This window comes from Citrobacter sp. Cpo142 (assembly GCF_030332425.1).
In the GTDB taxonomy this organism is placed as follows: domain Bacteria; phylum Pseudomonadota; class Gammaproteobacteria; order Enterobacterales; family Enterobacteriaceae; genus Citrobacter; species Citrobacter portucalensis.
The window spans coordinates 115,343-173,013 of the sequence record NZ_JAOWHW010000124.1; the positions used below are offsets into that span (position 1 = coordinate 115,343).

Annotated in this window: 53 protein-coding genes and 1 tRNA gene (2 of these 54 running past the window's edge); 34 read left to right on the top strand and 20 right to left on the bottom strand. The window is 53.1% G+C overall.

The features are described from left to right. Window positions 1-283: the final stretch of an RNA polymerase sigma factor RpoD gene (gene rpoD / locus OGY18_RS13945; protein ID WP_003024699.1), read on the top strand. Its footprint begins 1,565 nt before the window's first position; only the last 283 of its 1,848 coding nucleotides appear in the window; its start codon lies beyond the left edge, outside the window; its stop codon occupies window positions 281-283. 45 nt (window positions 284-328) lie between these two features. Here the strand turns inward: rpoD and mug are convergent, their stop codons facing one another. Next, window positions 329-835: a G/U mismatch-specific DNA glycosylase gene (gene mug, locus OGY18_RS13950; RefSeq protein WP_149281949.1), complete on the bottom strand. Its 507-nt coding sequence runs from the start codon at window positions 833-835 to the stop codon at window positions 329-331. 125 nt (window positions 836-960) lie between these two features. On the opposite strand from mug, the gene OGY18_RS13955 reads away from it, so the two are divergent. Then, window positions 961-1,036: transfer RNA gene (locus OGY18_RS13955), tRNA-Ile, on the top strand. 268 nt (window positions 1,037-1,304) lie between these two features. Here the strand turns inward: OGY18_RS13955 and OGY18_RS13960 are convergent. The 5 genes from OGY18_RS13960 to OGY18_RS13980 all read right to left on the bottom strand — a co-directional run bounded on the left by OGY18_RS13960 (window position 1,305) and on the right by OGY18_RS13980 (window position 6,257). After that, window positions 1,305-1,628 carry a DUF1889 family protein gene (locus OGY18_RS13960; protein WP_001573898.1) on the bottom strand — a complete coding sequence of 108 codons (324 nt, stop codon included), beginning with the start codon at window positions 1,626-1,628 and terminating at the stop codon, window positions 1,305-1,307. 109 nt (window positions 1,629-1,737) lie between these two features. Beyond that, window positions 1,738-3,552 carry a diol dehydratase reactivase subunit alpha gene (locus OGY18_RS13965; protein ID WP_286553393.1) on the bottom strand — a complete coding sequence of 605 codons (1,815 nt, stop codon included), beginning with the start codon at window positions 3,550-3,552 and terminating at the stop codon, window positions 1,738-1,740. A gap of 10 nt (window positions 3,553-3,562) precedes the next feature. Then, a complete protein-coding gene (locus tag OGY18_RS13970; RefSeq protein WP_003828498.1) occupies window positions 3,563-3,991 on the bottom strand; it encodes a diol dehydratase small subunit in 429 nt (142 codons plus the stop codon). Between the two features lie 2 nt (window positions 3,992-3,993). Beyond that, on the bottom strand, window positions 3,994-4,578 hold the full coding sequence (locus tag OGY18_RS13975; RefSeq protein ID WP_003828500.1) for a propanediol/glycerol family dehydratase medium subunit: 585 nt from the start codon (window positions 4,576-4,578) through the stop codon (window positions 3,994-3,996). Window positions 4,579-4,589: 11 nt separating this feature from the next. Further along, window positions 4,590-6,257: a propanediol/glycerol family dehydratase large subunit gene (locus tag OGY18_RS13980; protein WP_003828502.1), complete on the bottom strand. Its 1,668-nt coding sequence runs from the start codon at window positions 6,255-6,257 to the stop codon at window positions 4,590-4,592. 392 nt (window positions 6,258-6,649) lie between these two features. Here OGY18_RS13980 and OGY18_RS13985 point away from each other — a divergent pair, with 392 nt between their 5' ends. The 4 genes from OGY18_RS13985 to OGY18_RS14000 are packed head-to-tail and all read left to right on the top strand — an operon-like array spanning window position 6,650 to window position 9,165. Beyond that, a complete protein-coding gene (locus OGY18_RS13985) occupies window positions 6,650-7,078 on the top strand; it encodes a GlcG/HbpS family heme-binding protein (protein ID WP_003828504.1) in 429 nt (142 codons plus the stop codon). A 22-nt stretch (window positions 7,079-7,100) separates the two neighbouring features. Continuing rightward, window positions 7,101-8,264 carry a 1,3-propanediol dehydrogenase gene (gene dhaT / locus OGY18_RS13990; protein ID WP_003024734.1) on the top strand — a complete coding sequence of 388 codons (1,164 nt, stop codon included), beginning with the start codon at window positions 7,101-7,103 and terminating at the stop codon, window positions 8,262-8,264. Window positions 8,265-8,280: 16 nt separating this feature from the next. Next, window positions 8,281-8,634 carry a glycerol dehydratase reactivase beta/small subunit family protein gene (locus OGY18_RS13995; RefSeq protein ID WP_003828507.1) on the top strand — a complete coding sequence of 118 codons (354 nt, stop codon included), beginning with the start codon at window positions 8,281-8,283 and terminating at the stop codon, window positions 8,632-8,634. Then, window positions 8,635-9,165, top strand: coding sequence for a cob(I)yrinic acid a,c-diamide adenosyltransferase (locus OGY18_RS14000; protein WP_003828509.1), 531 nt, complete (start codon window positions 8,635-8,637; stop codon window positions 9,163-9,165). It begins immediately after the preceding gene. Here OGY18_RS14000 and dhaR read toward each other — a convergent pair. Next, window positions 9,143-11,068, bottom strand: coding sequence for a dihydroxyacetone kinase operon transcriptional regulator DhaR (dhaR, locus tag OGY18_RS14005; protein WP_003828512.1), 1,926 nt, complete (start codon window positions 11,066-11,068; stop codon window positions 9,143-9,145). The two genes, OGY18_RS14000 and dhaR, sit on opposite strands and share 23 nt — an antisense overlap. A 90-nt stretch (window positions 11,069-11,158) precedes the next feature. Further along, window positions 11,159-12,256, bottom strand: a complete 1,098-nt coding sequence (locus OGY18_RS14010) for a glycerol dehydrogenase (RefSeq protein WP_003024745.1) — start codon at window positions 12,254-12,256, stop codon at window positions 11,159-11,161. Window positions 12,257-12,817: 561 nt separating this feature from the next. On the opposite strand from OGY18_RS14010, the gene OGY18_RS14015 reads away from it, so the two are divergent. Further along, window positions 12,818-14,476: a glycerone kinase gene (locus OGY18_RS14015; RefSeq protein ID WP_286553396.1), complete on the top strand. Its 1,659-nt coding sequence runs from the start codon at window positions 12,818-12,820 to the stop codon at window positions 14,474-14,476. A gap of 224 nt (window positions 14,477-14,700) precedes the next feature. On the opposite strand, the gene cfa is transcribed toward OGY18_RS14015, so the two are convergent. Beyond that, window positions 14,701-15,855, bottom strand: coding sequence for a cyclopropane fatty acyl phospholipid synthase (cfa, locus tag OGY18_RS14020; RefSeq protein WP_126317365.1), 1,155 nt, complete (start codon window positions 15,853-15,855; stop codon window positions 14,701-14,703). A 67-nt stretch (window positions 15,856-15,922) separates the two neighbouring features. On the opposite strand from cfa, the gene OGY18_RS14025 reads away from it, so the two are divergent. Next, the gene (locus OGY18_RS14025; RefSeq protein ID WP_003828520.1) at window positions 15,923-16,771 is read left to right on the top strand and encodes a helix-turn-helix domain-containing protein; all 849 of its coding nucleotides are present in this window, start codon (window positions 15,923-15,925) and stop codon (window positions 16,769-16,771) included. Here the strand turns inward: OGY18_RS14025 and OGY18_RS14030 are convergent, their stop codons facing one another. After that, a complete protein-coding gene (locus OGY18_RS14030) occupies window positions 16,772-17,545 on the bottom strand; it encodes a siderophore-interacting protein (RefSeq protein WP_063941805.1) in 774 nt (257 codons plus the stop codon). Between the two features lie 235 nt (window positions 17,546-17,780). On the opposite strand from OGY18_RS14030, the gene OGY18_RS14035 reads away from it, so the two are divergent. After that, window positions 17,781-18,458, top strand: coding sequence for a PadR family transcriptional regulator (locus tag OGY18_RS14035; protein ID WP_286553399.1), 678 nt, complete (start codon window positions 17,781-17,783; stop codon window positions 18,456-18,458). Window positions 18,459-18,511: 53 nt separating this feature from the next. Here the strand turns inward: OGY18_RS14035 and OGY18_RS14040 are convergent, their stop codons facing one another. Further along, window positions 18,512-20,032 carry a methyl-accepting chemotaxis protein gene (locus OGY18_RS14040; protein ID WP_286553401.1) on the bottom strand — a complete coding sequence of 507 codons (1,521 nt, stop codon included), beginning with the start codon at window positions 20,030-20,032 and terminating at the stop codon, window positions 18,512-18,514. A gap of 430 nt (window positions 20,033-20,462) precedes the next feature. Between OGY18_RS14040 and ygjG the strand changes: the two genes are divergently transcribed. Continuing rightward, complete coding sequence (ygjG, locus tag OGY18_RS14045; protein ID WP_181510164.1) at window positions 20,463-21,842, top strand: putrescine aminotransferase; 1,380 nt, start codon at window positions 20,463-20,465, stop codon at window positions 21,840-21,842. 77 nt (window positions 21,843-21,919) lie between these two features. On the opposite strand, the gene OGY18_RS14050 is transcribed toward ygjG, so the two are convergent. Continuing rightward, window positions 21,920-22,252: a tRNA-binding protein gene (locus OGY18_RS14050; RefSeq protein ID WP_003828529.1), complete on the bottom strand. Its 333-nt coding sequence runs from the start codon at window positions 22,250-22,252 to the stop codon at window positions 21,920-21,922. A gap of 209 nt (window positions 22,253-22,461) precedes the next feature. Here OGY18_RS14050 and ebgR point away from each other — a divergent pair, with 209 nt between their 5' ends. The 7 genes from ebgR to OGY18_RS14085 all read left to right on the top strand — a co-directional run bounded on the left by ebgR (window position 22,462) and on the right by OGY18_RS14085 (window position 34,450). Continuing rightward, on the top strand, window positions 22,462-23,445 hold the full coding sequence (ebgR, locus tag OGY18_RS14055) for a transcriptional regulator EbgR (protein ID WP_286553404.1): 984 nt from the start codon (window positions 22,462-22,464) through the stop codon (window positions 23,443-23,445). Window positions 23,446-23,652: 207 nt separating this feature from the next. Continuing rightward, a complete protein-coding gene (gene ebgA / locus OGY18_RS14060; protein WP_286553406.1) occupies window positions 23,653-26,745 on the top strand; it encodes a beta-galactosidase subunit alpha in 3,093 nt (1,030 codons plus the stop codon). Continuing rightward, window positions 26,742-27,191: a beta-galactosidase subunit beta gene (locus OGY18_RS14065; protein WP_003828536.1), complete on the top strand. Its 450-nt coding sequence runs from the start codon at window positions 26,742-26,744 to the stop codon at window positions 27,189-27,191. The genes ebgA and OGY18_RS14065 overlap by 4 nt, the downstream gene beginning before the upstream one ends. A 65-nt stretch (window positions 27,192-27,256) precedes the next feature. Then, window positions 27,257-28,690 (top strand): amino acid permease, encoded by a 1,434-nt coding sequence (locus OGY18_RS14070; RefSeq protein ID WP_003828538.1) that lies wholly within the window; start codon window positions 27,257-27,259, stop codon window positions 28,688-28,690. A gap of 82 nt (window positions 28,691-28,772) precedes the next feature. Beyond that, window positions 28,773-29,834 carry a protein YgjJ gene (gene ygjJ, locus OGY18_RS14075; protein WP_148361439.1) on the top strand — a complete coding sequence of 354 codons (1,062 nt, stop codon included), beginning with the start codon at window positions 28,773-28,775 and terminating at the stop codon, window positions 29,832-29,834. Window positions 29,835-29,850: 16 nt separating this feature from the next. Beyond that, a complete protein-coding gene (gene ygjK / locus OGY18_RS14080; protein WP_286553409.1) occupies window positions 29,851-32,202 on the top strand; it encodes an alpha-glucosidase in 2,352 nt (783 codons plus the stop codon). 229 nt (window positions 32,203-32,431) lie between these two features. Next, window positions 32,432-34,450, top strand: a complete 2,019-nt coding sequence (locus tag OGY18_RS14085) for an NADPH-dependent 2,4-dienoyl-CoA reductase (RefSeq protein ID WP_286548116.1) — start codon at window positions 32,432-32,434, stop codon at window positions 34,448-34,450. A gap of 151 nt (window positions 34,451-34,601) precedes the next feature. On the opposite strand, the gene rlmG is transcribed toward OGY18_RS14085, so the two are convergent. Beyond that, the gene (gene rlmG, locus OGY18_RS14090; RefSeq protein ID WP_003828544.1) at window positions 34,602-35,738 is read right to left on the bottom strand and encodes a 23S rRNA (guanine(1835)-N(2))-methyltransferase RlmG; all 1,137 of its coding nucleotides are present in this window, start codon (window positions 35,736-35,738) and stop codon (window positions 34,602-34,604) included. An 82-nt stretch (window positions 35,739-35,820) separates the two neighbouring features. On the opposite strand from rlmG, the gene OGY18_RS14095 reads away from it, so the two are divergent. The 4 genes from OGY18_RS14095 (at window position 35,821) to sstT (ending at window position 40,119) form a co-directional block, all read left to right on the top strand. Further along, window positions 35,821-36,321: a M48 metallopeptidase family protein gene (locus OGY18_RS14095; RefSeq protein ID WP_016154609.1), complete on the top strand. Its 501-nt coding sequence runs from the start codon at window positions 35,821-35,823 to the stop codon at window positions 36,319-36,321. Window positions 36,322-36,393: 72 nt separating this feature from the next. After that, window positions 36,394-37,392, top strand: a complete 999-nt coding sequence (locus tag OGY18_RS14100) for a Gfo/Idh/MocA family protein (protein WP_279275467.1) — start codon at window positions 36,394-36,396, stop codon at window positions 37,390-37,392. A 271-nt stretch (window positions 37,393-37,663) separates the two neighbouring features. After that, complete coding sequence (locus OGY18_RS14105; RefSeq protein ID WP_003828551.1) at window positions 37,664-38,632, top strand: TerC family protein; 969 nt, start codon at window positions 37,664-37,666, stop codon at window positions 38,630-38,632. A 242-nt stretch (window positions 38,633-38,874) separates the two neighbouring features. Next, a complete protein-coding gene (gene sstT / locus OGY18_RS14110) occupies window positions 38,875-40,119 on the top strand; it encodes a serine/threonine transporter SstT (protein WP_003828553.1) in 1,245 nt (414 codons plus the stop codon). Between the two features lie 16 nt (window positions 40,120-40,135). On the opposite strand, the gene OGY18_RS14115 is transcribed toward sstT, so the two are convergent. The 3 genes from OGY18_RS14115 to uxaC all read right to left on the bottom strand — a co-directional run bounded on the left by OGY18_RS14115 (window position 40,136) and on the right by uxaC (window position 43,744). After that, window positions 40,136-40,690 carry a YgjV family protein gene (locus OGY18_RS14115; RefSeq protein ID WP_063941813.1) on the bottom strand — a complete coding sequence of 185 codons (555 nt, stop codon included), beginning with the start codon at window positions 40,688-40,690 and terminating at the stop codon, window positions 40,136-40,138. 138 nt (window positions 40,691-40,828) lie between these two features. Further along, window positions 40,829-42,316 carry a UxaA family hydrolase gene (locus tag OGY18_RS14120; RefSeq protein WP_286553411.1) on the bottom strand — a complete coding sequence of 496 codons (1,488 nt, stop codon included), beginning with the start codon at window positions 42,314-42,316 and terminating at the stop codon, window positions 40,829-40,831. Between the two features lie 15 nt (window positions 42,317-42,331). Continuing rightward, window positions 42,332-43,744 carry a glucuronate isomerase gene (uxaC, locus tag OGY18_RS14125; protein ID WP_286553412.1) on the bottom strand — a complete coding sequence of 471 codons (1,413 nt, stop codon included), beginning with the start codon at window positions 43,742-43,744 and terminating at the stop codon, window positions 42,332-42,334. Between the two features lie 471 nt (window positions 43,745-44,215). On the opposite strand from uxaC, the gene OGY18_RS14130 reads away from it, so the two are divergent. The 11 genes from OGY18_RS14130 to OGY18_RS14180 all read left to right on the top strand — a co-directional run bounded on the left by OGY18_RS14130 (window position 44,216) and on the right by OGY18_RS14180 (window position 51,495). Further along, complete coding sequence (locus OGY18_RS14130) at window positions 44,216-45,517, top strand: MFS transporter (protein WP_003828557.1); 1,302 nt, start codon at window positions 44,216-44,218, stop codon at window positions 45,515-45,517. Window positions 45,518-45,651: 134 nt separating this feature from the next. Beyond that, window positions 45,652-46,428: a transcriptional regulator ExuR gene (gene exuR, locus OGY18_RS14135; RefSeq protein WP_003828559.1), complete on the top strand. Its 777-nt coding sequence runs from the start codon at window positions 45,652-45,654 to the stop codon at window positions 46,426-46,428. 348 nt (window positions 46,429-46,776) lie between these two features. Next, window positions 46,777-47,439 carry a DedA family general envelope maintenance protein YqjA gene (gene yqjA / locus OGY18_RS14140; protein WP_003828561.1) on the top strand — a complete coding sequence of 221 codons (663 nt, stop codon included), beginning with the start codon at window positions 46,777-46,779 and terminating at the stop codon, window positions 47,437-47,439. Between the two features lie 18 nt (window positions 47,440-47,457). Next, complete coding sequence (gene mzrA / locus OGY18_RS14145) at window positions 47,458-47,826, top strand: EnvZ/OmpR regulon moderator MzrA (protein WP_162623447.1); 369 nt, start codon at window positions 47,458-47,460, stop codon at window positions 47,824-47,826. A gap of 148 nt (window positions 47,827-47,974) precedes the next feature. After that, window positions 47,975-48,343 carry a DUF1090 domain-containing protein gene (locus tag OGY18_RS14150; protein ID WP_032934183.1) on the top strand — a complete coding sequence of 123 codons (369 nt, stop codon included), beginning with the start codon at window positions 47,975-47,977 and terminating at the stop codon, window positions 48,341-48,343. Between the two features lie 33 nt (window positions 48,344-48,376). Further along, a complete protein-coding gene (locus OGY18_RS14155; protein WP_003024832.1) occupies window positions 48,377-48,682 on the top strand; it encodes an ElaB/YgaM/YqjD family protein in 306 nt (101 codons plus the stop codon). Window positions 48,683-48,684: 2 nt separating this feature from the next. Continuing rightward, on the top strand, window positions 48,685-49,080 hold the full coding sequence (locus tag OGY18_RS14160) for a phage holin family protein (RefSeq protein ID WP_003828567.1): 396 nt from the start codon (window positions 48,685-48,687) through the stop codon (window positions 49,078-49,080). Then, on the top strand, window positions 49,080-49,379 hold the full coding sequence (locus OGY18_RS14165; protein ID WP_003828569.1) for a YqjK-like family protein: 300 nt from the start codon (window positions 49,080-49,082) through the stop codon (window positions 49,377-49,379). Before OGY18_RS14160 ends, OGY18_RS14165 begins: the two co-directional genes overlap by 1 nt. 173 nt (window positions 49,380-49,552) lie before the next feature. Next, on the top strand, window positions 49,553-49,945 hold the full coding sequence (locus tag OGY18_RS14170; RefSeq protein WP_003024847.1) for a DoxX family protein: 393 nt from the start codon (window positions 49,553-49,555) through the stop codon (window positions 49,943-49,945). 72 nt (window positions 49,946-50,017) lie between these two features. Continuing rightward, complete coding sequence (gene yqjG / locus OGY18_RS14175) at window positions 50,018-51,004, top strand: glutathionyl-hydroquinone reductase YqjG (protein ID WP_286553414.1); 987 nt, start codon at window positions 50,018-50,020, stop codon at window positions 51,002-51,004. Between the two features lie 125 nt (window positions 51,005-51,129). Continuing rightward, window positions 51,130-51,495, top strand: coding sequence for a DUF805 domain-containing protein (locus OGY18_RS14180; RefSeq protein ID WP_003828575.1), 366 nt, complete (start codon window positions 51,130-51,132; stop codon window positions 51,493-51,495). A 64-nt stretch (window positions 51,496-51,559) separates the two neighbouring features. On the opposite strand, the gene yhaJ is transcribed toward OGY18_RS14180, so the two are convergent. Next, the gene (gene yhaJ / locus OGY18_RS14185) at window positions 51,560-52,456 is read right to left on the bottom strand and encodes a DNA-binding transcriptional regulator YhaJ (RefSeq protein ID WP_003024855.1); all 897 of its coding nucleotides are present in this window, start codon (window positions 52,454-52,456) and stop codon (window positions 51,560-51,562) included. 104 nt (window positions 52,457-52,560) lie between these two features. Here yhaJ and OGY18_RS14190 point away from each other — a divergent pair, with 104 nt between their 5' ends. Both OGY18_RS14190 and OGY18_RS14195 read left to right on the top strand, forming a co-directional pair. Beyond that, the gene (locus tag OGY18_RS14190; protein ID WP_126317356.1) at window positions 52,561-53,262 is read left to right on the top strand and encodes a pirin family protein; all 702 of its coding nucleotides are present in this window, start codon (window positions 52,561-52,563) and stop codon (window positions 53,260-53,262) included. Between the two features lie 26 nt (window positions 53,263-53,288). Further along, window positions 53,289-53,438: a protein YhaL gene (locus tag OGY18_RS14195; protein WP_286553415.1), complete on the top strand. Its 150-nt coding sequence runs from the start codon at window positions 53,289-53,291 to the stop codon at window positions 53,436-53,438. 54 nt (window positions 53,439-53,492) lie between these two features. Here the strand turns inward: OGY18_RS14195 and OGY18_RS14200 are convergent, their stop codons facing one another. From OGY18_RS14200 to tdcG, 3 genes are all read right to left on the bottom strand, one after another. After that, window positions 53,493-54,803: an L-cysteine desulfidase family protein gene (locus tag OGY18_RS14200; RefSeq protein ID WP_286548135.1), complete on the bottom strand. Its 1,311-nt coding sequence runs from the start codon at window positions 54,801-54,803 to the stop codon at window positions 53,493-53,495. 24 nt (window positions 54,804-54,827) lie between these two features. Continuing rightward, the gene (locus OGY18_RS14205; RefSeq protein ID WP_003828582.1) at window positions 54,828-56,159 is read right to left on the bottom strand and encodes an SLC5/6 family protein; all 1,332 of its coding nucleotides are present in this window, start codon (window positions 56,157-56,159) and stop codon (window positions 54,828-54,830) included. Window positions 56,160-56,501: 342 nt separating this feature from the next. Next, window positions 56,502-57,671, bottom strand: the 3' portion of a protein-coding gene (gene tdcG, locus OGY18_RS14210) for an L-serine ammonia-lyase (RefSeq protein WP_003828583.1). The gene runs 195 nt beyond the window's last position; only the last 1,170 of its 1,365 coding nucleotides appear in the window; the start codon falls outside the window, past its right edge; the stop codon is at window positions 56,502-56,504.

Sequence of the window (57,671 nt, forward strand, 5' to 3'; positions counted from 1 at the left end):
TGATTTCATCGAGGATACCACCCTCGAGCTGCCGCTGGACTCTGCGACCACCGAGAGCCTGCGTGCCGCAACGCACGATGTTCTGGCTGGCCTGACCGCCCGTGAAGCGAAAGTTCTGCGTATGCGTTTCGGTATCGATATGAACACCGACCACACGCTGGAAGAAGTGGGTAAACAGTTCGACGTTACCCGCGAACGTATCCGTCAGATCGAAGCGAAGGCGCTGCGTAAACTGCGCCACCCGAGCCGCTCTGAAGTACTGCGTAGCTTCCTGGACGATTAATCTCGCCGCATAAGCATAAACGCCACCGCAAGGTGGCGTTTTTCTTTATAGTCCCCGCCTGACCAGGGCGTCATTCACTTCCCGATACGCCTCTACCAGTTTATCCAGCGTGATCCGGCTTAACCCGCTGGGATTCGGCAATACCCATATTTGCGTCGCGCCAATGGTCAGCGTCTGTTTTCCCCACTGCGCCCCACGCTGGCTAAGCCCCTGCTCAAATGCCTGCTTCCCAAGGATAGCGAGCGCGGCTGGCTGATACTCTTCTATTTTCTCAATGAGCAGACGACCACCGTTACGCATCTCCTGTAGCTTCACTTCATTGGCTTGCACCGTTGGTCTGTCGACAAACTTAGTCACGCCGCAGCGAAAGTCCAACAGATGCTGTGCCTCTTCAGGTTTAAGCTGGCGCTCGGTGAATCCCGCCTGATGGATGACCTTCCAGAAGCGATTGGCGGGATGTGCAAAGGGGAATCCTGTACCTGCGGAAGATAGCCCCGGATTGATGCCGCAAAATACCACCCGCAGCCCCGGTGCCAGTATGTCCTTAACCATAATTACTCCGAACAATACATCAAGGGAACAAGTATAACGGACTGAAAATACATTGTTTATAAAAACAGCATCCGTACGCTTATGTCTGGATTGCAACGCGGAGTTACTTTATAATCCACCGCCACGGCCCCTTAGCTCAGTGGTTAGAGCAGGCGACTCATAATCGCTTGGTCGCTGGTTCAAGTCCAGCAGGGGCCACCAAATTTCAAGGACTTGCGAGAAATCGCAGGTCCTTTTTTTATGGGTATTCCGTAGAAATTGGTATGTAGCAAAAAAGAGTTTGTCCTGGAAAAATCAATACTTTCTTGCATCAATATGTTGAATGAGTACACGGAAGAAAATGGCTGGCGGGGACTAAAGCTATTTACGCGATACACCTGTTCAGAAAACAGCATGTCACTGGCAACCCCATTTGGACGCCGCCATCCTTAGATGGAAACGTCCGTTAGAGTTTAATTCGATAGTCAGCTCACACTAGCTCTTTGAGCTGCTCCTGCATATAGGTTGAAAAATACTCTGGGTTCTTGATAAGGATGCGGTTACCGGAGGCGACTTTCTCTGCCCATCCGGCCACTTTTTTCGTGAACTCGGGATTCCATCCCTCTTGCTCACCCCGTGCCATCACAACTTCCGGACTCGCTGGCACACCTAAGTCATGCAAATACTTTAAGATTCCCTTAGCGGTACTTTCATCCATTGAATGTGGTACTGACGCCGAAGTGTTCATACCACCAATAAAATCCAATGCTTTCTCAATTGCTGTTGGCATGCTCTTATCCTTAAAATTAACCACGTGAGAGACACATTTATACTATGTACCCAACTCCGCCGGGATATCAAAGAGAACATCGCCTTTATTTGACTTACCCCGCAGCTAAACGCTTGCGCGGCTGTTTTCTGCGCTATTTTTTTGCTTCTCCGGCTAAAACCAGTCCTGTTGCCACCGCATTACGCGGCCCTTCGGTACCTCGAATATTGCCCTGCCCGGCGACAACGCCGTAATGCGCCAGCGCATCGGTGATCATCTGCGGGATTTCGAAATCCAGCGAAGAACCGCCTACCAGCACCACGAACGTCATATCGCGAATAGAGCCTCCGGGTGACACCTGGCGTAACGCGCGCAGGCAGTTGGTCACAAAAATCTTCTCTTTAGCCTGTCGGCGCACCAGACGGATTTTTTCCAGCGAAGTCTGGTTATCTACCGGGATCAGCTCGCCCTCTTTCAAGTACACCACTTTGGCGAATACTGACGGACTGAGCGGTTCGCGGAAAAACTCCACCGCGCCGTTCTCATGGCGAATGCTGAACAGGCTCTCCACTTTTGCCAGCGGGTATTTTTTAATTTCCTCCGCCAGAAATGCATCGCTTAAGCCCAGCTCAGTTTGAATCAACAGGCTGACCATATTCCCCGCGCCGGCCAGATGTACCGCTTTCACTACGCCGTCGCTATTGATGACGGCGGCATCGGTAGATCCTGCGCCTAAGTCGAGGATCGCCAGCGGTGCAGCGCATCCGGGCGTAGTTAACGCCCCCGCCACGGCCATGTTGGCCTCCACGCCACCCACCTCAACCAGAGTGTTTAACCGGACGCTCAGCTCACTGGCGATGGCCTGCATCTGTAAACGATCGGCTTTCACCATCGCCGCAATGCCCACGGCGTTCTCCATTGAACACTCTCCGGCGATGCCGCCCTGCACCTTGCGTGGAATAAATGTATCGACCGCCAACAGATCCTGAATATGCACCGTGTTCATGTCATGACCGGTCAGCGAGGCCATCACCTTACGCACCCGCTCCAGCATGCCGCCTGCATGCGTGCCTGCTTCACCACGAATATCACACACGGGCGCGCAGGCGTTCATCGCCTGCATAATAGCCTGCGCGCCTTGCGCTACGTCGGCTTCACCGCCACGCTTTTCACCACGGATAAAGATCTTACCCGCCGGGATCACTCTTGATCGCACATCGCCCTGCGGGGTTTTCAGCACCACGGCGGAACGGTTGCCAATCAGCGCTCTGGCGATGGGGACGATAGTTTGCGTTTCCTCAGGGGTCAGGGCAAAGAAGGTCGCGATACCGTAAGGATTCGACAGTACCCGCACCACCTGTCCCGGGGCCGCCACTTCCACCGCCGCCAGCACGCCTTCCGGTACCTTCTCCAGCAGAGTGACTTCATCAACCACCGGCATTGGCCGACGCAGGCGATTATTCACCAGCACGCCATCATCCTTTTTCAGGATGGCCGCCACCACGTTGACACCGCGATCCAGCGCTTCATTGATAAACCAAACCGCCTCAAGGAAATCCATCTCCTCACCTACCAGCGGGATCCAGCCCTGGGCAAATCGATCCTCGCTCAACGCTGCCAACTTCTCCACAGCGATGGTGGTTCCCATACCCACGCCAGCGCCGCCGGGCGTTTGCGGGTTATGGCCAATCATTGTTGATTCGGTAATGATGGTTTCAGTGATGGTTTCCATCGCCACATCGCCAATCACTGGTGCGGCCTCGTTGATGCAGATTTTTGCCACGTCCTGCAGCGACCACGGCGTTTTATCCAGCGCCTGCTGCAGGGACGCGACTACCCCGGCGATATTATCCCGCGTGCCTTTCATCCCGGTCGTGGCGACAATCCCGCTGCCGATAAACCGGCCATCCTGCGCCAACGCCACTTCGGTAGTGGCGTTGCCGATATCGATCCCTGCAATTAACGGCATGCTGCCTCCGTCACTGACTGCCTTTACGCAGCTTATTTCTCTGCTGGTATACCTCTGCCGATTCGCGGACAAACCCGGCGTTCACCCTGGCGTGCCAGGTGTGTTCCAGTTCATCGGCAATGGCCTGCAACTCGGCAAACGAAGAACGAAACGGCCGTAGCGCGTTGTAGATCTCCAGAATGCGGGCATCCGGGATCGCAATCAGTTCTGCCGCACGACGAAAATTGCGCGCCACGGCATGACGCTGCATCTGCTCGGCAATCTGCGCCTGGTACTCCAGCGTTTGCTGAGAAATACGCACATCCTGTGGTCCTACGCGGCCCGCCAGCACATTCTCAAGGGTAATGTCGGTTAGCGGCTTACCGGTAGGCGTCTGGATTTTCTCCGGGCAGCGGGTGGCTAATGGGTAATCCTGCGCGGTCATGATGTTGTCGTTCATGGTCATTCCCTTACCAGTGCAATATGCAACGTGACAGGCGCAGCATCCTGCACCACGTGTTTGGTTTCTTTGATATGAAACAGCGCGGCCTTGGCCATAAATTTAGGGCGCACCATCTGGTCATTGACCACTGGCACCGGAGAAGGCGACTCTTTACGTGCATATCGCGCGGCGTTTTTACCAATCTGACGATAGGTTTCCAGCGTCAGCAGCGGAGCCTGAGAAAACAGTTCCAGGTTACTTAGCGGCAGCAGATCGCGCTGATGAATCACCGTGGTTCCTTTCGACTGGATACCAATCCCAATGCCTGAGCCGCTGAGATTTGCCGCATCCCATGCCATAAAAGAAACATCCGAGGTGCGCAGGATCCTCACTACCCGCGCATGTAACCCCTCTTCTTCAATGCCTGCAACCAGCTCTTTCAAAATCGCGTTGTGCGGCATATCAATCAAGGTTTTATGCTGATACTTAGCAAAGGCCGGGCCGACGCCAATCACCACCTCATCCACGCGTTCATCCGCGTTAGCCGCCTCGCCTTCGCTCACCTGTAAGGTGAAAACCGGCTTACGTTCAGTTGTGCATTCCACTGTGTACCGCCTTATTCGATCGAGCCGGGCTGAACCACGCCCGCAATATTTTTAATTTCCGCCCAGCGTTCGGCACTGATGCGATAGCCGGTTCCTGGTCCCTGATAATCATTGATGTCGTTGACGGCGCTGACGACGTCGAACTGGCGATCCAGAATGGCCGACGTTTGCAGGTAATCACCGGTAACACGCTGTCTCAGCATGTTGAGGATATTGCTGGCGATATCTTCGAAGCCGCTGCAACTCAACGCGCCGACGATATCCAGCCCGGTGATATTGCGCTTCATCATCTCTTCCACGGCAGCCAAATCCTCAACCACATTACGCGCAGGCATATCTTTGCTGCCGTGAGCATAAGTAGCGGCTTCGACTTCTTCATCGCTAATCAGCGGCAGGCCCAGTTCGCGGAACACCGCCTGAATGGCGCGTGCGGCCTTATTGCGAATGGCGATGGTTTCCTCTTCCGTGACCGGCCGCAGACCGCCGTCAACCATCAGATCGCGTTGCAGAATGTTGTAATCATCGAAATCTTCAGCGTCGAAGTTCGATCCGGCAAACATGTTGTCGTAGTTGGGTACCGCGCTGTAACCGGAGAAAATAAAGTCGGTACCCGGCAGCATCTGCATCAGGGTGCGGGCAGTACGGCGAATATCGGAGTGGGAAAAGGTCTGGTCATTGGCGGAGGCCACTTCAAGGTCGAGCATTGAGGCAATCAGGTTTTCCGCCAGCACCGCGCGGATCCCCGAAGGCACAGCGCCGGTCATGCCGATACAGCTGACCGCGCCGTTTTGCAGCCCCTGTACGCCCGCGCCTTTAGTGATAAAAATGCAGCGTGACTCCAGATAAAGCATCGATTTACTTTCGGAATAGCCCATCAGCGCCTCCGAGCCGGTGCCGGAGGTGTAGCGCATCTTCAGGCCACGCGACGCATAAGCCGAGGCGAGAAATGCTTTGGACCACGGCGTGTCATCACCGTCGGTAAACACCGATTCTGTGCCATATACCGACACCGTTTCGGCGTAGCTGGTAAGCCCACGCATGCCCAGCTCCAGCTCCGTGGCCTCTTCAACGGAACATTGCGTCAGCACACCGGGGCGACCGCACTGGGAACCCACCAGCAGTGCCAGGGCGTTAAACGGCGCGTAGCGGGCGATCCCGACCGTCGTTTCCTGCTCGGAAAAGCCGCGGATCCCCGCTTCAGCAGCGTCGGCGGCAATCTGTACCGGGTTATCTTTCAGGTTAGTCACGTGGCACTGGTTGGAGGGAGTGCGTCTGGCGCGCATTTTTTGTAGCGCCATCATCATCTCCACCACGTTCATTTGCGCCATCACTTCCACCGCTTTCGCCGGGGTAATGGCGGTGGTAATGGCAATAATCTCTTCCCGACTGACGTGGATATCCACCAGCATTCTGGCGATCTCCAGCGCATCGAGCTGCATGGCGCGCTCCGCCTCGGCCACGTTAATCGCATAGTCGGCAATGAAACGGTCGATCATGTCGAACTCGGCGCGGCTCTTACCGTCCAGCTCAATAATACGACCATTTTCCACCTTCACCGACGACGCCGGATCGTAGGGGCTTTCCATGGCGATCAGCCCCTCTTCAGGCCATTCGCCAATCAGCCCATCCTGATTTACAGGCCGCTTCGCAAGCACTTCGAATCGTTTTGATCTTCTCATGATTTATTGACTCAAAAGGTAAAAAATAGGGACGCCGGGCCATATTGCCGGGGACACAACACCCGACATTCGCCTTTCATCAGCAATGGCCGAACTCTAAATGAGCCAAGCAATAAAAAAATAAAATTAATTTCGTTCCAATTTGGCACCTAATAAAAACACATCGTTCCATATTGAAACGCAATTCAGGAATATCCATCGTTAATTGTGACGAGGTTAAATGATCATTATCAATAAATGCAAAACCGGGAAGGTAAATTTGATATTCCTGAAATTTCCGTCCTATTGACTTAATAACGTACGGCGAGAAAATAAGGTAAATCCAATGATAAAAATAGCTGTTGCGCGATATGTTTCGTGACCTCAGCCCTACAACATTTTCAGGAGAGATTGTGAATAAGAGCCAACAAATTGCCACCATTACGCTGGCGGCTGCAAAAAAAATGGCGCAGGCCGTTGAGGCTAAAGCGCTTGAGATCAACGTTCCGGTGGTCTTTTCCGTGGTGGATCACGGCGGGAATACGCTGCTAATGCAACGCATGGACGATGCGTTTGTCACCAGCTGTGATATCTCTCTTAATAAAGCGTATACCGCCTGCTGCCTGCGCCAGGGCACCCATGAAATTACCGACGCGGTACAACCGGGTGCTTCGCTATATGGTTTGCAGCTTACCAACCAACAGCGCATTGTTATTTTCGGCGGCGGCTTACCTGTCATATTAAACGGTAAATTAATTGGTGCCGTTGGCGTTAGCGGCGGCACCGTCGAACAAGACAGATTATTAGCAGAAACCGCACTGAATTGTTTCTCTGAATTATAATTTAAATCTAAGAAGGTATATTATGAGCTATCGTATGTTTGATTACCTGGTGCCAAATGTGAACTTCTTTGGCCCCAATGCTATTTCCGTTGTCGGCGAACGCTGCAAACTGTTAGGCGGTAAAAAAGCGCTGCTGGTTACTGATAAAGGTCTGCGGGCCATTAAAGACGGTGCTGTAGATAAAACCCTCGCCCATCTACGTGAAGCGGGCATTGACGTGGTGGTTTTTGACGGCGTTGAACCCAACCCAAAAGACACCAACGTGCGTGACGGCCTGGAAGTTTTTCGCAAAGAGCATTGCGATATCATCGTTACCGTTGGCGGTGGTAGCCCGCATGACTGCGGTAAAGGCATCGGTATCGCGGCGACTCACGAAGGTGATCTCTACAGCTATGCCGGGATTGAAACCCTGACCAACCCGCTGCCGCCTATCGTTGCGGTGAATACCACTGCCGGTACCGCCAGCGAAGTCACCCGCCACTGCGTGCTGACCAATACCAAAACCAAAGTGAAGTTTGTGATTGTCAGCTGGCGCAACCTGCCGTCGGTCTCCATTAACGATCCGCTGCTGATGCTCGGCAAACCCGCCCCGCTGACCGCCGCGACCGGGATGGACGCCCTGACCCACGCCGTAGAAGCCTATATTTCCAAAGATGCTAACCCGGTCACTGACGCCGCCGCTATTCAGGCTATTCGCCTGATCGCACGCAACTTGCGTCAGGCCGTAGCGCTGGGCAGCAACCTGAAAGCTCGCGAGAACATGGCCTACGCTTCTCTGCTGGCGGGTATGGCTTTCAACAACGCAAACCTCGGCTACGTTCACGCAATGGCGCATCAGCTTGGCGGTCTGTACGACATGCCACACGGCGTGGCGAATGCCGTACTGCTCCCGCACGTGGCGCGCTATAACCTGATCGCTAACCCGGAGAAATTTGCCGATATCGCAGAATTTATGGGCGAAAACACTGACGGACTTTCCACCATGGATGCCGCCGAACTGGCCATTCACGCCATTGCCCGTCTCTCCGCTGACATCGGCATTCCGCAGCATTTGCGCGATCTGGGCGTCAAAGAAGCCGATTTCCCGTACATGGCGGAAATGGCGCTGAAGGACGGCAACGCCTTCTCTAACCCGCGCAAAGGGAACGAGAAAGAAATTGCCGAGATCTTCCGTCAGGCATTCTGATAACGCAGGGGGCGCAATGTCACTTTCATCACCGGGCGTACATCTGTTTTATCACTCACGCTGGCAGGATACTCGCGTGCTTGATGAGCTGTGCTGGGGACTGGAAGAGCAAGGCGTCCCTTGCCGGGCAATCTGTTGCGACGAGCATGACTGCGCGCTGGCATTGAGCAAACTTGCGGCCAAAAGCTCAACGCTACGTGTCGGTCTGGGTCTTAACGCCACGGGTGATATTGCGTTAACCCACGCCCAGTTGCCCGAAGATCGGGCGCTGATCCGTGGGCATATCCGCGCCGGAGCAGCCCAGCTCCGCGTCCTCGGTGCTAATGCCGGTCAACTGGTTAAAGTACTTCCCTTCAGCGAGATAAATTAAATGTACCGCATCTATACCCGAACCGGCGATAAAGGCACGACCGCGCTGTTTGGCGGTAGCCGTATCGACAAAGACGACATCCGCGTTGAGGCCTATGGCACGGTGGATGAACTGATTTCCCAGCTTGGCGTCTGCTATGCCAGCACGCACCAGGCTGAACTACGCCAGGATCTGCACGACATGCAGAAGATGCTGTTTGTACTGGGTGCGGAACTCGCCAGCGATGAGAAAGGACTCGCTCGCTTACAACAGCGTATTGGCGATGAGGATATTCAGGCGCTGGAGCAGCTTATTGACCGCAATATGGCGCAAAGCGGCCCGCTCAAAGAGTTTGTTATTCCGGGGAAAAATCTGCCATCGGCACAGCTACACGTCGCGCGAACCCTGGCGCGCCGACTGGAGCGGGTCCTTATCGCGATGAGCAGAACGCTGACGTTACGCGATGAACCCAGACGCTATATCAACCGACTGTCAGACGCGCTGTTCTCGATGGCGAGAATTGAAGAAACTAGTCCAGATGCTTGCGCTTAAACTGGCTGGCATCAATGTCGTACTGCTTCATCTTGCGCCACAGGGTGGTGCGACCAATATTCAGCAGTTGCGACATCTCCTGCACGCGCCCGCTGGTGACGCGGGCAGCATGGATAATCGCCTCTTTTTCGATAGCGGTAAAGGTCAGGCTGGCTGGCAGCAGTGAAGACGCCGTCTCCAGACCCGGACGTTCGGCAAACAGATAATCCGGTAGATTGCTCAGCCGAATATGGCCGTTATCACTGCTGATGGCGATGTTTTCGATAATGCTGTTCAGCTCAAAGTCATTGCCCGGCCACGAATAGGCCACCAGCTGCGCCAGCGCATCGTCGTCGATCTTCAGACTGGATGAAAAACGTTTTTTCAGGCTATTCAGCCTCGTATAAATCAGCGAGGGAATACTGTTACGCCGCGCCCGCAGCGGGGGGATCACTATCTCAAAAGAGTGCAGAGCGTAATACAGCTGACGGCTAAAGCGGTTTTGCTCCACCAGATTGGCGAGATCAACCGTGGTGGTGGCGATCACTTTGACATCCACCGGAATCAGCCGACGGGCATCCAGGCGGGTTAATACCCCCTGCTTGATCACCTGTAACAGCGCGGATTGCAGCTCCGGCGCCAGATATTCAATTTTTTCCAGAAACAGCGTGCCGCCGTTCGCCAGTTCAAGACGGCTCAACCGACCATTTTCATCGTCGGTGGGCGCGCTGCCCATAAAATCCTGCCCCAGCACACTGTTGGCATACAGCTGGCAGTTCACGGCGATATACGGCCCGCTGGCGCGCTCGCTTTCGTTGTGAATAGCCTGACTCAGCAGCTCTTTACCAACGCCCTCTTCCCCGCACAGTAGGATCGGAAAACTCCCCCTCGCGGCCTGGCGACCAAAGTGGATCAAGCGGCGGGTTTCTGGATCGTCAGTCGACATCTGCTCAAAGGTGTGGCTCACCTTGCCGAGCTGACTGGTCATCAGCTGACGCATTTGCTCCACCGGATGCAGCAGCAGGATAAAGCTGTTGCCCTGCTCCTCAACAATCGGTTTCAGGGTGATGACGGCATCAACAAACTGATGTTGGCTTTCAAAGGTAACTTCGACGTGATTCAGGCCGCGGGCATGTTTGATCGCCCGGCGCAGCAGCATGGGGAGATTGAGCAGATCGTGAATGTTTTTCCCCTGACTGGCCTGCGCATCGAGATGCAAAAGCAGCGCCGCACGCGCATTGAGGAACTGCAATACGCCCTGTTCGTTCCAGGCCATCACACCATCATCCATACTCTCCAGCAGCCCGTACATCTGGTTCAGATGGCGGTTGGATTCAGCCAGCAGGCTGTCGGTCAGCAAAGAGTTGCCGACTTCTCTGGCAATCGCCAGCGTCAGGGATAAATCAGAAACGCACTCATGCTCTACCAGACAACACAGCGAGATGGAGCCGAACAGTCGACCATGGTTATCGAAGACCGGCGTCGAGCAGAACGACCACGGATGCAGCGCCTGTTTAAAATGCTGATCGCCAGAGGTTTTTGTCGGCTGTCCCGGCATCGTCGCCAGTGACAGGGCACAACTGCCAATGATGCTTTCCGCACAGTAGCTGCCGTCACGAAACCCAAGCTCCGCCAACTGTTCCACCGTCTGCGGATCGCCGCAACGGCTGAGAATACAGGCTGATTCATCCAGAATCAGCAGCGCGCACGGGCGGCCATCCATAAACTCCCAGGCATCTTCCAGCGCAGCCTGAGCAATCGTCAGCAACGCCGTCTTGCGACGACAAATCGACTCAAAGGTCAGCCCCTGCGCCTGATGCGGCGCCTGCCAGGTTTCCCGCTGCATAAACTTGCTGCAACGATGCCATGACTGGGCAATGACTGAAGAGACTTCCTTCCCGATGCTATGCGTGTGCGCCGTCATATCCCTTTCCGCTGTTTAACCATAGACAACCCCTCCGGCAGTGACTGTCAGAGGGGGAGAAGATGCCGGATAAAACCTACCGACGACTGATTAACGCGCCAGCCACTGCTGTCCCAGCAGATCTGCCGTCAAAATAGCGGCATGTACGCTTTCAGGCGTTACCGGGAACGGCATATTGTGGATGGTTTCACCTTCTGCACAGGTCGCTTTCGCCACCGCCATGATCTTGCCGTCAACGTCTTCTTTCACGCCCATTTCCGCTAACGTTACCGGCAGGCCTACTTTCTGACAGAAATTCAGCACGGTTTCGATCTCTTCCATCGGGCTGTTTTGCAGCACCAGTTGCGCCAGCGTACCAAAGGCGACTTTTTCACCGTGGTACAAATGGTGACACTCTTCCAGAATCGTAAAGCCGTTGTGGATCGCATGCGCCCCTGCCAGACCGCTACTTTCAAAGCCGATGCCGCTGAGGTAAGTGTTGGCTTCGACAATACGTTCCAGCGCATCGGTCACCACGCCAGCCTGCGCGGCAAAGCGTGCCTTCTCGCCTTCCGCCAGCAGGGTATCATAGCACAGGCGCGCCAGGCTCAGCGCCGCCACGGTGGACTGTCCGCCCGCCATGCTGGTCGCTCTGGCGTCATAACAGGCTTTCGCTTCAAACCAGGTCGAGAGCGCATCGCCCATCCCGGCCACCAGCAGACGTACCGGCGCTTTGGCAATGATTGCAGTGTCCATCACCACCATATCCGGGTTTTTCGGGTAGATCAGATACTCTTCAAACTCACCGGCTTCGGTATAGATAACGGACAGCGCGCTGGTTGGCGCATCGGTAGACGCGATAGTCGGGATCACCACCACCGGTAACTTCTGGTAGTAACCAATCGCTTTGGCGGTATCCAGCGTTTTCCCACCGCCAATCCCAACCACACCGCGGCAACCGTGCTGTTTCAGAATGGCAATCAGGCGATTAATTTCAACATGGCTACATTCACCGTTAAAGCGTTCCGCATGGCAGCTAATGTCGTGACTGTGCAGGCCGTTGAGTACTTTCTCTCCCGCCAGCTTCATCACGAAGTCATCCGCAATCACGAAAAAGCTGTCCGCCAGATTTTTAGCGTATTGACCAAACAAGGTGGAAGCGTCAGGACCCTGGAGATATTTGGCTGGAGATTGAATAACTTTTAGCATTCCTTTCATCCTCAAATAAGTACATGTTTTTACATGGTGAGCCCTGGCGTTAACCTGTTTGGCCTGATGCTGACGGCGAAAACGGGAGATACCGGAGCGATGCAATAACTGTATGGCGAGGCGTGCACAAAAAAATCTTTCGTCTTTTTGTTCTGATATGAAACAGATAAAAACGACACATGTTCCATATTGGAACGCTTAACCATAAAAAATATAAGGTTTGCGATCCCGATCCGTTCATTTGCCATCAAATCTCCGGCACAGACGAATCTCACTTTCTCTTATACACACTCACTTGCCAAAATACCGGTAAAAAAAAGCTGACAGTACCGTGTGACGTGTATTCATCGCGAGAGGAAAAAGTCGAGCGAGCTCGCATTGTGGTCGTTCCCCGTTCTTTTAGGTTTCATTTCGGAACAAAAAACAATAACAACGTTCCGTAATGAAACTCATTTTAACGTTGTTTTTTTCCACGCTGACTTCGCCAGAATCTCTCTATCGCCTCCGCACCATGACCATACTTCCGGGGGTTTGTCTTACACTCAACCTCAAGGAGCCGTTATGTCTCAATTCTTTTTTAATCAACGCCCCCATCTCGTGAGCGACGTCATCGACGGTACGATTATCGCCAGCCCGTGGAATAACCTGGCGCGTCTGGAAAGCGATCCAGCCATTCGCATCGTGGTCCGTCGTGACCTCAACAAAAATAACGTGGCGGTCATTTCCGGCGGCGGTTCAGGGCACGAACCCGCGCACGTTGGGTTTATCGGTAAAGGTATGCTAACCGCCGCAGTCTGTGGCGACGTGTTCGCTTCCCCGAGCGTAGATGCGGTACTGACCGCCATTCAGGCGGTAACCGGTGAGGCGGGCTGTTTGTTGATCGTGAAAAATTACACCGGTGACCGTCTTAATTTCGGTCTTGCCGCCGAGAAAGCCCGTCGCCTTGGTTACAACGTCGAAATGCTGATTGTCGGCGATGACATCTCCCTGCCGGATAACAAACACCCGCGCGGCATTGCGGGAACCATCCTGGTGCATAAAATCGCGGGCTATTTTGCCGAACGCGGCTACAACCTCGCCACCGTCCTGCGTGAAGCGCAATACGCGGCCAATAACACCTTCAGTCTGGGCGTTGCGCTTTCCAGCTGTCATCTGCCGCAAGAAACCGACGCCGCCCCGCGTCATCATCCGGGCCACGCGGAACTGGGCATGGGCATTCACGGCGAACCAGGTGCCTCGGTCATCGACACCCAGAACAGTGCGCAGGTGGTGAGCCTGATGGTGGATAAACTGCTGGCAGCCCTGCCTGAAACCGGCCGTCTGGCGGTGATGATTAACAATCTTGGCGGCGTTTCTGTTGCCGAAATGGCCATCATTACCCGCGAACTGGCCAGCAGCCCGCTGCACCCGCGTATCGACTGGCTGATTGGCCCGGCCTCACTGGTCACCGCGCTGGATATGAAAGGCTTTTCACTGACGGCCATCGTGCTGGAAGAGAGCATCGAAAAAGCGCTGCTCACCGAGGTGGAAACCAGTAACTGGCCGACGCCGGTCCCACCGCGTGAAATCAGCTGTGTACCGTCATCTCAGCGTAGCGCACGCGTGGAATTCCAGCCTTCGGCGAACGCCCTGGTGGCCGGGATTGTGGAGCTTGTCACCACAACCCTTTCCGATCTGGAGACCCATCTTAATGCGCTGGATGCCAAAGTCGGCGATGGCGATACCGGTTCAACCTTTGCCGCAGGCGCGCGGGAAATTGCCAGCCTGCTGCATCGTCAGCAGTTGCCGCTGGATAACCTTGCCACGCTGTTCGCGCTGATTGGCGAACGTCTGACCGTGGTGATGGGCGGTTCCAGCGGTGTGTTGATGTCTATTTTCTTTACCGCTGCGGGGCAGAAACTGGAACAGGGAGCTAACGTTGCCGAAGCCCTGAATACGGGACTGGCGCAGATGAAGTTTTACGGCGGCGCAGACGAAGGCGATCGCACCATGATTGATGCGCTGCAACCGGCCCTGACTTCGCTGCTCGCACAACCGAAAAATTTGCAGGCCGCATTCGACGCCGCGCAAGCGGGAGCCGAACGAACCTGTTTGTCGAGTAAAGCCAATGCGGGTCGCGCATCGTATCTCAGCAGCGAAAGCCTGCTCGGAAATATGGACCCCGGCGCGCACGCCGTCGCGATGGTATTTAAAGCGCTGGCAGAGAGTGAATTGGGCTAAGCCATAAGTGCCTGATGCGCTGCGCTTATCAGGCCTACGAGTACGAACCTTTGTAGGCCGGATAAGGTGTTTGCGCCGCCATCCGGCAATGTGCGCCGTGCCTGATGCGCTGCGCTTATCAGGCCTACGAGTGCAAACCTGTGTAGGCCGGATAAGGCGTTATCAGGCCTGCGAGTGCAAACCCTTGTAGGCCGGATAAGGTAACGCCGCCATCTGGCAGAACGTTAACGATAAACGCGGATCCCGCCCTCTACGCCGCGGCTAAACAGCACCTGCCAAAGCTCAATATCTCTGGCGCGGAAAGCCCCTGCGCAGGCACATAAATAATAATTAAACATTCTTCTGAAGGTGGCGGAATAACGTGATGACAGCTCCGGCCAGGCCTGATTAAAGCGCTCATGCCAGGCCATCAGCGTTTTATCATAATCGCTGCCGAAGTTATGCCAGTCCTCCATCACAAACCGTGATTCGCTGGCCTCGGCAATATGGGAAATTGCCGGTAAGCAGCCGTTCGGGAAAATGTATTTATTGATCCACGGATCGACGCTCATCCCTTTTTTATTGCTACCAATGGTATGCAGCAGGAACAGTCCGTCCGGTTTTAAACAACGGTCGGCGATGCTGAAATAGGTGTCGTAGTTTTTCGGCCCGACGTGTTCAAACATCCCTACGGACACAATGCGATCGTAGTGTTTATCAAGATCGCGATAATCCTGCAGCAGAATGTTAACGTCCAGCCCTTCACAGCGCTGCTGCGCCATTTTCTGCTGCTCTTTGGAAATGGTAACGCCTTCTACCGCCACGCCATAATGACGCGCCGCATATTCCGCCAGCCCGCCCCAGCCACAACCGATATCGAGTAAACGCATACCCGGTTTAAGCTGCAGCTTCTCGCAGATCATTTTTAATTTGGCATCTTGCGCATCGTCTAATGTGGTCGCGTCTTTCCAGTAACCGCAGGAATATTGCATATGCGGATCAAGCATCAGTGCAAAGAGATCGTTACCAATATCATAATGTTCTTTACCGACGATCCATGCACGGCTACGTGACTGCAAATTAAACAGGCGCGCGCTGGCAATGCGTAAAATATCTTTCAGATTACCAGGCATCTGCTGGTCGAGTTTTGCTCTCAGGATTTTACAGAACAGAATATCGAGCCGTTCGCAGTCCCACCAGCCTTCCATATAGCTTTCGCCAAGCCCTAACGAGCCTTGTTGCAATACCCGTTTAAAGAAACCGGTATGATGAAGTTGAATGTCCCAGGCGCGCGAGCCATTAATTCTGATATCCGCTTGCGAAAGCAGCTCTTTTCCCATTCGGGTCCAGTTATCATTTGTTTCATTGACGATGACAGCATCTGAACAAAGCGAGTTCATGGTATTTACCAAAAGTGGGCTAAAAATTATTACGCAAGATTATTATGGAAAAAAGAGTGTATGTATTATGATCCGCGGACAAGATCTATCGAGTAGCGGACACACCATCGGGAGCATTGACGATTCATTTATGGAAACTCTCGCGCAAAAACAGTGGAACTCCTTCCCGGATAACTCCATGACCGAACTGCCGCAGGACGTATTCTTTCGCTCATATGTCCTGGAAGCCAACCACCATGTACCGCAGCATTCACACTCTTTTATGCAGTTTCATTTCGCCCGCAAAGGCAGCATGCGCATTGATGTTGCCGGTAAGTGCTGGATAATCCCGGCGCATTATGGCATTTGGATCCCAAATAATACGGAGCATGCGGTTTGGGCATTAGATGATGTGTATTTAGAAAATCTGGATATTAAACCGGGCTTTCTTGAAGAGAGCATCAATGAATGCAAAGTAGTGGCTATCAGTGATTTCGCCAGAGAGTTTATTCATTACGCCACGAATTCAATTTCAGGCCATTATGATAGTCAGTCAAAAGAGGGCAAGCTGGTTAGTGTGCTGGTCGATATTATTCTGCAACTCCCGGAAGTCGCTTTTGTATTACCCTGGCCGCAGGATCGCGAATTAACCAAAGTCTGCCGAACAATACAAGAATCCCCCGCACTGGAGCATTCTGTTGAATACTGGGCGCAGCATCTGGGTATGTCTGCCCGTACCTTTTCACGCCATTTCAAAAAAGAAACCGGATTGCCTTTCAGCGTCTGGAAGCAAAAAATGCGAATACTTGAATCGGTATTAATGCTGAAGAAAAATAAAAGCGTAACCGCCGTGGCACTCGACGTTGGGTATTCAAGCACCGCGGCATTTAGCTACGCATTCCGCCAGGCGTTTGGCGTTCCGCCCTCTAATTACTGATTAACGGCGTTGATGCCAGTAAGCCGCTGCGCGAACCCGTTGCTGATCGAACGCCTCGGTTTCAAAACGAGCACTCAGGTTTTTGACCACCTTACCTTCGCCGGTGATCCAGATGAAATAATCGTCTGCGGGCACGCTTAGCCGCGATAAGTGTTCATTCACCGCCTGCTCGTCATGGCCGATAAACCACTGAAGAGTAAATCCGTCGAGATGGGCAAAATAGTCCTGGTACGCCGCATCCTGCACGCTAACCAGCGCCGTAACGTGCGGACGTACCGCCAAACGGCAGAGCGACTCCAGGCGTCGGCGCAACGCGGGCATTCCCGACTCATCACACACGTAAACCTGATACGCATAGTCCTCTGGAACCACCAAAGAACCGCGCGGCCCGCCGATCGTAAGCTTGTCACCCTCACGGGCATTCATCGCCCATGTACTTGCCACGCCGCCGTCATGAATATAGAAATCCAGTGCCAGCTCATGGCGCGTTTCGTCATACAACGGCGTGTAGTCACGGGATAACGGACGTACGCCGTCAGCCCAGACAATGCCTTCATCGGTGACAACCGGCGGTACAAAATGGCTGCCCGGTTCAGGGAAAAAGACCTTGGTATGGTCGTCAAAGCCGCGTGAGCTAAAACCGTCCAGAGCGTCACCGCCCAGTACAATACGCTGAAAGCCCGCGCTAATACGTTCTACGCGCAGGACGGTAAGTTCCCGAAAGCGAAGTTCATTGCGAACGCGCTGCGGGTAGCGTGAGGTGTTTGTTGTCATTTTTTCGCCTTCGTGAAAATAATAAGATATATCTAAACTCATTTTCAAATGATAATGATTGCTAATCAAAAAGATTGCAAGCACTTTTTGATATAGTTGAGTTATGAATACCCCGCTATCACATTCACATAAAAACACTTAATAATCATCACATTAAACAAAAATTATTTTGTAGACTTGCAAACTGATAATTTTTAGATATAAATTAGATATATCTAAACAACATCAGGAGACGATGATGCAAAACCATCATGAAGGTTGCTGTAAGCACACAGAGCACCAACACGAAGGCTGCTGCAAGGGTGAAGGACATCACCATGAAGGCCGCCACAACGAGCTCCATGCAGGTTGCTGCAAAGGTGAAGAACATCGCCATGAAGGCTGTAACAAAGAACACCACCACGAGCAGGGTTGCGGGCATCGCCACGGTCGTGGCGGCGGTGGTCGTCGTCAGCGGTTCTTCGGCCACGGCGAATTACGCCTGGTGATTCTGGATATCTTGACCCGCGACGCCAGCCACGGCTATGAGCTGATTAAAGCGATTGAAACCCTGACCCAGGGTAATTACACCCCAAGCCCGGGCGTTATCTATCCAACACTGGATTTCTTGCAGGATCAGGCACTGATCACCGTCAGCGACGAGGAAGGTGGGCGTAAACAGATTGCGATCACGACCCAGGGCCAGCAGTGGCTGGATGAAAACCGTGAACATCTGGAACATATCCACGAACGGATTAAAGCCCGCTGCGTGGGTTTTGAATTACGCAAAAATCCACAGATGAAACGCGCGCTGGAAAACTTCAAAGCCGTGCTGGATCTACGCGTCAATCATGGTGATACCAGCGATGCGCAGATCAAAAAAATCATCGGTATTATCGATCGCGCTGCGCTGGATATTACTCAGCTGGATTAATCTGCACAGCAGGCGGAACCCGTATGCCCAACGTTCCGCCTGTATTTTTAGTATTAATGCAGCACCGTAACCGCATCTTCCAGACGACCAGCGCGATGTTTCACCATCGCGGAAATCTGCGCACTCTCTTCAACCAGTTCGGCGTTTTTCTGCGTAATGTTGCTCAGCTCATTCACCGCGCGGGTCAGGCTGGAAAGACCATCTGACTGTTCTAGCGTGGAGTGGCTGATTTGGGCGATCAGTTGAGTGACGTTTTGCACCTGCGCCACAATATCGTCCATCGTGCGTCCTGCGGCGTGAACCTGGTCGGATCCGGACTGCACCTTGTCAGCGCTGGCATCAATCAGCTTGCGGATATCATTGGCCGCACTGGCGCTGCGGCTAGCAAGATGACGCACTTCTCCCGCCACCACGGCGAACCCTTTCCCTTGCTCGCCCGCCCGCGCGGCTTCAACAGCGGCGTTCAAAGCCAGAATGTTAGTCTGGAAGGCAATATCGTTAATCAGCGTCGTAATAGTGCCGATCCGCTGGGTGCTGTTGGCGATATCGTCCATGGTTTTGATGACGGTATCCATTGCCTCACCGCCGTGCGTTGCCGCGCTGCTGGCGGCAATAGAGAGCTTATCGGCCGCGGCGGCGGTCTCTGAGTTTTGTTTCACCGATGCCGCCATCTGATTCATGGTGGTCACCGTTTCCTGCACGTTCTCGACAGTCTGCTGCGTATGCTTGTTTAAATCGTCGCTGCCTTTCGCCAGCGTTTCGCTGTCGCTGCGCACGCAACTCACCTGGCTGGAGACGTCGTGAATGAGCCAGCGACACATTAATCCAAGTTGGCCCACTGCTCGTAGCATCAGGCCCAGTTCATCACTACGGTTAAGATGCGACACGCTGTTCCGCTCACCGGTCGCCACTTTCAGCGCCTGACGGGTGACATTCTCAATAGGACGCACAATTTGCCATTCGAAAATAGCCGTTCCCAGCACCACCACCAACGCGCTCATCAGCAGTAACGGCCATTCGGCGCCCATCTGCTGCAATGTGGCCGCTAGCAGGACAAACATGAATGCCATCACGCTGCGTACCCGCCAGCGAATCGGCATCGCCGGCAGTTTACCCAGCCAGCCTTTGCGTACCACCAGCCCTTTATGAATACGCCGGTTGCAACGCCCTTCGTTCAGCGCTTTATATAAAGGCTCTACTGCCGCAATTTCCTCGTCAGTTGCCCGGGTACGAATCGACATATACCCGGTCACGCGTCCTTCCCGCACCATCGGCACCGCATTGGCCCTCACCCAGTAGTGATCGCCATTCTTACGCAGGTTTTTCACAATCCCGCTCCATGGCTCGCCCTGCTTCAGGGTGTACCACATATCCGCAAACGCCGCTTTTGGCATGTCCGGATGACGAACCTGATTGTGCGGCTTATCGAGCAATTCATTCAGCTGATAGCCACTGACCTGGACAAATGTATCGTTCGCATGGGTGATATAGCTTTGTAAATCGGTGGTAGACATGAGGGTGATATCATCATCCAGCGGTGTATTTTGCTGACTAACGTAGGGATGAGAAGACATGATTGCGTCCTGTGCAGGTTATCTGGTTGTTAACTCTTTCGGCTTATGTTATTTCGGCGATAATTTTTTTATCTTTAGTTGTTAAATTTGATTTAGATCGCAATTTGCGATTAAACCTCAAAATCTGTACGCATTCTAATCCATTGATTTAAAATACTTTCATCTAGTAACTATTCAACGTCACTTCTACCAGCGCACCGTCACAGTGCAAATCTTGCCCATTTTTAGCGCAAATTTACGTTTATTCGATCTGTTTTCAGGCTCCTTACTTGGGCAAAATGCCAGCAAATGTTAAATCACGGCATTAAATGTTGCGCAAATGAGATATTTCCTGGTGTTTATCCCGATTTTTGCTAAGCGCGCCGGAATGGCGCAATCCCTGCAATACTTAAATCAGTATCATGTGATACGCGAGCTCCGGGAGCATATTTTGAACAGGTTACCTTCCAGCGCATCGGCCCTGGCCTGCAGCGCACACGCACTGAATCTCATCGAAAAGCGCACGCTTGATCATGAGGAAATGAAATCATTGAACAAAGAGGTGATTGAGTACTTCAAGGAGCATGTCAATCCGGGGTTCTTAGAGTATCGAAAATCTGTAACTGCAGGCGGGGATTACGGAGCCGTAGAGTGGCAAGCGGGAAGCCTGAATACGCTTGTCGACACCCAGGGGCAAGAGTTCGTCGATTGCCTGGGTGGTTTTGGAATTTTCAACGTGGGGCACCGTAATCCAGTCGTGGTTTCCGCCGTACAGAATCAACTCGCGAAACAACCTCTGCACAGCCAGGAGTTACTTGACCCTCTTCGGGCCATGCTGGCAAAAACTCTCGCCGCACTGGCGCCCGGTAAACTGAAATACAGTTTTTTCTGTAACAGCGGGACCGAGTCGGTTGAAGCCGCCCTGAAGCTGGCGAAAGCGTATCAATCGCCGCGCGGTAAATTTACGTTTATTGCCACCAGCGGCGCATTCCACGGTAAATCACTGGGCGCGCTGTCCGCCACAGCTAAATCTACCTTCCGTAAACCCTTTATGCCGCTGCTGCCGGGCTTCCGTCATGTGCCGTTTGGCGATATTAACGCGATGCGCACCATGCTCAGCGAGTGTAAAAAGACCGGTGACGATGTCGCAGCTGTGATCCTCGAACCCATCCAGGGTGAAGGTGGGGTGATCCTGCCTCCACAAGGCTATTTGACCGCCGTTCGTAAACTTTGCGATGAGTTTGGCGCGCTGATGATCCTTGACGAAGTGCAAACCGGCATGGGGCGTACCGGCAAGATGTTCGCCTGCGAACACGAAAACGTGCAACCCGATATTATGTGTCTGGCCAAAGCGTTGGGCGGCGGTGTGATGCCCATTGGCGCGACCATTGCCACTGAAGAGGTGTTCTCCGTCCTGTTCGACAATCCTTTCCTGCATACCACCACCTTTGGCGGCAACCCACTCGCTTGTGCGGCTGCGCTGGCCACCATTAACGTCCTGCTGGAGCAAAATTTACCGGCTCAGGCGGAGCAGAAAGGCGATATGTTGCTGGATGGTTTCCGTCAGCTTGCGCGGGAATACCCGGACCTGGTACATGATGTTCGCGGTAAGGGCATGCTGATGGCGATTGAGTTTGTCGATAATGAAATCGGCTACAACTTTGCCAGTGAGATGTTCCGCCAGCGGGTGCTGGTTGCCGGCACGCTTAACAATGCAAAGACGATCCGCATCGAACCGCCGTTGACGTTAACGATCGAGCAATGCGATCTGGTATTGCGAGCAACACGCAAAGCCCTGGCAGCATTACGGGTGAGCGTGGAGCAGGTGTAACAACCTTACCCGGCCTATAAAAGACACTCTTTTGTAGGCCGGATAAGGCGCAGCCGCCATCCGGCAATTAGCCTGACTTAAACAATCCGCACACCCGCAGGCATAAGGCGTTCTGGCGTCAACAGTACGCTTTCACTGCCATCGTCGGTTTCCGCGCACAGCAGCATGCACTCTGATGTCTCACCGCGCATTTTGGCCTTTTGCAGATTACACAGCACCACCACCGTTTTGCCCATCAGCTCCTCTTCTCTGTAGTAAGGCACCAGGCTGGTTACGGTTTGCAGCGTACGCTCTCCCACATCTACCTGTACGATATACAGCTTATCGGCATTGTCATGGCGCTTTACCTGTGCGATTTTTCCAACACGTATTTCCATTCGGGCAAAATCAGCAAATGCGACGGTATCCATTATTTTCTCCTTTGGTAAAATTTTACTAAATATTAGCAAAATATTTTCCGGGCATTGTTCTCAAAAGCGGGAAAATGATGTACTCATCACACTCTGAAAGCCCAGTTTTACCCCGAGCATGTCAATTAATCATGCTTTTTTTACTGAAAACAGATGAATAGATAAGCACTTCATTTACAATGCGCAGGTAACTCAGGGAAAAGGCAAACATGGCAACACTTAAAGACATCGCAATCGAAGCTGGCGTGTCCCTGGCGACAGTGTCCCGGGTTTTAAACGATGACCCCACGCTGAATGTAAAAGAAGAGACTAAGCATCGCATTCTGGAGATCGCGGAAAAGCTGGAGTACAAAACCAGCAGCGCCCGAAAGAACCAGACCAGCGCGCTCGGCCCCCAGCATATTCTGGCGCTCTACAGCTATCAGCAAGATTTGGAAATCAACGATCCTTACTACCTCGCGATCCGCCATGGGATTGAAACCCAGTGTGAGAAACTCGGGATCGAACTGACCAACTGCTATGAGCACAGTGGTCTGCCGGAGAGCAAACACATTACCGGCATTCTTATTGTCGGCAAGCCTTCTCCCGCTCTGCGCGAGGCGGCAACAGCACTTACCGACAATATCTGCTTTATCGATTTCCATGAATCCGGCAGCGAATATGACGCTGTCGATATCGATCTGGCCCGCATCAGCAAAGAGAGCATCGACTTCTTCATTGCCCAGGGCGTCACCCGCATTGGCTTCATCGGTGGCGAAGACCAGCCAGGTAAGGCCGATATCCGCGAAGCCGCGTTTGTCGAATACGGTCGTCTGCAGCAGGTCGTTTCTGAACAGGACATCTATCGCGGCGGTTTCTCCAGTTCATCAGGCTATGAACTGGCTAAAGAAATGCTGGCGAAACCCGGCTATCCCAGCGCCCTGTTTGTGGCTTCAGACTCGATTGCCATTGGCGTTCTGCGCGCCATCCACGAGCGCGGTCTGAATATTCCGCAGGATATTTCGCTGATTAGCGTTAATGATATCCCCACGGCGCGTTTCACCTTTCCTCCGCTTTCCACCGTTCGCATCCATTCGGAAATGATGGGCAGTCAGGGCGTCAACCTGCTGTTCGAAAAAGCCCGTGACGGGCGTGCGCTCCCCCTGCTGGTTTTTGTTCCCAGCAAGCTGAAACTGCGCGGCACCACCCGCTGAAATCCCCCGTTAACCCGCCCGGTTTCTTCTGATGCCGGGCGCGCATTGTCATGCATTCTTTTCCGCGTCCGAATTATTTTCGTGATCCAGTTAAAGTAAATCACTTCACTTGCTATATTTTAGTAAAAGTTTTACTAAAATCACCATCAATTACACTTACCCACCATTACAATGAATGGTTCCGATTTTTCTCCACCGGGAGGCCTTATGAATCGCTGGGAAAACATTCAGCTCACCCACGAAAATCGACTGGCGCCACGCGCATATTTTTTCTCTTACGACTCCGTTGCGCAGGCTCGCTCGTTTGCCCGCGAAACCAGCAGCCTTTTTCAGCTGCTAAGCGGTCAGTGGAATTTTCAGTTCTTTGAGCATCCGCTGCAGGTGCCGGAAGCCTTTACGTCGCAGTTTATGAGTGACTGGGGCAGCATCACCGTCCCCGGCATGTGGCAGATGGAAGGACACGGCAAGCTGCAGTATACCGACGAAGGTTTTCCTTTCCCGATTGATGTCCCCTACGTTCCGACCAATAACCCCACCGGGGCCTATCAGCGTATTTTCACCCTCAGCGAAGGCTGGCAGGGCAAACAGACACTGATTAAGTTTGATGGCGTAGAAACCTACTTCGAAGTTTACGTGAATGGTCAATACGTTGGCTTCAGCAAAGGCAGCCGCCTGACGGCCGAATTTGATATCAGCGCGGTGGTGAAGACCGGTGATAACCTGCTGTGCGTTCGCGTAATGCAATGGGCTGATTCCACCTACGTTGAAGACCAGGATATGTGGTGGTCGGCGGGAATTTTCCGCGACGTCTATCTGGTCGGCAAACAGGCGACCCACATTCAGGATTTTACCGTTCGCACCGAGTTCGATGATGACTATCGCGACGCCACCCTCTCCTGCGACATTGCGCTGGAAAACCTGGCCTCCACGCCAGCGATAGCGTCGCTCGAATACACCTTGTTTGACGGTGAGAAGGCGCTGCATAGCGGTGTGATTAACACTCTGAAGGTGGATAAACAAACGCAGACCGCTTTTCATTTCAAGGTTAGCGCACCGCAGCAGTGGTCGGCGGAATCGCCGTATCTCTACCATCTGGTGATGACACTGAAAGATGCCAGCGGCAACATCCTTGAGGTCGTGCCACAGCGCGTTGGATTCCGCGATATTAAAGTTCGCGACGGTCTGTTTTACATCAATAACCGCTACGTGATGCTGCATGGTGTTAACCGCCACGATAACGATCATCTTAAGGGCCGTGCTGTCGGTATGGATCGCGTTGAAAAAGATCTGCTGTTAATGAAGCAGCACAACATCAACTCCGTACGCACCGCCCATTACCCGAACGATCCGCGCTTCTATGAATTGTGCGATATCTACGGCCTGTTCGTGATGGCCGAAACAGACGTTGAATCTCACGGCTTCGCCAATATCGGCGATATCAGTCGGATCACCGACGATCCACTGTGGGAAAATGTCTACGTTGAGCGCATCGTGCGCCACGTCCATGCGCAGAAAAACCACCCTTCGATCATCATCTGGTCGCTCGGTAACGAATCCGGATACGGCTGTAACATCCGCGCCATGTATCACGCCGCGAAAGCGCTGGATGACACGCGTCTGATCCATTACGAAGAAGATCGTGACGCCGAAGTGGTGGATATCATCTCCACTATGTACACCCGCGTGCCGCTGATGAATGAGTTTGGTGAATATCCGCATCCTAAGCCGCGCATCATCTGTGAATATGCTCACGCCATGGGCAACGGTCCCGGCGGGCTAACGGAATATCAGAACGTCTTCTATCAGTATGATTGCATTCAGGGGCACTATGTCTGGGAGTGGTGCGATCACGGGATTCAGGCCAAAGATGACGACGGCAACGTCTGGTACAACTATGGCGGCGACTACGGCGACTATCCGAACAACTACAACTTCTGCCTTGATGGCCTGATTTATTCCGATCAAACCCCAGGACCAGGACTGAAAGAGTACAAGCAGGTAATTGCGCCAGTGAAAGTGCGCGCACAGGATCTGGCCCGCGGCGAACTGCGGGTAGAAAACAAACTGTGGTTCACCACGCTTGACGACTACACCTTGCATATTGAGGTTCGCGCCGAAGGAGATACGCTCTCTGCTCAACAGATAAAACTGCGCGACGTTCCTCCCAACAGCGACGCGCTGCTGCAATGCGCACTGCCGGAGCTGGATGCGCGCGAAGCATTCCTCAACGTTATCGTGACGAAAGATTCCCGTACGCCATACAGCGAAGCCGGGCATCACATCGCGACGTATCAGTTCCCACTGAAGGCCAGAACGGCGACTGCCGTACAGTTTAGCCTGCAAAACGCCAACCCTCTGACGTTGGAAGACAGCCGCCAGAGCTGCACCGTTCGCGGTTATAACTTCCATCTGACCTTCTCAAAGCTGACCGGTAAACCGATCGCCTGGAACGTCAATGGTGAAGAGCTGATTACCCGCGAGCCGAAGATTAATTTCTTCAAACCGACCATTGATAACCACAAGCAAGAGTTCGAAGGCCTCTGGCAGCCGAATCATTTACAGATTATGCAGGAGCATCTGCGCGAGTTTACCCTTGAGCAAACCGATGATGCGCTGCTGATAACCAGCCAGACCATTATCGCCCCGCCGGTATTCGATTTCGGCATGCGTTGTACCTATCGCTGGCGCATTGCCGCCGACGGTCAGCTGAATGTGGAACTTTCTGGCCAGCCTTACGGCGAGTACCGGGACATCATTCCGTGCATCGGCTTCACGATGGGCATCAACGGTGATTTGGGCCAGGTGGCGTATTACGGACGTGGTCCCGGTGAAAACTATGCCGATAGCCAGCAGGCCAACATCATCGACATCTGGCGTAGCAGCGTGGATGAGATGTTCGAAAACTATCCGTTCCCACAAAACAACGGCAATCGTCAGGACGTGCGCTGGGCAACACTAACGAACCGCCACGGCAACGGTCTGCTGGTGGTCCCGCAGCGCCCTGTCAACCTGAGCGCCTGGCGCTATACGCCAGAAAATATCTTTGCCGCACAGCACTGCAACGCGCTGCAACGTAGCGATGACATCACCCTGAATCTGGATCACCAGTTGTTGGGCTTAGGTTCCAACTCGTGGGGAAGTGAGGTGCTCGATTCCTGGCGCGTCTGGTTTACGTCATTCAGCTACGGCTTCACGTTGTTGCCGGTTTCCGGCAGCGAATCTGGCGCTCAAACCATCGCCAATCGCGCCTTTGGCACCGGGTTCTTTTCCACGAATATGCACAGCGAGAATACAAAATGAGGATCATCGACAATTTAGAGCAGTTCCAGCAACGCTATGCTTCGGGTCGGAAATGGCAACGCTGCGTTGAGGCTATTGAAAATATTGACAATATTCAGCCAGGTGTCGCCCACTCTATCGGTGATTCCCTGAGCTACCGCGTGGAAACAGATTCCGCGACCGATGCGCTGTTTACCGGTCACCGTCGTTATTTTGAGATCCATTACTACCTGCAAGGACAGCAAAAAATAGAGTATGCCGCCAAAGAAGATCTCCAGGTGGTTGAATATTATCGCGATGAAACCGATCGCGAATATCTGAAAGGTTGTGGAAAAACCGTCGAAGTGCACGAAGGGCAAATGGTTATTTGTGACAACCATGAAGCCTATCGTTTTATTTGTAATAACGCAGTGAAAAAAGTCGTACTCAAAGTCACCATCGAAGATGGTTATTTTCATAATAAATAAAAACACAGGCGGCGCCGACGTTGCGCCGCCAGTACCCTATAATAATCAGGAATCGGAGATGTGCTATGTCTGATACCAAACGTAATACTATCGGCAAGTTCGGCTTACTTTCACTCACCTTTGCCGCGGTTTATAGTTTTAATAACGTAATCAACAATAATATTGAGCTTGGTCTGGCATCCGCACCGATGTTTTTCCTCGCGACAATCTTCTATTTTATTCCGTTCTGCTTAATCATCGCCGAATTTGTTTCGCTGAATAAAAACTCCGAAGCCGGTGTCTACGCATGGGTAAAAAGTTCGCTGGGTGGGCGTTGGGCATTTATTACTGCCTACACCTACTGGTTCGTTAACCTGTTCTTTTTTACCTCGCTTTTGCCCCGCGTTATTGCCTACGCCTCATATGCTTTTTTAGGCTACGAATACATTCTGACGCCGTTCGCAACCACCGTGTTAAGTATGGTGTTGTTTGCCTTCTCCACCTGGGTTTCGACCAATGGTGCAAAAATGTTAGGGCCGATTACCTCGGTCACCTCCACGTTGATGCTGCTGCTGACGCTGTCCTATATTTTACTGGCAGGTACGGCGCTGGTTGGCGGCGTACAGCCTGCTGACCCTATCACCGTAGACGCAATGATCCCGAATTTTAACTGGGCCTTCCTCGGTATCACCACCTGGATTTTTATGGCGGCAGGCGGCGCGGAGTCGGTGGCGGTGTACGTCAACGACGTCAAGGGCGGCTCCAAATCGTTCGTGAAGGTCATTATCATTGCCGGAATTTTTATCGGCGTGCTCTATTCCATCTCCTCGGTGTTGATTAACGTATTCGTCAGCAGCAAAGAGCTGAAGTTTACCGGTGGTTCGGTGCAGGTATTCCACGGCCTGGCGGCATATTTCGGCCTGCCGGAGCTGGTCGTTAACCGCTTTGTCGGCCTGGTCTCCTTTACCGCGATGTTCGGTTCCCTGCTGATGTGGACCGCAACGCCGGTGAAGATCTTCTTCTCTGAAATTCCGGCGGGTATTTTCGGTAAAAAAACCGTCGAACTGAATGAAAACGGCGTCCCGGCCCGTGCAGCATGGATCCAGTTCCTGATCGTTATCCCGCTGATGATTATCCCGACGCTCGGCTCCAATACCGTGCAGGATTTAATGAACACCATCATCAACATGACCGCCGCCGCCTCGATGCTGCCGCCGCTGTTTATTATGCTGGCTTACCTGAATCTGCGTGCAAAACTGGACCACTTACCGCGCGACTTCCGTATGGGTTCGCAAAAAACCGGCATTGTTGTGGTGTCGATGCTGATCGTTCTTTTCACCATCGGATTTATTGCCTCTACCTTCCCAACCGGCGGCAATATCATGACCATTATTTTCTATAACGTCGGTGGGATTGTTATTTTCCTCGGTTTTGCCTGGTGGAAATACAGTAAATATATCAAAGGGCTAACCAAAGAAGAAAAAGCTATTGAGGCGGCCCCTGCTTCAGATATCAATTAATGACTAAAACATAATAACAATAAACAATATTCGCCAAGGCTATAACAATAAAAATTAAATTTTATTTGCTTAGGATCGAAGCATGAAAAACATTAGCCATTGTTGCAGGGCAATTATTGCCCTGCCCTTTTTCTGCGTCTCCTCTCTGGGTGCAGAAGAAGTTCGCCCTGCAGAACACGACGACACGAAAACGCCAGAAATATCTTCCCCCTCATTTCGCTTTTATGGCGAATTGGGCATAGGGGGATATATGGATTTAGAAGGACAAGACAAACATAAATACAGTGATGGTACCTATATAGAAGGTGGCCTGGAGATAAAACACGGCTCTTGGTTTGGTCTGATCTACGGCGAGGGCTGGACCGTGCAGGCCGACCATCAGGGCAATGCCTGGGTTCCTGACCATAGCTGGGGCGGATTCGAGGGCGGGCTCAACCGCTTTTACGGCGGTTATCGTACCAATGACGGAACGGAGCTGATGCTCAGCCTGCGCCAGGACTCTTCGCTGGATGACCTGCAATGGTGGGGGGATTTCACTCCAGACCTGGGCTACGTCATTCCCAACACTCGCGACATCATGACCGCCATTAAGGTGCAAAACCTGACCGGTCCTTTGCGCTACAGCGTGACAGCAACGCCCGCCGGACACCACGACGAGAGCAAAGCCTGGCTGCACTTTGGTAAATACGATCGCTACGACGATAAATATACCTATCCGGCCATGATGAACGGCTACATCCAGTACGACCTGACCGAAGGCGTAACCTGGATGAACGGCCTGGAGATAACGGATGGCACCGGAGAACTGTTCCTGACCGGCATCCTTTCGCCCAACTTCGCCGCCCGCGCCTGGCACCACACGGGCCGCGCCGACGGACTGGATGTGTCCGGCACCGAAACCGGCTATATGGTCAGCGCGATGTATGAAGCGCTAAAAGGCGTTTACCTCTCCACAGCTTATAGCTACGCCAAACACCGACCGGATAGCTATGAGGACGAAACCACTTCCTTTATGCAGTTTGGTATCTGGTATGAATACGGCGGCGGCCGTTTCGCTACCGCCTTCGACAGTCGGTTCTATATGCGGAATGCATCCGGCGACCCGAGCGACCAAATCTTCCTGATGCAATATTTCTATTGGTAACAAGGACCGGAATACCATGAACATGAAACCTATTCTTACGCCGCTGGCCTGTATCCTGCTGATGAACTTCTCCGCACATGCCGCCAGTGCTAACGACTTTAAAAACATCATTAATCGCACCGGTGCGCCGGGCTACATGCATGACTACGATCACGACGACCATCAGCGCTTTAATCCATTTTTCGATCTCGGCGCCTGGCACGGTCATTTGCTCCCGGACGGCCCTGCAACGATGGGCGGCTTTCCTGGCGTGGCGTTGCTGACCGAAGAGTACATCAATTTTATGGCCAATAATTTTGACCGTCTGACGGTGTACCAGCACGGTAAAAAGGTCGATTTCGCGCTTGAGGCCTACAGCATTCCCGGCGCGCTGGTGCAAAAGCTTTCATCTAAGCATGTGCAAATAGAGATGACGCTGCGTTTTGCCAGCCCGCGCACCTCGCTGCTGGAAACCAAAATCACCAGCAACACGCCGCTGGATCTGGTGTGGGACGGCGAGCTGCTGGAGAAACTGGAAGCCAAAGAGGGAAAAGCGCTGTCGGATAAAACCATTGATAGCGAATTCCCTGGCTATCAGCGCAAAATCACCGCCACGCACGACGGTCTGAAAGTCACCTTCGGCAAAGTGCGCTCAACCTGGGATCTGCTCACCTCCGGTGAGTCGGAGTATCAGGTGCATAAATCTGTCGCTATGAAAACCACGGTTAACGGTCATCGCTTTACGGGGAAGGCCCATATCAGCGGTTCGACAACTATTTACACCACCTGGTCTCATCTGCTTACCGCCGAGGATGTAGCGAAAGAGCAGCCGCAGATCCGCGATATTCTGGCGCGCCCGGCCTGGTATCTTGCTGCATCACAAAAGCGCTGGGCAGATTATCTGCAAAAAGGCTTAACTAACCCGGATGCCACAACGGAACAAACCCGGGTCGCGGTAAAAGCTATTGAAACGCTAAACGGCAACTGGCGCTCGCCAGGCGGTGCGGTAAAACACAATACCGTGACGCCATCGGTCACCGGCCGCTGGTTCTCCGGCAACCAAACCTGGCCGTGGGACACCTGGAAGCAGGCCTTCGCTATGGCGCACTTTAACCCGGAGATCGCCAAAGAGAATATTCGCGCCGTCTTTTCATGGCAGGTTAAACCCGGTGATCCGGTTCGCCCGCAGGATGCCGGATTCATTCCCGACCTGATTGCCTGGAATCTCAGCCCGGAACGCGGCGGCGACGGCGGTAACTGGAACGAGCGCAACACCAAACCCAGCCTGGCAGCCTGGTCGGTGATGGAGGTCTACAACGTCACCAAAGACAAGGCCTGGCTCGAAGAGATGTATCCAAAGCTGGTTGCGTATCACGACTGGTGGCTGCGTAACCGCGATCATAATGGCAACGGCGTGCCGGAATACGGCGCTACCCGCGATAAAGCCCACAATACCGACCGCGGCGAAATGTTGTTTACGGTGAAAAAAGGCGACACGGAAGAAACGCTCTCCGGGCTGAACAATTACGCCACCGTGATCGATAAGGGTCAGTATGACAGCCTTGAGATCCCGGCGCAGGTTGCCGCCTCGTGGGAGTCCGGTCGTGACGATGCGGCTGTATTTGGTTTTATCGATAAAGATCAACTGGATAAATACGTCGCGGGCGGTGGAAAACGCAGCGACTGGGTGGTGAAATTTGCCGAAAATCGCAGTAAAGACGGTAATTTGCTGGGTTACTCGCTGTTGCAGGAGTCAGTCGATCAGGCCAGCTACATGTACAGCGACAACCATTATCTGGCGCAGATGGCGACCCTGCTCGGCAAACACGAAGAGGCGCAGCGCTATCGCCAGCTGGCGCAAAACCTCGCAGATTACATCAACACCTGCATGTTCGACCCGGAAACAAAATTCTTTTACGACGTTCGTATTGAGGAGCAACCGCTGGCAAACGGCTGCGCGGGTAAACCGATCGTCGAACGTGGCAAAGGGCCGGAAGGCTGGTCGCCGCTGTTTAACGGTGCAGCAACGCAGCCCCATGCGGACGCGGTGGTTAAGGTGATGCTCGACCCCAAAGAGTTCAACACCTTTGTCCCGCTTGGCACGGCGGCGCTGACCAACCCGGCTTTCGGCGCGGATATCTACTGGCGCGGGCGCGTCTGGGTGGATCAGTTCTGGTTCGGGCTAAAAGGGATGGAGCGTTACGGCTATCGCGATGACGCGTTAAAACTGGCGGATACCTTCTTCAGCCACGCCAAAGGCCTCACCGCCGACGGTCCGATTCAGGAAAACTATAACCCGCTGACCGGCGCACAGCAGGGCGCACCGAATTTCTCCTGGAGCGCGGCGCATCTCTATATGCTGTATAACGATTTTCTTAAAAAACAGTAATCTGTGACATAACGCCGGATGGCGCTTCGCTTATCCGGCCTACAAAGACACATTTTCACCGGCCGGATTAGGTGCTTGCACTGCCATCCGGCATATTCGTCCTCTGGCTCCACTCCTTTTTTGAATCCCATCACAATCACGGCATTCCTCTTTTCCCTTTTACGCGGCGACGGCTAAATTATTAACTCATCCGACCACATAACAATAATTTTACATACTGGACACCTTTATGAGCTATCCGTCGCTGTTCGCTCCGCTCGATTTAGGCTTCACCACGCTTAAAAACCGCGTGCTGATGGGTTCAATGCATACCGGACTGGAGGAATATCCCGATGGTGCAGAACGGCTGGCCGCGTTCTACGCCGAACGCGCCCGTCACGGTGTGGCTTTGATTGTGAGCGGAGGCATTGCGCCTGCGCTTTCCGGCGTGGGGATGGAAGGCGGTGCGATGCTCAACGACACCAGCCAGCTTGCGCACCATCGCGTCATTACCGATGCCGTGCATGATGAAGGCGGCAAAATCGCCCTGCAAATCCTGCACACCGGGCGTTACAGCTACCAGCCGCATCTGGTGGCGCCATCTGCTATTCAGGCACCCATTAACCGTTTTACACCGCATGAGCTGACGCACGATGAAGTACTGCAGTTGATTGAAGATTTTGCCCACTGCGCACAGCTGGCGCGGGAAGCGGGCTACGATGGCGTGGAAGTGATGGGGTCGGAAGGGTATCTCATCAACGAATTCCTGACGCTGCGTACCAACCAGCGCGATGACCAATGGGGCGGTGAGTATGCCAACCGCATGCGTTTTGCCGTTGAGGTGGTGCGAGCGGTACGCCAGCGTGCCGGGAATGACTTTATTATTATATTCCGCCTGTCGATGCTCGATCTGGTGGAAAATGGCGGAACCTTCGACGAAACCGTCCAGCTGGCGCAGGCTATAGAAGCCGCCGGGGCCACCATTATTAACACCGGTATTGGCTGGCATGAGGCGCGTATTCCCACTATCGCTACTCCTGTACCGCGCGGTGCGTTTAGTTGGGTGACGCGTAAGCTGAAAGGGCATGTGACAATCCCACTGGTCACCACCAACCGCATTAACGATCCCCAGGTCGCCGATGACATTCTGGCCCGTGGGGATGCAGATATGGTGTCGATGGCCCGTCCGTTCCTCGCCGATGCCGAACTGCTGTCAAAAGCGCAAACCGGACGAGCAGATGAGATCAACACCTGTATCGGCTGTAACCAGGCCTGTCTGGATCAGATCTTCGTCGGCAAAGTCACCTCTTGCCTGGTCAATCCGCGCGCCTGCCATGAAACCAAAATGCCGATTGTTGCGGCAGCTGTGCCAAAGAACCTGGCGGTTGTTGGCGCGGGTCCTGCGGGCCTCGCCTTCGCCATAAATGCCGCAGCGCGCGGGCATCACGTGACGCTATTTGACGCACATGGCGAGATTGGCGGGCAGTTTAATATCGCCAAACAGATCCCCGGCAAAGAAGAATTCTATGAAACCCTGCGCTACTACCGCCGGATGATCGACGTGACTGGCGTGACGCTAAAGCTGAATCACTTTGTCAGCGCACACGATCTGCACACCTTCGACGAAGTGATCCTCGCCAGTGGGATCGAGCCACGCATGCCGCCGATCGAGGGGATCGATCATCCTAAAGTACTGAGCTATCTCGACGTTCTGCGCGATAAAACGCCGGTGGGTAAACGCGTGGCGATCGTGGGCTGCGGCGGGATCGGTTTTGATACCGCAATGTATCTGAGTCAGACCGGCGAACCCACCAGCCAGAACATTGCGGAGTTCTGCGTAGAATGGGGGATCGACACCAGCCTGCAACAGCCCGGCGGCTTACGCCCGGAAGGCCCACACTTATCCCGCAGCCCGCGCCAGATAGTGATGCTACAGCGCAAAGCCAGCAAACCGGGGCAAGGTTTAGGTAAAACGACGGGCTGGATCCATCGCGCCACCCTGCTCTCACGCGGCGTGAAAATGATCCCGGCAGTCAGCTATCAGAAGATTGATGATGATGGGTTACACGTTGTGTTGAACGGTGAACCGGTGATCTTTAACGTGGATAACGTGGTGATTTGTGCCGGACAAGAGCCGCGCCGTGAGCTGGTCGATCCGCTGCACGCGGCAGGTAAAACGGTGCATCTGATCGGCGGCTGTGATGTGGCGATGGAACTGGATGCCCGACGCGCTATTGCGCAGGGCACCAGGCTGGCGCTGGAAATTTAACGTCATGTCTTTCGTAGGCCGGATAAGGCGTTAGCCGCCATCCGGCACTCTGCACCGATTTGCCTGATGGCGCGCAGCTTTCAGGCCTACAGAATCAGGCAGATTTATACTGTAGGCCGGATAAGGCGTTAGCCGCATCCGGCACCCGCTATTACCGACGACGACCGGTTTTAACCGCCTTCAGCACCACGAATTTATTATTGGTGGCGATGGTTTCGCAGTTGCCGAAAATCTTCTTCAGCTTGTGGAAGTAGTCGAGGTGACGGTTAGCCACAATGTACAGCTCGCCGTTGATTTTCAGGCAGCGGCGGGCGTGGTGGAACATTTCCCAGGCAATGTTATCCGTCAGCGCATGCTTCTGATGGAACGGTGGGTTGCACAGCACGGCGTTAAAGCGGAAAGGTTCGACGCCAGACAGCGCGTTGTTAATCATAAACTCGCAGCGATCCAGCGCTTCAGGCATGTTGCTTTCCACGTTCAAACGGCTTGAAGCCACCGCCATCGGCGATTCATCAACAAATACCACGCTGGCTTCCGGGTTCTTCGCCAGCAGCGTCATACCGATAACACCGTTACCGCAGCCGAGATCAACAATCTCCCCTTCGAGGTTTTCCGGCAGATGCTCGATAAAAAAGCGCGCGCCGATATCCAGTCCGGTACGGGAGAAGACGTTGGCGTGGTTATGGATAGTCCAGTCGGTGCCTTCCAGCTTCCAGCTGAGCGTCTGCGAGGCAGCGGCCAGCTCCGGTTTGCTGAACGTACAGTTGATCAATCGGGCTTTTTTCCACGCCAGCGTAGTGGTGGTTGGACCCAGCACTTTTTCAAACAGTTCCAGCGTCGAGGTATGTACATCACGCGCTTTTGCCCCGGCGATGATGCGCGTTTCTGGCGTTACCACTTCGCGCAGCGCACGCAGTTGCTGCTCCAGCAGCGCCATGGTTTTTGGCAGCTTAATCAGCACCACGCCCGGCGCCTGCGGATAGTCAGCGGTACTGTCGAGGAACTTGACGCTCGACTCGGCAATGTCGTTGTGACGCAGGTTCTCACGCGTGGCAAGCTCGCTGAGATAGGAGTCGCCAATGCTGTACGGCGTATGTTCCGCCAGCGCACAGCCCAACGCGCCGAAGGTATCATTCAGGATCAGCACCGGGCCGCTAATCTCGGTATCGTCCAGCTGTTGCAGCAGATATTCATCTGCAGCTTCCCACGCCAGCAGCGGGTTAACGTCATCCGTTTCCGGGAAACGTTTAAGTGACAGCGAACGGAAACCGTTGTCTATGTGGCTCATCGGCCCTCCTGAATGGTAAAATTTCGGCGTATCCCTGAAAAGGGTGCGTGAGTATACACTTTTATGATTTGCGTGGACATGAATGAACCAACTAACTTACCTCCAGGGCTACCCGGAACATTTGCTTTCTCAAGTGAGAACGCTGATTGCTGAGCAGCGCCTGGGCGCAGTGCTGGAGAAGCGCTATCCGGGTACGCATGACTTCGCGACCGACAAAGCGCTCTGGCAATATACTCAGGATCTGAAAAATCAGTTTCTGCGTAACGCCCCGCCGCTGAATAAAGTCATGTATGACAGCAAGATCCACGTTCTGAAGAATGCGTTGGGGCTGCATACCGCCGTTTCTCGCGTGCAGGGCGGTAAGCTCAAAGCCAAAGCGGAGATCCGCGTCGCCACCGTGTTTCGCAATGCCCCCGAACCCTTTTTGCGTATGATCGTCGTTCATGAACTGGCGCATCTGAAGGAAAAAGAGCACGACAAAGCGTTTTACCAGCTGTGTTGTCATATGGAGCCTCAGTATCACCAACTGGAGTTCGATACCCGCCTGTGGTTAACGCAACAATCGTTAAAGCAAACTGCGTAGTCGCGCACTGGCTTTGTCTTCAGGGCATGCTAAATTGACGAAAGAATCCCTTTTCGCAGCCTGAAGGCCTTTATGATACGTTTCGCAGTAATTGGCACAAACTGGATCACCCGCCAGTTTGTCGATGCCGCCCATGAAACCGGCAAATATAAGTTAACCGCAGTCTATTCTCGTAGCCTTGAGCAGGCGCAGACCTTCGCCAACGATTACCCAGTCGAACATCTGTTTACCTCGCTGGAAGCGATGGCGCAAAGCGAGGCGATCGACGCCGTCTACATCGCCAGTCCAAACTCTTTGCATTTCCCGCAGACTGAGCTGTTTTTGCGGCACAAAAAGCATGTTATTTGCGAAAAGCCGCTGGCCTCCAACCTGGCGCAAGCCGAAGCCGCTATCGCCTGCGCGCGTGAGAATCAGGTCGTGCTATTTGAAGCGTTTAAAACCGCCTACCTGCCTAACTTCCTGCTGTTACAGCAATCGCTCCCAAAAGTTGGAAAAATCAGGAAAGCGTTTATCAATTACTGCCAGTACTCCTCGCGCTATCAGCGCTATCTGGACGGTGAAAACCCGAACACGTTTAATCCGGCGTTCTCCAATGGCTCGATTATGGATATCGGTTTTTACTGCCTGGCCTCAGCGGTTGCGCTGTGGGGCGAACCGCAGAGCGTTCAGGCCAGCGCCAGCCTGCTGGAAAGCGGCGTGGATGCCCACGGCGTGGTGGTGCTGAATTACGGTGATTTCAGCGTTACGCTCCAGCACTCAAAAGTAAGTGACTCGGTATTAGCCAGTGAAATTCAGGGCGAATCGGGATCGCTGGTCATCGAGCATATCTCCGAATGCCAAAAGGTGTGCTTCGTGCCACGCGGGGGAAAAACGCAGGATCTGACGACGCCTCAACACATCAATACTATGCTGTATGAGGCAGAGGCTTTTGCCCATTTGGTTGAATCCGGCGAAGTGGATCACCCGGCACTGGCCGTCAGCCGTACCACCGCCAAACTGCAAACGGAGATTCGCCGCCAGACCGGCGTGGTTTTCCCGGCAGACGAAGCGGAAACATCGCTGACTGCGTAAAGGTGTGTAAAACGAATGTTGCAGGCCATTGACTGAATGCATGGCCTGTAATATTTTGTAACCCGCAAAGGGGAGTAACTTCGTTGTCGGTTGATCGTCATTACGATGTGTGAAAAACCACATCCGGTCGCCGGGCGATAACAAAGGAATACGCCACCGTATTCCTTTGTTGTTGTAAGTGAGACCTTGCCGAATGGCAAGGTCTATGCATAAAAAGCAGCGGCTAATGCCATTCGGCGTTGGCCGTTTTTTTTATGCATGGGGAAATACAATGAATACTGTCGGCACACCGTTGTTATGGGGTGGCTTCGCTGTCGTAGTGGTAATTATGCTGGCCATCGACCTGCTGTTGCAGGGTCGCCGTGGCGCACATACGATGTCAATGAAGCAGGCTGCGGCCTGGTCAATCGTCTGGGTAACGCTGTCGTTACTGTTTAACGCCGCCTTCTGGTGGTACCTGGCAGAAACCCAGGGGCGCGCCGTTGCCGACCCACAGGCGCTGGCGTTCCTTACCGGCTATTTGATCGAAAAATCACTGGCAGTAGATAACGTCTTTGTCTGGTTGATGCTCTTCAGCTACTTCTCCGTGCCGCCTGCGTTGCAGCGTCGGGTACTGGTGTATGGCGTGCTGGGTGCGATTGTGCTGCGTACGATCATGATCTTCGCGGGCAGCTGGCTTATCACCCAGTTTGAGTGGCTGTTGTACGTGTTCGGCGCGTTCCTGCTGTTTACCGGCGTGAAGATGGCGCTGGCGAAAGAAGATGCCTCCGGTATTGGCGACAGACCGTTAGTACGCTGGCTGCGCGGTCATTTGCGCATGACCGATACCATCGAAGATGAAAAATTCTTTGTGCGTAAAAACGGCCTGCTGTTTGTTACGCCGCTGATGCTGGTGTTGATTCTGGTTGAGCTGAGCGATGTGATTTTTGCCGTCGACAGTATTCCGGCTATCTTTGCCGTGACCACCGACCCGTTCATCGTGCTGACCTCGAACCTGTTTGCTATTTTGGGTCTGCGTGCGATGTACTTCCTGCTGGCGGGCGTGGCGGAGCGTTTCTCCATGCTGAAGTACGGCTTGTCGGTCATTCTGGTGTTTATCGGTATTAAGATGCTGATCGTCGATTTCTACCATATCCCGATCGCTATCTCGTTAGGCGTGGTATTTGGCATTCTGTTTGTGACGCTGATTGTTAACGCGTGGGTCAACCACCAGCACGATAAAAAACAGCAAATACAGTAAGTTTCATCTGCTAGCTGAAAAGCCCGACAGCACACAGCGTGCGTCGGGCTTTTTGTTTATCATGTCAAAATAATGTTAAGTTAAAGTTATAAAATATGATCTCAACGCGGAATCCAGGATATTTAGCTTCCAGAACCCCGTTCTTTCCTTATACTCAGCCAAGCAAACATTTGCCCCATCCAGAAAGATGCGTCAACAGAACGCACAAAGGTAAGGCAACAACACAATGAAAGGATCACGACATGACTACGCAACGTTCATCGGGGCTACTCTCGCGTTTGGCGCAAGGGAGCCTGGTTAAACAAATTTTGATCGGTTTGGTACTGGGGATTTTACTGGCACTGGTGTCAAAACCTGCGGCTGAAGCCGCTGGTTTGCTGGGTACGCTGTTCGTCGGCGCATTAAAAGCCGTCGCGCCAATTCTGGTTCTGATGCTGGTGATGGCTTCTATCGCCAACCACCAGCACGGGCAAAAAACCAATATCCGCCCTATTCTGTTCCTCTACCTGCTCGGAACATTTTCAGCGGCATTAACCGCCGTTGTCTTCAGCTTTGCTTTCCCATCAACACTGCATCTTTCCAGCAGCGCGGGGGATATCGTACCGCCGTCCGGGATTGTTGAAGTGATGCGCAGCCTGCTGATGAGCATGGTTTCTAACCCAGTTGATGCCCTGCTTAACGCTAACTATATCGGTATTCTGGTATGGGCCGTTGGTCTGGGCTTTGCACTGCGCCACGGTAATGAAACGACCAAAAATCTGGTCAATGATATGTCCAACGCCGTCACCTTTATGGTGAAACTGGTGATTCGTTTCGCGCCAATCGGTATCTTTGGTCTGGTCTCCTCCACGCTGGCAACCACCGGTTTCGCAACGCTTTGGGGCTACGCCCAACTGCTGACCGTACTGGTAGGCTGTATGCTGCTGGTGGCATTTGTGGTCAACCCGCTGCTGGTCTTCTGGAAAATTCGCCGTAACCCGTACCCGCTGGTGCTGGCCTGTCTGCGTGAAAGTGGCGTGTATGCCTTCTTTACCCGCAGTTCGGCGGCAAATATTCCGGTGAACATGGCACTGTGTGAGAAGCTGAATCTGGATCGTGATACCTATTCGGTGTCTATTCCGCTGGGAGCCACCATCAATATGGCGGGCGCGGCGATCACCATTACCGTACTGACGCTGGCGGCGGTGAATACGCTGGGTATTCCGGTCGATTTACCGACAGCGCTGTTACTCAGCGTGGTGGCTTCGCTGTGTGCCTGTGGTGCATCGGGCGTGGCGGGCGGTTCTCTGCTGCTGATCCCGCTGGCGTGCAACATGTTCGGTATCCCGAATGACATCGCCATGCAGGTTGTTGCCGTTGGCTTTATCATCGGCGTATTGCAGGACTCATGTGAAACGGCGTTGAACTCTTCTACAGACGTCCTGTTTACCGCTGCAGCCTGCCAGGCAGAAGACGAGCGTCTGGCAAATAACGCCCTGCGCGGCTAATCGCTGTTCCCCTCCATCATCGGGCGGAGGGGTTCTCTTCTTGTGCGCTTTTTTCAATTTTGAACGGATCAATTCCGCGTTTTTGCATCCGCCGGAAACGAATAATGTTCAGGCCGTTCATTACCAGAAAACTCCCTTCGATCATCGTCCCACCAATCGACCCTAGCCAGAAATTATGGATAACCCAACAGGCGGTTGCGCACCACATGACGCAGCGCACGGTTAACCCTTTGCAGCGAAACAGCGCCCAGGTGCTGGCCAGCGTGCCAATTATTGGCAATAGCTCCATCGCATGCTGTAATTTCGCCAGCCCGAGAACCAGGGTGAGGACAATAAAAACGGTCATTACCCACAGTTTGCGGGTATGCATTGAGACAAGTGTGCGGATGGTGTTGAGTTCTGCGCTCATTCCCGCAGGCCAGGCACCCATCAGGAAAAAATGCACGCCGATAGTGGCGCTATAGACAGCGAGTTGCAGCCGGAACCGGCGCTCATCGCGATTGAAAAAGGTGGTAATACCGATCAGAAAGGCGATGACACCTACGCCCTGGGCCAGCCAATACGCGGTCATGCAAGCAACCCCAATTCTATCTCGTAGGCCGGATAAGGCGAGTTCGACACCATCCGGCAACGGTTTGTGCCTGATGGCGCTGCGCTTATCAGGCCTACGGTTTGCGCAGACCTGCATGCAGGTACCATCAGGTATTTACTACAACGTTACGCCGCTTTTAAATATCGCTAACTCTCTAAAATCATTCCGCTCGTTGCAGGTTTGCTTGCCGTTGGCGAACTCGACGATGGTATCGACAAATTCTTCCAGCAACTGAGGCATCGCTTTACCATGGATCAACTGTCCAGCGTCAAAATCGATCCAGTGCTTTTTCTTCGCCGCCAGCTCGCTGTTGGTGGCAATTTTCACCGTCGGCACAAAACCACCGTAAGGTGTACCGCGACCGGTACTGAACAGCACCATATGACAGCCCGCGCCCGCCAGGGCACTGGTCGCCACCGCATCGTTACCCGGTGCGCTCAGCAGGTTCAGACCATGCGTCTTCAGGCGTTCGCCGTAGCGCAGTACGTCCACCACCTGGCTGGAGCCTGCTTTTTGCGTGCAGCCGAGAGATTTATCTTCCAGCGTGGTGATACCGCCCGCTTTGTTGCCCGGCGATGGGTTCTCGTAGATCGGCTGGTCGTGAGCAATGAAGTACTGCTTGAAGTCATTGACCATGGTGACCAGCTTGCCAAACGTTTCTTCATCGCGGCAGTGGTCCATCAGCAGCTGCTCGGCGCCGAACATTTCCGGTACTTCGGTCAGTACGGTGGTGCCGCCGTTAGCAATAACGTAGTCAGAAAAACGCCCCAGCATCGGGTTGGCAGTAATACCGGACAGGCCGTCAGAGCCGCCGCATTCCAGACCAAACTTCAGCTCGCCCAGTTTACCTGGTTCACGTTTATCGTTACGCATCACGTTGTACAACTGGTGAAGATGTTCAATCCCCGCTTCCACTTCATCTTCCTGATGTTGGCAGACCATGAAATGAACGCGCTCAGGATCGTACTCGCCTAAGGTTTCGCGGAAGGCATCAACCTGGTTGTTTTCACAACCAAGGCCGACCACCAGCACCGCACCCGCATTCGGGTGACGCACCATGTTTTGCAGCATAGTGCGGGTGTTAATGTGGTCGTCGCCGAGCTGTGAACAGCCGTAGGTGTGGCTGAAGAGATGCACGCCGTCGATTCCTTCGGCGTCGTTAGTCTCTTTCAGAAAACGGTTCTGCATCTGGCGCGCCATGGCGTTAACGCAGCCTACTGTCGGTAGGATCCACAGTTCGTTGCGTACGCCAACATCGCCGTTGGCACGACGGTAGATCTGCACATCGCGATCCGCCGGTTGTGCAACTTCCGCCTGAAAATCAGGTTGGTAGCTATACGTGTCCAGGTCACTCAGATTGGTACGGGTGTTGTGAGCATGAATATGCTCACCCGCCGCAACGTCCACCAGCGTATGGCCAATTGGCAAACCGTATTTAATGACGTTTTCGCCTTTCGCAATATCGCTTAAAGCGAATTTATGGCCACGAGAGACCGCCTGACGCAGGATCACCGCCTGCCCATCAACGGTAACTTCGGTTCCTTCAGCCAAATCAGCAAGCGCAACCGCGACGTTATCCAGCGCATGGATCTTGATGTATTGCATACCTTCACCCGGGCCTTAGTTCAGTTCAATGGCGAAATAATCGCGCGCATTGTTGAAGCAAATATTTCTGACCATTTCACCCAGCAGCTGGATATCTGCCGGTGCTTCACCTGCAGCAACCCAACGGCCAATCATCTGGCACAGAATGCGACGGAAGTATTCATGGCGCGTGTATGACAGGAAGCTACGGCTATCGGTCAGCATACCGACGAAACGGCTCAGCAAACCGAGCTGGGCCAGCTGCGTCATCTGACGTTCCATCCCGTCTTTCTGATCGTTGAACCACCAGCCGGAACCGAACTGCATCTTGCCCGGCATACCTTCGCCCTGGAAGTTGCCGATCATGGTGCCCAGCACTTCGTTATCACGCGGGTTCAGGCAGTAGAGAATGGTTTTCGGCAGCAGGTTCTGTTCGTTCTGCTTGCTCAGCAGTTTGGACAGTTCTTCAGCCATCGGACGGTCATTGATGGAGTCGAAGCCAACATCCGCGCCCAACAGTTTGAACTGACGCAGGTTGTTATTACGCAGCGCGCCGATGTGGTACTGCTGTACCCATTCGCGACGAGCATATTCCGCACCAAGGAACACCAGCACGGCGGTTTTAAACTGGGCAACTTCATGCTCACTCAGGGTTTCACCCGCCAGGCGACGCGCCAGAATGCTATCCAGTTCAGATTCGTTAGATTCGGCAAACAGCACCACGTCCAGCGCGTGGTCAGAAACCTTACAGCCGTGAGCCGCGAAGTGATCCAGACGTTTGGTCAGTGCAGCTTGCAGATCGCTGAAGCGGCGGATATCCGTGTCAGACACTTCACCGAGCTTCGCCATGTAGTCATTAAAGGTCGCCAGCTCAATGTTAAAGGCTTTATCCGGACGCCAGCTCGGCAGCACTTTCACATCAAAGGTACCGTCTTTAGCAACGGCCGCATGATGCTCCAGAGAGTCGATCGGGTCATCGGTAGTGCCGACCATTTTCACATTCATCTGCTGCATGATGCCGCGCGCGGAGAATTTATCCTGCGCCAGCAGCTTGTTGCATTGGTTCCAGATTTCATCAGCAGTCGCAGGAGAAAGCAGCTTACCTGTAATACCAAACGGGCGACGTAATTCGAGGTGGGTCCAGTGGTACAGCGGGTTACCGATAGTGTGCGGAACCGTAGCGGCCCATGCGTCAAACTTCTCGCGATCGGACGCATCGCCGGTACACAAGCGCTCAGCGACGCCATTGGTACGCATCGCACGCCATTTGTAGTGATCACCCTTCAGCCAGATGTCATACAGGTTACTAAAACGGTAGTTTTCAGCGATTTGTTGCGGTGGTAAATGGCAGTGGTAATCGAAGATCGGCTGGTCTTTGGCGTAATCATGGTACAGACGGCGGGCAAATTCGGTGTCCAGCAGGAAATCTTCAGTCATAAACGGGGTCATTATCGTCTTCCTCTCAACGAGTGCGTCAGATTGCTTATGTTTTGATGTTGACAAAGTTATCACACCAATTTCCATACACTGAAGATATTTTCGTGAGTTAGATCAACAAATGGTGACAAAAAAATTACTCTCAAAGAGGTAAATCACGCGTCAAGCCGCGCCAGTGCTGGCTTTGCTGAATCGAAATAATGACCACACGAAGATTCACACTTTTGTGATGGCACTCACCTTTTAAAGCTGTATGACAAGTTATCTTTTGGCCGTCGCGATACATAAGCCGACGGAATGCAAATTACCGATGTATAACCATCGGATTGACCGGTACGGAAACCGAATTAGCACAATTATTGACATGGCAAAGTTCGGGGAGTACCGGCTTTTTTTCGGTCCCCCCTCGTAAAAGAACATCCTCCGCCCTGAACTGGAAGATGACCGCTCGTTCGCGGACATAACAAAACGATGAGGTTTTACATGCGTAAAATTAAAGGGTTACGTTGGTACATGATTGCACTGGTGACGCTTGGCACCGTGCTGGGTTACCTGACACGTAACACTGTGGCGGCAGCTGCGCCAACTCTGATGGAAGAGTTACACATCTCCACTCAACAGTATTCCTATATCATCGCAGCGTATTCTGCTGCTTACACCGTAATGCAACCCGTTGCCGGCTACGTGCTTGATGTGCTCGGCACAAAAGTTGGTTACGCGATGTTCGCCGTTCTGTGGGCCGTCTTCTGTGGCGCGACCGCACTGGCTGGCAGTTGGGGTGGACTGGCACTGGCGCGTGGCGCAGTAGGTGCCGCTGAAGCCGCAATGATCCCTGCGGGTCTGAAAGCCAGTTCTGAGTGGTTCCCGGCAAAAGAACGTTCAATTGCCGTGGGGTACTTTAACGTCGGCTCTTCAATCGGTGCGATGATTGCTCCGCCGCTGGTCGTCTGGGCAATCGTCATGCACAGCTGGCAGATGGCATTCATTATTTCCGGTGCGTTGAGCTTCATCTGGGCGATGTGCTGGCTTGTGTTCTACAAACACCCGCGCGACCAGAAAAAACTGTCTGATGAAGAACGTGATTACATTCTGAATGGTCAGGAATCACAGCATAAAAACGCGACCTCGAAAAAAATGTCGCTCGGTCAGATCCTGCGTAACCGCCAGTTCTGGGGCATCGCGCTGCCGCGTTTCCTGGCTGAGCCGGCCTGGGGTACCTTCAACGCCTGGATCCCGCTGTTCATGTTTAAAGTCTACGGCTTTAACCTGAAAGAGATTGCGATGTTTGCATGGATGCCGATGCTGTTTGCTGACCTGGGCTGTATCGTTGGGGGCTACTTACCGCCTCTGTTCCAGCGCTGGTTCGGCGTTAACCTGATCGTTTCACGTAAAATGGTCGTTACCATGGGCGCATTGCTGATGATTGGCCCAGGGATGATTGGTCTGTTCACCAGCCCGTACATTGCTATCGCCCTGCTGTGCGTCGGCGGCTTTGCTCACCAGGCGCTATCCGGTGCGCTGATTACGCTTTCTTCTGACGTATTTGGTCGTAATGAAGTGGCAACGGCAAACGGCCTGACCGGTATGTCCGCCTGGCTTGCAAGTACGCTGTTTGCACTGGTTGTTGGCGCACTGGCTGACACTATCGGCTTTAGCCCGCTGTTCGCCGTACTGGCGGTATTCGACCTGCTCGGCGCACTCGTTATCTGGACGGTCTTGCAAAACAAATCGGCCAGCGAAGTCGATTCGGGCTCACAGACAGGCGATCCCGCTCCGCAAAATTAACCCGCTGTTGTTCATCAAGGGTATATAATGCGAAGCCGCCAGTTATCTGGCGGCTTTTTTATCGCCGCGAGTGGAGCAGTAATCGCAAAAGTGGTATAACAAATATAGTCTGCCGTATCATGCCTGGAGCGCATATGGAAATCACCGAACCACGACGTTTGTACCAACAACTTGCTGCTGATCTGAAAGAACGCATTGAGCAGGGCGTCTATCTGGTGGGTGACAAACTCCCCGCCGAGCGCTTTATCGCCGATGAAAAAAATGTCAGCCGTACCGTGGTTCGTGAAGCAATTATCATGCTTGAGGTTGAGGGCTACGTTGAGGTGCGCAAAGGATCGGGGATCCACGTCATTTCCAACCAACCCAGACATTATGTTGCGCCAGATGAAAACCTGGAATTTGCCAGCTACGGTCCTTTCGAGCTGCTCCAGGCGCGTCAGCTCATTGAGAGTAACATTGCCGAGTTTGCCGCCACCCAGGTGACCAAACAGGACATCATGAAGCTGATGGAGATTCAGGAGAAATCACGTAACGAAAAAAGCTTTCGTGACTCCGAGTGGGATCTCCAGTTCCATGTGCAGGTCGCCCTGGCAACGCAGAACTCGGCTCTGGCCGCGATTGTTGAAAAAATGTGGACTCAGCGTATTCACAACCCCTACTGGAAGAAATTGCACGACCACATCGACCTGCGCACGGTTGATAACTGGTGTGATGACCATGACCAGATCCTTCGGGCGCTGATTCGCAAAGATCCTCATGCCGCCAAACTGGCGATGTGGCAGCATCTTGAGAACACGAAGCAGATGCTGTTTAACGAAACCAGCGATGATTTTGAGTTCAATGCGGACCGTTATCTATTTACCGAAAATCCGGTCGTTCACCTCGATACAGCGGCTAACAGCGCAAAATAAACAATCTTATCAATGCAGGCGCGACCACGCGCCTGTTTCTGACACTTGGTAAGCGTTAGGTATAAAGTGTCAGCCTGTGTAAATCCTCTCGCCTCCCTCCATTGCGATAAGCAAAATCACAGTTCAACAACCGTAATTTCTATAACGGACTACGTTGACCTTTGTTACAATTAGATGCTGTTTGAATTTTTGTGTTTAAGAGCTTGCTAACTTCACAACTTTACAGGGAATAGTTCAGGCCGTGAGTTTGTAACAGACCACAAGTCATGTAAAAAATATTAATAAAATCGTGGTGTTACAAAATCCAGAAAACCGGCATGACGACAACCGATTCTCCAGGAATATTGAATGGAACTACTGACTCAATTACTAAATGCTTTATGGGCTCAGGATTTTGAAACGCTGGCCAATCCTTCCATGATTGGCATGCTCTATTTTGTACTCTTTACTATTTTGTTTCTGGAAAACGGACTGCTGCCAGCAGCCTTTTTACCTGGCGACAGTTTACTGGTACTGGTCGGCGTACTTATTGCCAAAGGCGCAATGGGTTTTCCGCAAACGGTGCTACTACTCACCACCGCAGCCAGCCTCGGTTGCTGGCTCAGCTATATACAAGGTCGATGGTTGGGTAATACCCGCACCGTGCAAAACTGGTTATCTCATCTTCCTGCACATTATCATCAGCGTGCGCATCATCTGTTCCATAAGCATGGCTTGTCTGCGCTGCTGGTCGGCCGCTTTATCGCGTTTGTCAGAACATTACTGCCGACCATCGCAGGATTGTCCGGCCTGAACAATGCGCGCTTTCAGTTCTTCAACTGGATGAGCGGACTGCTTTGGGTCCTTATTCTCACATCGCTGGGCTATCTGCTGGGCAAAACACCGGTGTTTCTCAAATATGAAGATCAGCTGATGTCTTGCCTGATGCTGCTTCCTGTGGTGTTACTGGTGTTTGGTCTGGCAGGTTCACTGGTTGTTCTTTGGAAAAAGAAATACGGGAACCGAGGGTAAATTATGCTGAAATCATGCATAACGCTCCGACGACTTGCCTGGTCCACCACTTTTATGTTGTTCATCGGCGCGTTGCTCCTGACCTGGTCGGTCATTCGCCAGCAGGAGTCAACGCTTGCCATTCGTGCCGTAAACCAGGGAGCCAGCATGCCTGATGGCTTCTCTATCTGGCATCACCTGGATGCCAACGGCATTCGTTTTAAAAGCATCACTCCGCAAAATGACGCCCTGCTGATTACCTTTGATTCCAGTGCACAGAGCGCAGCGGCAAAGGTCGTACTGGATCGAACGTTACCGCACGGTTTCGTTATCGCTCAGCAGGATGATAATAATCAGGCGGTTCAGTGGTTATCCCGCTTACGTGAGACCCCACACCGTTTTGGTTAATTTCCAGGAATCTGAATTAGATCACTCACTTTGGTGATTTCACCGTTTAGCGCCTATGATTAATAAACTGGGTTTATGACCCAACGTTTTATTATTCTGGAGCATCGACCCTAAACGACGAGGTCGAATCACAATGGAAGGTTCAAGAATGAAATACCGCATCGCTTTGGCAATTAGCCTTTTCGCTCTCAGTGCCGGCAGCTACGCCACCACCCTCTGTCAGGAAAAAGAACAAGACATTCAGCGGGAGATTAGCTATGCCGAAAAACACAACAATCAGAGCCGTATCAATGGGCTGAACAAAGCGCTGAGCGAAGTCAGAGCAAACTGTACTGACAGCAAACTGCGCGCCAACCATCAGAAAAAGATCGCCGAGCAGAAAAATGAGATTGCCGAGCGTCAACGTGACTTAGCCGAAGCTAAGCAAAAAGGCGATGCGGAGAAGGTAGCAAAGCGTGAACACAAGCTTGCTGAAGCTCAGCAAGAGCTAAAAGAACTCGAGACCCGCGATTACTAAGTACGGTAACTAGCCACTCAACTGGAGAAAACTATGTCGAAAGATAATGCTACGGAAAACCTGCGCGCTGAGCTGAAATCTCTTGCGGATACGCTTGAAGAAGTACTTAGCTCCTCTGGCGATAAGTCGAAGGAAGAGATGAGTAAAATTCGCAGCAAAGCCGAACATGCGCTGCGCGAGAGCCGCCATCGTCTGAGTGAAACCAGCGATGTAATTGCCAAACAGACCCGTGAGGCCGCGGCTAAAGCCGATAACTACGTGCGCGAAAACCCATGGACAGGCGTCGGCATTGGCGCTGCAGTCGGTGTGGTGCTTGGTGTACTGCTGTCGCGCCGTTAACAATGGCTGATTCTCAACACGCACAAGGTCCAGGCAAAGGCGTACTGGGTATTGGACAGCGGATCCTGACGATTCTCGTTGAGATCGTAGAAACACGGCTGCGGCTGGCCGTCGTTGAGCTGGAAGAGGAAAAAGCCAATCTCATCCAGATCCTGCTGATGCTTGGGCTGACTATGCTGTTCGCGGCGTTTGGCCTGATGAGCCTGATGGTGCTTATCATCTGGGCCATTGACCCTCAATACCGCCTGAACGCCATGATTGCCACCACCGTTGTGCTGTTGCTGTTAGCGCTGATTGGCGGGATATGGACGCTGCGTAAAGCACGTAAAACAACGCTGCTACGCCATACACGCCAGGAACTCGCTAATGACAGGCAAGCCCTGGAGGATGATGCATAATGAGCAGCAAAGTCGAACGTCAAAAGCGTAAGGCGCAACTGCTTGGACAGATCCAGCAGCAACGGCTGGATCTGTCTGCGACTCGCCGCGACTGGCTGGAAGCCACCGAGGTCTACGATCGTGGCTGGAAGACGCTACTGAACCTGCGTGGCTGGGTGTTGGTCGGGAGCAGTATTATGGCGGTTCGCACCATCCGCAACCCGAATCTGCTGGTACGCTGGGCTAAGCGCGGCTTTAGCGTCTGGAGTATCTGGCGTCTGGTGAAATCGACCATCAGACAGCAGCAACTGCGCGGCTAATCCTTTACTTACCCCCAACCTCAAAATTTTTGAAAAATACTGACAGTTTTCCTTGCTAACAATTCTCATTAAGCACGTTTATGATTCTCTCCATCGACAGCAACGACGTGCTCTGCAGCGTCGATGCACAAAAAAACACAATAAGCCGCCTGAGTGGTTTCCTGGAGAGTATGATGAAGAAATTAGAAGATGTTGGTGTACTGGTAGCGCGCATTCTGATGCCAATCCTGTTTATTACCGCAGGTTGGGGAAAAATCACCGGATATGCGGGTACCCAACAGTACATGGAAGCCATGGGCGTCCCAGGATTTATGCTGCCGCTGGTGATTCTGCTTGAGTTTGGTGGCGGTCTGGCAATTCTGTTCGGTTTCCTGACCCGTACAACTGCGCTGTTCACCGCAGGCTTCACATTGCTGACAGCGTTCCTCTTCCACAGCAACTTTGCGGAAGGTGTGAACTCCCTGATGTTCATGAAAAACCTGACCATCGCAGGCGGTTTCCTGCTGCTGGCTATCACCGGTCCAGGCGCATTTAGTATCGACCGCGTGCTGAATAAAAAGTGGTAATCAAACTATACTGAACACATCAAAAAGCGAGGAGATATCTCCTCGCTTTTGCTATCTGAGGAGGCGAAAATCATGGGACAACTGATTGACGGCGTCTGGCATGACACCTGGTACGATACCAAATCAACCGGTGGAAAATTTCAACGTTCTGCATCGGCTTTCCGTAACTGGCTCACCGCGGATGGCGCGCCTGGCCCGACCGGTGAAGGTGGCTTTGCTGCCGAAAAAGACCGCTATCATCTGTACGTTTCTCTGGCCTGTCCATGGGCGCATCGCACGCTGATTTTGCGCAAACTCAAGGGGCTGGAACCGTTTATTTCCGTGTCCGTTGTGCATCCGTTGATGCTGGAAAACGGCTGGACCTTTGACGACAACTTCCCGGCGGCAACCGGCGATACCCTGTATCAGCACGAATTTCTTTATCAGCTCTATTTACACGCCGATCCGCACTACAGCGGTCGGGTGACCGTTCCGGTACTGTGGGACAAAAAGAACCACACTATTGTCAGCAACGAATCTGCAGAAATCATCCGCATGTTTAACACCGCGTTTGATGCGCTGGGCGCGAAAGCCGGAGATTACTATCCCCCTGCCCTGCAAAGCAAAATCGACGAGCTGAACGGCTGGATTTATGACAACGTTAATAACGGTGTGTATAAAGCCGGATTTGCCACCAGTCAGGAAGCCTACGACGACGCCGTGGATAACGTCTTTCAATCTCTGGCACGACTGGAGCAGATCCTTGGGCAACATCGTTACCTGACCGGCGACCAGTTAACCGAGGCCGACATTCGCCTGTGGACCACGCTGGTACGCTTTGATCCCGTGTATGTCACCCACTTCAAGTGCGACAAACACCGGATTAGCGACTATCTGAACCTGTACGGTTTCCTGCGTGATATCTACCAGATGCCGGGTATTGCGGAAACCGTCAATTTCGATCATATCCGCAATCACTACTTCCGTAGCCACAAAACCATTAACCCAACCGGCATTATTTCTGTTGGGCCGTGGCAGGACCTCAACGAACCCCAGGGGCGTGACGAGCGTTTCGCCTGATTTACACTGGCCCCCATCTGGGGGCTAAATAATTAATACCGCAAATATTTACCATCATTTCATTCACAGCTATTCTTAATTTGATTGCTTTAAAAACAAGTAATTGAATGCAGAACGAGGCAAAAATGGATTGGTATTTAAACGTATTAAAGAATTACTTTGGTTTTGGTGGCCGCGCGCGTCGTAAAGAATACTGGATGTTTGTGCTGGTCAACATCATCTTCACGTTCGTGCTGGGTATTCTGGACAGAATGTTTGGCTGGGAGCGCGCCGGTGGAGAAGGCATATTAACGACGATTTACGGGGTTCTGGTCTTTATTCCGTGGTGGGCAGTACAGTTCCGGCGTTTACATGACACCGATCGTTCAGCCTGGTGGCTACTGGTGCTGCTGATCCCGATCGTAGGCTGGCTGGTGATCATCATTTTCAACTGCCAAAACGGGACTCAAGGGAGCAACCGCTTCGGCGCTGACCCTAAGCAACCATCCTGACGTCATACACCCTTTTGTAGGCCGGATAAGGTGCAATTGCACCGCATCCGGCGGAACAGTCAGACTATTTACCCGCAAACAGCTTGGGGATTTCCCGCAGACACCAGGATTTCGCCTCGCCCATGCTGTCACGACGCCAGGCCATAATAATATCTATCTCGCTTGTCGATTCCGGACTAACGACCCGCAGCCGACCAGCCGCAATATCCTCTTCCACCAGCGGGTACGGCATCGTCGCCACGCCCAATCCGGCCAACAGCGCCTGACGTTTATCTTCTATCGTACTCACCGTCAGACGCGGCTGCTTATCCAGCAGTTGAACCGTCAGCACCGGACGTTCACGGGCGGTATCCGCCACCGCGATCCCACGGTATTTAACGCGGGTGACTTCCGATAACGGTTCCGGCTCCTGATGGATGGGATGATCCGGGGCCGCTACATAGACGTTCATCAGCGAGTACAGCTTGCGCGAGTTGATTTCTGAGGATGAGCGAAAATGCATATCCGGCGCAATCACGATATCCGCCCGCCCCTGCTCAAGACGCTCCCACGCCCCGGCCAGAACTTCGGTAATAACGGAAAGCTGGGTATTGGCCTTCCCGGCAAGCCTGTCGATCAGCGGGAAAAACGCTGCCGTCGGCACCAGCGCTTCGGTTACGATGGTCAGATGCGTTTCCCAACCGCGAGCCAATGCTTCGGCATCGGTGGTCAGTTTATCCGCAGCTTCCAGCAGTACGCGCCCACGCTCCAGCAGCATACGCCCAACGTTAGTGAATTTTGTGCGGTGGCCTGAACGGTCAAACAGCACCACGTCCAGCTCTTCCTCCAGCTTCTGCATGGTATAGCTAAGTGCGGAAGGAACGCGTCCCAGTTCATCTGCCGCAGCAGCAAAACTACCGCGCCTGTCTATTGCGTCCATGACGCGTAACGCTTCAAGCGTTAAAGCCCTTTCTTTGGCCATCTCGTTCTCATTCAGGAAATTTGAACATACCGGGCAGAATATCTGGCTAACAATGCAGCGTCTAGCCATTTAACATAAAAGGAAGTAAAGAGAGGTCAAGAACTATGATTACTACCCGTACAGCCAAACAATGCGGGCAAGCAGACTACGGCTGGCTGCAGGCCCGTTATACCTTCTCCTTTGGACACTATTTTGATCCTAAACTGCTGGGTTATGCCTCGCTGCGTGTTCTGAACCAGGAAGTTCTGGCACCGGGGGCCTCTTTCCAGCCACGGACCTATCCGAAGGTGGATATCGTCAATCTGATCCTCGAAGGGGAAGCGGAGTACCGAGACAGCGAAGGCAACCATATCAAGGCCAAAGCAGGAGAAGTTTTACTGCTCGCGACACAGCCGGGAATCAGCTATAGCGAACACAATATCAGCAAAGACAAACCGTTAACCCGGATGCAGCTCTGGCTGGACGCCTGCCCGCAGCGTGAAAACGCCTGCGTACAAAAAGCCACGCTGGGTGCTGGTAAGCATCAGTTGCTGGCCTCGCCGGACGGAGAACAAGGCAGCCTGCATCTGCGCCAACAGGTATGGGTGCACCATGTTGAGCTGCAGCAAGGTGAATCGTTGAGTTTTCAGTTACATGGGCCACGTGCTTATTTACAGTCGATTCACGGCAGATTCCATGCGGTGACGTCTGGCGCCGAAAAAGAAGCACTCACCTGTGGCGATGGGGCATTTATTCGTGACGAAACTAACATAACGTTAGTCGCCGATACCCCGCTGCGCGCTTTGCTGATAGATTTGCCCGTATAGTCAGGGAAAACAATGGAGTACGACTATTGAGCAAGAAATCATCAAAAAAATGCCAGCCTCAGGTTGAGCCGAAAAAACAGGAAACAGTTACCTTCGGCTATGAAGAAATGCTGACAGAGCTGGAAGCGATTGTGGCCGATGCCGAACTACGGCTGGAAGACGAAGAAGCCGCCTGAACAGGCGGCTTAGACTTATGCCGGGTGGCGGCAACGCCTTACCCGGCCTAAAGATTAATGTGCCTTACTGGCCATGATCTCAATAATCTGCTTGTCGGTTTCCTGCATTGAACGACACGCCAGCGCACACAGGTTAGCGATAGATTGTTCCACGTTATGCGCCACAATCCCTTCGTTGCCGGTTACAGCAGTATCATCCAGCGCCATCAGCACCGCTTTCCACGCCGCGGAAGCACTGGTTGAGACTTTCATCGCGCAGCTGTTTGAAGCGCCATCGCATATCATTCCGCTCACGTCGCCAATCATGCTGCTGATCGCCATCGCGATGGTGTTGTAGCGACCATCTACGATCCATGCCATCCCCGCTGCTGCCCCCATCGCCGCCGTGGTTGCTGCACACAGTGCAGACAAACGCGGAAGTTGATGATGGATGTAGATAGCGCTCAGATGAGACAACATTAGCGCACGTGCCAGTTTCTCCTCATCCGCGCCAAAGTGCTCGGCCACCACCATCACTGGAACAGTCGCGGTAATGCCCTGATTACCGGAGCCGGAGTTGCTCATGGCCGGCAGAGTCGCCCCGCCCATTCGCGCATCCGATGCCGCACTGGTGCGGATTAGAATAGAGGTGGAGAGATCGTTCGCCAGCAGGCCACGCGCACACTGCTTCTCAAGCGTGGTTCCGATGTGCAATCCCCAGTTACCGCGCAGTCCTTCCTGAGACAGCGCACCGTTCAGTTTTGCCGCATCGAGGATAAAGCGGATCGACTCAAACGGTACCGCGTTCACGAACGCCAGAATCTCTTCCAGCGAGGTGTGAGACAACACCGCCAGCGGCGACTCCTGTTCCTCTTCCTGAGCATTCTGTTCTGTGGTGAACACTACGCCCTTATTGGTCTCGATGTGCACAATGTTGGTATGACCGCCCACAATCGTCACGCACGCCCATCCTTCAGCGCTGTAAACCTTAGCGCGGGAAAAGAGGATATCCTCGCAAGGCTCCTGCAGCATCACCGCAACCTTGCCAGCGCTCAGCATCGCTTTTGCATCGTCGATCGCTTGTGGCGACGCATCTTTCAGTACCTCTAAACCGGCACGGGCATTTCCCCCCAGCGCACCCAGCGCCGCCGCGACAGGTAACCCGACCATTCCGGTACCCGGCACGGTAACGCCCATGCCGTTTTTCATCAGGTTCGGTGAGACCCACGCGTCAATGCGTTCAACCGCGCCGTCCAGCTCAGAGGATGCAACCGCCGCCGCCAGAGCCAGAGAGATAGGTTCTGTGCAGCCCAACGCAGGCTTAACTTCTTCCTGCACTGCGCGGATAAAACTATCCCATAATGGATTCAATGTAGTCTCAAACATAACAACAACCTTTGCTCAAATATCTCAGGAAAATGCCAGGAACGGAGAAACGCACAACAGCAGGCCCGTGAAAATAATCAGATACAGGGAAGCGCCTTTGTATTTGTGCAGTGCAGGAACTTTGTAGACCAGCCAGGCCGGGATCAGACAACCCACCATGCCGAAGATAGGGCTACAAATAGAGGTGAAGCTCAGTACCGGCGCGTTGAGCACAATTGCGCTCCAGGCCAGCAGGATGGCAAAAATCATAATGCCGCGCTGAACAAAGGTTTCGTTGATTTTCTCAGCCGGCATATAGCGGCGCAGAATGTTCATCACGATCCCTTGAGTCGCTTCACGGAAACCTAAGTAGACACCGAAGAAAGCGGTCATAACGGCGAAAATGTTCAGAATAACGCTGACGATTTTCACCCAGCCAGCACCCGCACCATTGATAAATTGCGCGGCAATCGCCAGAGCGGAAATGTTCTGCTCATAAGCTTTAACCGCTTCGTCGTGGCCCATCGCCAGCGTGAAGGAAACGGCGTAGAAAAAGACGGTAACAAACAGAATACCGAACGCGATGTTCATGGCACGCAGGGCTTTATGGCGCGCTACTTCAATGGATTTGTTGCGAGAACGGTATGAGATAACCATCGGGCTTAAGGTCTGAATAAACAGAATCGAGGTCAGCGTAAACGGCAGAGTGATGATCGCATTTTTGATCAGCAGCGCCATCGGCGGCAGTGAACCGGCGTTATGCAGATGCCACATCCCGACCATCGACACGCCAAGCGCCGCCACGACCAGCAGCTTGGTCAGTACCATGCCGGTGGAGATTTTAAACAGCATTTGTTCCCCGCGTGACGAGATGGCCACCAGGATGCAAATCAGCACCAGGCCATAGAACGGGCTGTCGGACAGTAAACCTTCCGTCACACCAAACGTGTGCAGATAAGAGGCGCTGTCATTGGTGATGGCGGTGGAATAGACGAACATCCAGATAACCAGCATCACAAAATACAACGCACCTAACAGGATGCCCCAGTTCTTACCCAGATAGCCGCTGATTACGCTCGGGTAGTCTTTACACTCTGGGGACTCAGCCAGCGTGTTGATAAACAGGCGCTGGAACAGGTACATGGCTGGGTAACCGATGATAGAGGAGAGCAAGAACACCCACAGCCCCATCAATCCTACCTGGACAGGAAGAAAAACAATCCCCGCGCCAATTGCCATACCGATACTCATAATGACCCAGCCGGTATCCGTGCTGTCGAATTTAATAGCTTCGCGCCATTCGCTTTCGGTCATTCCCGCCCGACGTGCCGGAGCAGATGCGTCGAGTATTACGCTACTATTCGTTGCCGTTTCCATAATTTTCCGCTCAATTTGTAGGTAGAGGTTTTTATATTTTTTTCGTACTGCATCAATGCGATACGCAGTACTTAGGTGCAGGTGAGCTATTGGAGTAATGAAGAAATCATACGCGCAGGATCAGAGAAAAACTTCACAAACAAACCCCTGTAATTTCTAAAAGTTAAGAAATAATTTCTCTTTTATATGCATATATAGAATGTAATTTCTATTTTTGAAGCCGATCACAACAAAAAAGGTGCACTAAAGTGCACCTTTTTTATTCTGCTATGTTGATTAAATCATTAATTGCCGGATGGCGGCGCTTACGCCTTATCCGGCCTACAAACGCACCCTTTCATCTCAGGTACAAACCACTTTAATCGCCAGGCCACCGCGTGACGTTTCGCGGTATTTGTCGTTCATATCTTTGCCCGTTTCATACATGGTCTCGATCACTTTATCGAGCGAAACGCGTGGCTCAGATGTGCGACGTAGCGCCATACGTGCGGCGTTGACGGCTTTTACCGCGTTGATCGCATTGCGTTCAATACACGGTATTTGCACCTGTCCAGCAACCGGATCGCAGGTCAGCCCCAGGTTATGCTCCATGGCGATTTCCGCCGCAATACAAACCTGCGACGGGCTACCGCCGAGCAACTCGGTCAGCCCGGCAGCCGCCATTGAACAGGCTACGCCAATTTCACCCTGGCAGCCGACTTCAGCACCAGAAATAGAGGCGTTCATCTTATACAGCGCGCCTATCGCCCCAGCGGCCAGCAAATAACGAGCAATGGAGTTTGCATTTACCGGACGGCGGAACTTGTCGTAATAGGCCAATACGGCAGGGATAATCCCACATGCTCCGTTGGTCGGTGCCGTCACAACCCGGCATCCGGCAGCGTTTTCTTCGCTCACGGCCAGCGCGAACATGTTGATCCAGTCGATAACGTTCATCGGGTCGCTGGACAGATTATCGCTGGAAACCAGCAACCGGCGTAATGCCACGGCGCGACGCGGGACGTTCAATGGACCCGGCAGGACGCCTTCTGTGTTCATGCCGCGCTCGATTCCGGCGTGCATGACGTCCCAGATGGCGGCAAAACCAGCATCGATTTCTTCTTTACTACGCATCGCCAGTTCGTTCTGCATCATCAGGCCGGAAACGGATAGCCCGTTGCGCTCGCACAATTTCAGCAGTTCGCTGGCGGAATGAAAATTGTAGGGCACGTGTGCTTCAACATCATGCGCCTGACCAAATTGCTCCTCTTCAACGATAAAACCACCGCCGACGGAGTAATAGGTTTTGCTTAATAGCGTCTCGGTGTCGTTCCATGCGGTGATACGCATGCCATTTTCATGGCGCGGCAGCGTTTCGGCGTGAAAGAGGATATTTTTGTCTGGGGAGAAATCGACAATATGCGTGCCCTCTGCAACCGGTAAACGTCCGGTACGGGCCACTTCCTGAGTAAAACCAGCGATAGAATCTATATTAACGTTTTGCGGACTGTTACCGGCCAGTCCCATCATGAT

What these genes read in the sequence shown, in the direction of transcription:
- mug (WP_149281949.1), bottom strand. Translation starts at nt 835, where the DNA reads ATGGTTAAGGACATACTGGCACCGGGGCTGCGGGTGGTATTTTGCGGC.
- OGY18_RS13965 (WP_286553393.1), bottom strand. Translation starts at nt 3,552, where the DNA reads ATGCCGTTAATTGCAGGGATCGATATCGGCAACGCCACTACCGAAGTG.
- OGY18_RS13970 (WP_003828498.1), bottom strand. Translation starts at nt 3,991, where the DNA reads ATGAACGACAACATCATGACCGCGCAGGATTACCCATTAGCCACCCGC.
- OGY18_RS13980 (WP_003828502.1), bottom strand. Translation starts at nt 6,257, where the DNA reads ATGAGAAGATCAAAACGATTCGAAGTGCTTGCGAAGCGGCCTGTAAAT.
- dhaT (WP_003024734.1), top strand. Translation starts at nt 7,101, where the DNA reads ATGAGCTATCGTATGTTTGATTACCTGGTGCCAAATGTGAACTTCTTT.
- OGY18_RS13995 (WP_003828507.1), top strand. Translation starts at nt 8,281, where the DNA reads ATGTCACTTTCATCACCGGGCGTACATCTGTTTTATCACTCACGCTGG.
- OGY18_RS14000 (WP_003828509.1), top strand. Translation starts at nt 8,635, where the DNA reads ATGTACCGCATCTATACCCGAACCGGCGATAAAGGCACGACCGCGCTG.
- dhaR (WP_003828512.1), bottom strand. Translation starts at nt 11,068, where the DNA reads ATGACGGCGCACACGCATAGCATCGGGAAGGAAGTCTCTTCAGTCATT.
- OGY18_RS14010 (WP_003024745.1), bottom strand. Translation starts at nt 12,256, where the DNA reads ATGCTAAAAGTTATTCAATCTCCAGCCAAATATCTCCAGGGTCCTGAC.
- OGY18_RS14015 (WP_286553396.1), top strand. Translation starts at nt 12,818, where the DNA reads ATGTCTCAATTCTTTTTTAATCAACGCCCCCATCTCGTGAGCGACGTC.
- cfa (WP_126317365.1), bottom strand. Translation starts at nt 15,855, where the DNA reads ATGAACTCGCTTTGTTCAGATGCTGTCATCGTCAATGAAACAAATGAT.
- OGY18_RS14025 (WP_003828520.1), top strand. Translation starts at nt 15,923, where the DNA reads ATGATCCGCGGACAAGATCTATCGAGTAGCGGACACACCATCGGGAGC.
- OGY18_RS14030 (WP_063941805.1), bottom strand. Translation starts at nt 17,545, where the DNA reads ATGACAACAAACACCTCACGCTACCCGCAGCGCGTTCGCAATGAACTT.
- OGY18_RS14035 (WP_286553399.1), top strand. Translation starts at nt 17,781, where the DNA reads ATGATGCAAAACCATCATGAAGGTTGCTGTAAGCACACAGAGCACCAA.
- OGY18_RS14040 (WP_286553401.1), bottom strand. Translation starts at nt 20,032, where the DNA reads ATGTCTTCTCATCCCTACGTTAGTCAGCAAAATACACCGCTGGATGAT.
- OGY18_RS14050 (WP_003828529.1), bottom strand. Translation starts at nt 22,252, where the DNA reads ATGGATACCGTCGCATTTGCTGATTTTGCCCGAATGGAAATACGTGTT.
- ebgR (WP_286553404.1), top strand. Translation starts at nt 22,462, where the DNA reads ATGGCAACACTTAAAGACATCGCAATCGAAGCTGGCGTGTCCCTGGCG.
- ebgA (WP_286553406.1), top strand. Translation starts at nt 23,653, where the DNA reads ATGAATCGCTGGGAAAACATTCAGCTCACCCACGAAAATCGACTGGCG.
- OGY18_RS14065 (WP_003828536.1), top strand. Translation starts at nt 26,742, where the DNA reads ATGAGGATCATCGACAATTTAGAGCAGTTCCAGCAACGCTATGCTTCG.
- OGY18_RS14070 (WP_003828538.1), top strand. Translation starts at nt 27,257, where the DNA reads ATGTCTGATACCAAACGTAATACTATCGGCAAGTTCGGCTTACTTTCA.
- ygjJ (WP_148361439.1), top strand. Translation starts at nt 28,773, where the DNA reads ATGAAAAACATTAGCCATTGTTGCAGGGCAATTATTGCCCTGCCCTTT.
- ygjK (WP_286553409.1), top strand. Translation starts at nt 29,851, where the DNA reads ATGAACATGAAACCTATTCTTACGCCGCTGGCCTGTATCCTGCTGATG.
- OGY18_RS14085 (WP_286548116.1), top strand. Translation starts at nt 32,432, where the DNA reads ATGAGCTATCCGTCGCTGTTCGCTCCGCTCGATTTAGGCTTCACCACG.
- rlmG (WP_003828544.1), bottom strand. Translation starts at nt 35,738, where the DNA reads ATGAGCCACATAGACAACGGTTTCCGTTCGCTGTCACTTAAACGTTTC.
- OGY18_RS14095 (WP_016154609.1), top strand. Translation starts at nt 35,821, where the DNA reads ATGAACCAACTAACTTACCTCCAGGGCTACCCGGAACATTTGCTTTCT.
- OGY18_RS14100 (WP_279275467.1), top strand. Translation starts at nt 36,394, where the DNA reads ATGATACGTTTCGCAGTAATTGGCACAAACTGGATCACCCGCCAGTTT.
- OGY18_RS14105 (WP_003828551.1), top strand. Translation starts at nt 37,664, where the DNA reads ATGAATACTGTCGGCACACCGTTGTTATGGGGTGGCTTCGCTGTCGTA.
- sstT (WP_003828553.1), top strand. Translation starts at nt 38,875, where the DNA reads ATGACTACGCAACGTTCATCGGGGCTACTCTCGCGTTTGGCGCAAGGG.
- OGY18_RS14115 (WP_063941813.1), bottom strand. Translation starts at nt 40,690, where the DNA reads ATGACCGCGTATTGGCTGGCCCAGGGCGTAGGTGTCATCGCCTTTCTG.
- OGY18_RS14120 (WP_286553411.1), bottom strand. Translation starts at nt 42,316, where the DNA reads ATGCAATACATCAAGATCCATGCGCTGGATAACGTCGCGGTTGCGCTT.
- uxaC (WP_286553412.1), bottom strand. Translation starts at nt 43,744, where the DNA reads ATGACCCCGTTTATGACTGAAGATTTCCTGCTGGACACCGAATTTGCC.
- OGY18_RS14130 (WP_003828557.1), top strand. Translation starts at nt 44,216, where the DNA reads ATGCGTAAAATTAAAGGGTTACGTTGGTACATGATTGCACTGGTGACG.
- exuR (WP_003828559.1), top strand. Translation starts at nt 45,652, where the DNA reads ATGGAAATCACCGAACCACGACGTTTGTACCAACAACTTGCTGCTGAT.
- yqjA (WP_003828561.1), top strand. Translation starts at nt 46,777, where the DNA reads ATGGAACTACTGACTCAATTACTAAATGCTTTATGGGCTCAGGATTTT.
- OGY18_RS14150 (WP_032934183.1), top strand. Translation starts at nt 47,975, where the DNA reads ATGAAATACCGCATCGCTTTGGCAATTAGCCTTTTCGCTCTCAGTGCC.
- OGY18_RS14155 (WP_003024832.1), top strand. Translation starts at nt 48,377, where the DNA reads ATGTCGAAAGATAATGCTACGGAAAACCTGCGCGCTGAGCTGAAATCT.
- OGY18_RS14160 (WP_003828567.1), top strand. Translation starts at nt 48,685, where the DNA reads ATGGCTGATTCTCAACACGCACAAGGTCCAGGCAAAGGCGTACTGGGT.
- OGY18_RS14165 (WP_003828569.1), top strand. Translation starts at nt 49,080, where the DNA reads ATGAGCAGCAAAGTCGAACGTCAAAAGCGTAAGGCGCAACTGCTTGGA.
- OGY18_RS14170 (WP_003024847.1), top strand. Translation starts at nt 49,553, where the DNA reads ATGAAGAAATTAGAAGATGTTGGTGTACTGGTAGCGCGCATTCTGATG.
- yqjG (WP_286553414.1), top strand. Translation starts at nt 50,018, where the DNA reads ATGGGACAACTGATTGACGGCGTCTGGCATGACACCTGGTACGATACC.
- OGY18_RS14180 (WP_003828575.1), top strand. Translation starts at nt 51,130, where the DNA reads ATGGATTGGTATTTAAACGTATTAAAGAATTACTTTGGTTTTGGTGGC.
- yhaJ (WP_003024855.1), bottom strand. Translation starts at nt 52,456, where the DNA reads ATGGCCAAAGAAAGGGCTTTAACGCTTGAAGCGTTACGCGTCATGGAC.
- OGY18_RS14190 (WP_126317356.1), top strand. Translation starts at nt 52,561, where the DNA reads ATGATTACTACCCGTACAGCCAAACAATGCGGGCAAGCAGACTACGGC.
- OGY18_RS14200 (WP_286548135.1), bottom strand. Translation starts at nt 54,803, where the DNA reads ATGTTTGAGACTACATTGAATCCATTATGGGATAGTTTTATCCGCGCA.
- OGY18_RS14205 (WP_003828582.1), bottom strand. Translation starts at nt 56,159, where the DNA reads ATGGAAACGGCAACGAATAGTAGCGTAATACTCGACGCATCTGCTCCG.